Origin of the sequence: Streptomyces sp. ATCC 21386, assembly GCF_018728545.1 — a bacterium.
Lineage (GTDB): Bacteria > Actinomycetota > Actinomycetes > Streptomycetales > Streptomycetaceae > Streptomyces.
The window spans coordinates 9328329-9384539 of the sequence record NZ_JAAVVL010000001.1; the positions used below are offsets into that span (position 1 = coordinate 9328329).

At 70.1% G+C, this 56211-nt stretch carries 55 protein-coding genes, 1 tRNA gene and 2 pseudogenes (1 of these 58 cut by a window edge); 34 read left to right on the forward strand and 24 right to left on the reverse strand.

Going from position 1 to position 56211, the window contains the following annotated elements; all coding sequences use genetic code 11:
- Positions 1-30: 30 nt before the first annotated feature.
- Entirely contained in the window at positions 31-1005 is a 975-nt protein-coding gene (locus GWK25_RS39935) for a GNAT family N-acetyltransferase (protein ID WP_215456376.1), read from the reverse strand.
- A 591-nt stretch (positions 1006-1596) separates the two neighbouring features.
- On the opposite strand from GWK25_RS39935, the gene GWK25_RS39940 reads away from it, so the two are divergent.
- Together GWK25_RS39940 and GWK25_RS39945 are read left to right on the forward strand one after the other, a co-directional pair.
- Complete coding sequence (locus GWK25_RS39940) at positions 1597-2535, forward strand: hypothetical protein (protein WP_215456377.1); 939 nt, start codon at positions 1597-1599, stop codon at positions 2533-2535.
- Positions 2536-2610: 75 nt separating this feature from the next.
- Positions 2611-3129 carry a hypothetical protein gene (locus GWK25_RS39945; protein WP_215456378.1) on the forward strand — a complete coding sequence of 173 codons (519 nt, stop codon included), beginning with the start codon at positions 2611-2613 and terminating at the stop codon, positions 3127-3129.
- A 51-nt stretch (positions 3130-3180) separates the two neighbouring features.
- On the opposite strand, the gene GWK25_RS39950 is transcribed toward GWK25_RS39945, so the two are convergent.
- A complete protein-coding gene (locus GWK25_RS39950) occupies positions 3181-3834 on the reverse strand; it encodes a YdcF family protein (RefSeq protein ID WP_215456379.1) in 654 nt (217 codons plus the stop codon).
- Positions 3831-4634 carry a GntR family transcriptional regulator gene (locus GWK25_RS39955; protein ID WP_374200675.1) on the reverse strand — a complete coding sequence of 268 codons (804 nt, stop codon included), beginning with the start codon at positions 4632-4634 and terminating at the stop codon, positions 3831-3833. The genes GWK25_RS39950 and GWK25_RS39955 overlap by 4 nt, the downstream gene beginning before the upstream one ends.
- A 747-nt stretch (positions 4635-5381) precedes the next feature.
- Between GWK25_RS39955 and GWK25_RS39960 the strand changes: the two genes are divergently transcribed.
- The 13 genes from GWK25_RS39960 to GWK25_RS40025 all read left to right on the forward strand — a co-directional run bounded on the left by GWK25_RS39960 (position 5382) and on the right by GWK25_RS40025 (position 16312).
- Positions 5382-5645: a DUF6284 family protein gene (locus GWK25_RS39960; RefSeq protein ID WP_215456381.1), complete on the forward strand. Its 264-nt coding sequence runs from the start codon at positions 5382-5384 to the stop codon at positions 5643-5645.
- Positions 5642-6859: a DUF2637 domain-containing protein gene (locus tag GWK25_RS39970; protein WP_374200676.1), complete on the forward strand. Its 1218-nt coding sequence runs from the start codon at positions 5642-5644 to the stop codon at positions 6857-6859. The genes GWK25_RS39960 and GWK25_RS39970 overlap by 4 nt, the downstream gene beginning before the upstream one ends.
- Positions 6860-6872: 13 nt before the next feature.
- Positions 6873-7256 carry an RRQRL motif-containing zinc-binding protein gene (locus GWK25_RS39975; RefSeq protein WP_215456383.1) on the forward strand — a complete coding sequence of 128 codons (384 nt, stop codon included), beginning with the start codon at positions 6873-6875 and terminating at the stop codon, positions 7254-7256.
- 28 nt (positions 7257-7284) lie between these two features.
- Positions 7285-7785: a hypothetical protein gene (locus GWK25_RS39980; protein WP_215456384.1), complete on the forward strand. Its 501-nt coding sequence runs from the start codon at positions 7285-7287 to the stop codon at positions 7783-7785.
- A gap of 19 nt (positions 7786-7804) precedes the next feature.
- Positions 7805-8347: a plasmid transfer protein TraA gene (gene traA, locus GWK25_RS39985; protein ID WP_215456385.1), complete on the forward strand. Its 543-nt coding sequence runs from the start codon at positions 7805-7807 to the stop codon at positions 8345-8347.
- Between the two features lie 13 nt (positions 8348-8360).
- On the forward strand, positions 8361-10448 hold the full coding sequence (gene traB / locus GWK25_RS39990) for a plasmid transfer protein TraB (protein ID WP_215456386.1): 2088 nt from the start codon (positions 8361-8363) through the stop codon (positions 10446-10448).
- Between the two features lie 170 nt (positions 10449-10618).
- The gene (locus GWK25_RS39995; RefSeq protein WP_215456387.1) at positions 10619-11062 is read left to right on the forward strand and encodes a hypothetical protein; all 444 of its coding nucleotides are present in this window, start codon (positions 10619-10621) and stop codon (positions 11060-11062) included.
- A gap of 222 nt (positions 11063-11284) precedes the next feature.
- Positions 11285-11974, forward strand: a complete 690-nt coding sequence (locus GWK25_RS40000; protein ID WP_215456388.1) for an SAM-dependent methyltransferase — start codon at positions 11285-11287, stop codon at positions 11972-11974.
- Positions 11971-12873, forward strand: a complete 903-nt coding sequence (locus GWK25_RS40005; RefSeq protein ID WP_308404439.1) for a bifunctional DNA primase/polymerase — start codon at positions 11971-11973, stop codon at positions 12871-12873. The genes GWK25_RS40000 and GWK25_RS40005 overlap by 4 nt, the downstream gene beginning before the upstream one ends.
- Complete coding sequence (locus tag GWK25_RS40010) at positions 12870-13295, forward strand: hypothetical protein (RefSeq protein ID WP_251829245.1); 426 nt, start codon at positions 12870-12872, stop codon at positions 13293-13295. The genes GWK25_RS40005 and GWK25_RS40010 overlap by 4 nt, the downstream gene beginning before the upstream one ends.
- Complete coding sequence (locus GWK25_RS40015; protein WP_215456390.1) at positions 13292-14458, forward strand: DUF3631 domain-containing protein; 1167 nt, start codon at positions 13292-13294, stop codon at positions 14456-14458. The genes GWK25_RS40010 and GWK25_RS40015 overlap by 4 nt, the downstream gene beginning before the upstream one ends.
- Before the next feature lie 189 nt (positions 14459-14647).
- Positions 14648-14848, forward strand: coding sequence for a helix-turn-helix domain-containing protein (locus tag GWK25_RS40020; protein ID WP_046707639.1), 201 nt, complete (start codon positions 14648-14650; stop codon positions 14846-14848).
- Positions 14849-14914: 66 nt separating this feature from the next.
- On the forward strand, positions 14915-16312 hold the full coding sequence (locus tag GWK25_RS40025; protein WP_215456391.1) for a site-specific integrase: 1398 nt from the start codon (positions 14915-14917) through the stop codon (positions 16310-16312).
- A gap of 46 nt (positions 16313-16358) precedes the next feature.
- On the opposite strand, the gene GWK25_RS40030 is transcribed toward GWK25_RS40025, so the two are convergent.
- Positions 16359-16432 (reverse strand) — tRNA-Thr (locus GWK25_RS40030).
- Between the two features lie 233 nt (positions 16433-16665).
- Here GWK25_RS40030 and msiK point away from each other — a divergent pair.
- The 3 genes from msiK (at position 16666) to GWK25_RS40045 (ending at position 19362) form a co-directional block, all read left to right on the forward strand.
- Positions 16666-17802: a diacetylchitobiose ABC transporter ATP-binding protein MsiK gene (gene msiK / locus GWK25_RS40035; protein WP_215456392.1), complete on the forward strand. Its 1137-nt coding sequence runs from the start codon at positions 16666-16668 to the stop codon at positions 17800-17802.
- 241 nt (positions 17803-18043) lie between these two features.
- A complete protein-coding gene (locus GWK25_RS40040; RefSeq protein WP_215456393.1) occupies positions 18044-18508 on the forward strand; it encodes a hypothetical protein in 465 nt (154 codons plus the stop codon).
- A gap of 101 nt (positions 18509-18609) precedes the next feature.
- Positions 18610-19362, forward strand: a complete 753-nt coding sequence (locus tag GWK25_RS40045; RefSeq protein ID WP_215456394.1) for a nucleotidyltransferase family protein — start codon at positions 18610-18612, stop codon at positions 19360-19362.
- Between the two features lie 448 nt (positions 19363-19810).
- On the opposite strand, the gene GWK25_RS40050 is transcribed toward GWK25_RS40045, so the two are convergent.
- From GWK25_RS40050 to GWK25_RS40075, 6 genes are all read right to left on the reverse strand, one after another.
- The gene (locus tag GWK25_RS40050; protein ID WP_215457912.1) at positions 19811-21550 is read right to left on the reverse strand and encodes a DoxX family protein; all 1740 of its coding nucleotides are present in this window, start codon (positions 21548-21550) and stop codon (positions 19811-19813) included.
- 121 nt (positions 21551-21671) lie between these two features.
- On the reverse strand, positions 21672-22613 hold the full coding sequence (gene rlmB / locus GWK25_RS40055) for a 23S rRNA (guanosine(2251)-2'-O)-methyltransferase RlmB (RefSeq protein ID WP_184892441.1): 942 nt from the start codon (positions 22611-22613) through the stop codon (positions 21672-21674).
- 140 nt (positions 22614-22753) lie between these two features.
- Complete coding sequence (gene cysS / locus GWK25_RS40060; RefSeq protein ID WP_215456395.1) at positions 22754-24157, reverse strand: cysteine--tRNA ligase; 1404 nt, start codon at positions 24155-24157, stop codon at positions 22754-22756.
- A 259-nt stretch (positions 24158-24416) separates the two neighbouring features.
- On the reverse strand, positions 24417-24944 hold the full coding sequence (gene ispF, locus GWK25_RS40065) for a 2-C-methyl-D-erythritol 2,4-cyclodiphosphate synthase (RefSeq protein WP_308404440.1): 528 nt from the start codon (positions 24942-24944) through the stop codon (positions 24417-24419).
- A 19-nt stretch (positions 24945-24963) separates the two neighbouring features.
- Complete coding sequence (gene ispD, locus GWK25_RS40070; protein WP_215456396.1) at positions 24964-25740, reverse strand: 2-C-methyl-D-erythritol 4-phosphate cytidylyltransferase; 777 nt, start codon at positions 25738-25740, stop codon at positions 24964-24966.
- A 339-nt stretch (positions 25741-26079) separates the two neighbouring features.
- A complete protein-coding gene (locus GWK25_RS40075; RefSeq protein WP_003953493.1) occupies positions 26080-26562 on the reverse strand; it encodes a CarD family transcriptional regulator in 483 nt (160 codons plus the stop codon).
- Between the two features lie 618 nt (positions 26563-27180).
- Here GWK25_RS40075 and GWK25_RS40080 point away from each other — a divergent pair.
- Positions 27181-27876 carry a copper chaperone PCu(A)C gene (locus tag GWK25_RS40080; RefSeq protein ID WP_215456397.1) on the forward strand — a complete coding sequence of 232 codons (696 nt, stop codon included), beginning with the start codon at positions 27181-27183 and terminating at the stop codon, positions 27874-27876.
- A gap of 141 nt (positions 27877-28017) precedes the next feature.
- Here the strand turns inward: GWK25_RS40080 and GWK25_RS40085 are convergent, their stop codons facing one another.
- Together GWK25_RS40085 and GWK25_RS40090 are read right to left on the reverse strand one after the other, a co-directional pair.
- Positions 28018-28698: a response regulator transcription factor gene (locus GWK25_RS40085; protein ID WP_009340348.1), complete on the reverse strand. Its 681-nt coding sequence runs from the start codon at positions 28696-28698 to the stop codon at positions 28018-28020.
- Positions 28695-29960, reverse strand: a complete 1266-nt coding sequence (locus GWK25_RS40090) for a cell wall metabolism sensor histidine kinase WalK (protein ID WP_215456398.1) — start codon at positions 29958-29960, stop codon at positions 28695-28697. Before GWK25_RS40090 ends, GWK25_RS40085 begins: the two co-directional genes overlap by 4 nt.
- A 299-nt stretch (positions 29961-30259) precedes the next feature.
- Here GWK25_RS40090 and phoU point away from each other — a divergent pair, with 299 nt between their 5' ends.
- From phoU to GWK25_RS40115, 5 genes and pseudogenes are all read left to right on the forward strand, one after another.
- Entirely contained in the window at positions 30260-30958 is a 699-nt protein-coding gene (gene phoU / locus GWK25_RS40095; RefSeq protein ID WP_045555976.1) for a phosphate signaling complex protein PhoU, read from the forward strand.
- Between the two features lie 674 nt (positions 30959-31632).
- Positions 31633-31881, forward strand: a complete 249-nt coding sequence (locus GWK25_RS40100; RefSeq protein WP_215456399.1) for an SCO4226 family nickel-binding protein — start codon at positions 31633-31635, stop codon at positions 31879-31881.
- Positions 31882-32035: 154 nt separating this feature from the next.
- Positions 32036-32335: a TPMT family class I SAM-dependent methyltransferase gene (locus GWK25_RS40105; protein ID WP_251829247.1), complete on the forward strand. Its 300-nt coding sequence runs from the start codon at positions 32036-32038 to the stop codon at positions 32333-32335.
- 227 nt (positions 32336-32562) lie between these two features.
- Positions 32563-32871: a hypothetical protein gene (locus tag GWK25_RS40110; protein ID WP_215456400.1), complete on the forward strand. Its 309-nt coding sequence runs from the start codon at positions 32563-32565 to the stop codon at positions 32869-32871.
- A 69-nt stretch (positions 32872-32940) separates the two neighbouring features.
- Positions 32941-33030: pseudogene (locus GWK25_RS40115) on the forward strand (transposase family protein); the annotation flags it as partial.
- A 224-nt stretch (positions 33031-33254) separates the two neighbouring features.
- On the opposite strand, the gene GWK25_RS40120 reads toward GWK25_RS40115, so the two are convergent.
- Positions 33255-34016, reverse strand: a complete 762-nt coding sequence (locus GWK25_RS40120; protein ID WP_184892423.1) for a phosphoglyceromutase — start codon at positions 34014-34016, stop codon at positions 33255-33257.
- Positions 34017-34310: 294 nt separating this feature from the next.
- Here GWK25_RS40120 and GWK25_RS40125 point away from each other — a divergent pair, with 294 nt between their 5' ends.
- Positions 34311-35699, forward strand: coding sequence for an MFS transporter (locus GWK25_RS40125; protein WP_215456401.1), 1389 nt, complete (start codon positions 34311-34313; stop codon positions 35697-35699).
- Positions 35700-35716: 17 nt separating this feature from the next.
- On the opposite strand, the gene GWK25_RS40130 is transcribed toward GWK25_RS40125, so the two are convergent.
- Complete coding sequence (locus GWK25_RS40130) at positions 35717-36265, reverse strand: DUF2000 domain-containing protein (protein WP_215456402.1); 549 nt, start codon at positions 36263-36265, stop codon at positions 35717-35719.
- A 49-nt stretch (positions 36266-36314) separates the two neighbouring features.
- Here GWK25_RS40130 and GWK25_RS40135 point away from each other — a divergent pair, with 49 nt between their 5' ends.
- Complete coding sequence (locus tag GWK25_RS40135) at positions 36315-37199, forward strand: AraC family transcriptional regulator (protein WP_215456403.1); 885 nt, start codon at positions 36315-36317, stop codon at positions 37197-37199.
- Here GWK25_RS40135 and GWK25_RS40140 read toward each other — a convergent pair.
- Both GWK25_RS40140 and mshA read right to left on the reverse strand, forming a co-directional pair.
- Positions 37144-37659 (reverse strand): YbjN domain-containing protein, encoded by a 516-nt coding sequence (locus GWK25_RS40140; protein WP_215456404.1) that lies wholly within the window; start codon positions 37657-37659, stop codon positions 37144-37146. The two genes, GWK25_RS40135 and GWK25_RS40140, sit on opposite strands and share 56 nt — an antisense overlap.
- Before the next feature lie 62 nt (positions 37660-37721).
- Positions 37722-39062 (reverse strand): D-inositol-3-phosphate glycosyltransferase, encoded by a 1341-nt coding sequence (gene mshA / locus GWK25_RS40145; protein WP_215456405.1) that lies wholly within the window; start codon positions 39060-39062, stop codon positions 37722-37724.
- A gap of 266 nt (positions 39063-39328) precedes the next feature.
- Between mshA and GWK25_RS40150 the strand changes: the two genes are divergently transcribed.
- From GWK25_RS40150 to GWK25_RS40160, 3 genes are all read left to right on the forward strand, one after another.
- Positions 39329-40240: a class I SAM-dependent methyltransferase gene (locus tag GWK25_RS40150; RefSeq protein WP_215456406.1), complete on the forward strand. Its 912-nt coding sequence runs from the start codon at positions 39329-39331 to the stop codon at positions 40238-40240.
- 368 nt (positions 40241-40608) lie between these two features.
- Positions 40609-41718 (forward strand): C40 family peptidase, encoded by a 1110-nt coding sequence (locus tag GWK25_RS40155; RefSeq protein ID WP_215456407.1) that lies wholly within the window; start codon positions 40609-40611, stop codon positions 41716-41718.
- A 526-nt stretch (positions 41719-42244) separates the two neighbouring features.
- Positions 42245-43663 carry a response regulator gene (locus GWK25_RS40160; protein ID WP_215456408.1) on the forward strand — a complete coding sequence of 473 codons (1419 nt, stop codon included), beginning with the start codon at positions 42245-42247 and terminating at the stop codon, positions 43661-43663.
- 39 nt (positions 43664-43702) lie between these two features.
- On the opposite strand, the gene GWK25_RS40165 is transcribed toward GWK25_RS40160, so the two are convergent.
- The 3 genes from GWK25_RS40165 to GWK25_RS40175 form a co-directional block, all read right to left on the reverse strand.
- On the reverse strand, positions 43703-44047 hold the full coding sequence (locus GWK25_RS40165) for a DUF2516 family protein (RefSeq protein WP_184898323.1): 345 nt from the start codon (positions 44045-44047) through the stop codon (positions 43703-43705).
- 223 nt (positions 44048-44270) lie between these two features.
- Positions 44271-44876, reverse strand: a complete 606-nt coding sequence (locus GWK25_RS40170; RefSeq protein WP_215456409.1) for a hypothetical protein — start codon at positions 44874-44876, stop codon at positions 44271-44273.
- Positions 44877-44974: 98 nt separating this feature from the next.
- Positions 44975-45505 carry a helix-turn-helix domain-containing protein gene (locus tag GWK25_RS40175; protein WP_215456410.1) on the reverse strand — a complete coding sequence of 177 codons (531 nt, stop codon included), beginning with the start codon at positions 45503-45505 and terminating at the stop codon, positions 44975-44977.
- Positions 45506-45876: 371 nt separating this feature from the next.
- On the opposite strand from GWK25_RS40175, the gene GWK25_RS40180 reads away from it, so the two are divergent.
- Positions 45877-46575 carry a Clp protease N-terminal domain-containing protein gene (locus GWK25_RS40180; protein ID WP_251829249.1) on the forward strand — a complete coding sequence of 233 codons (699 nt, stop codon included), beginning with the start codon at positions 45877-45879 and terminating at the stop codon, positions 46573-46575.
- 139 nt (positions 46576-46714) lie between these two features.
- Positions 46715-47203: pseudogene (locus GWK25_RS40185) on the forward strand (NUDIX domain-containing protein); the annotation flags it as partial.
- Between the two features lie 101 nt (positions 47204-47304).
- Here the strand turns inward: GWK25_RS40185 and GWK25_RS40190 are convergent.
- The 4 genes from GWK25_RS40190 to GWK25_RS40205 all read right to left on the reverse strand — a co-directional run bounded on the left by GWK25_RS40190 (position 47305) and on the right by GWK25_RS40205 (position 51013).
- Entirely contained in the window at positions 47305-48114 is an 810-nt protein-coding gene (locus GWK25_RS40190) for an ABC transporter permease (protein ID WP_215456412.1), read from the reverse strand.
- A complete protein-coding gene (locus GWK25_RS40195; RefSeq protein WP_215456413.1) occupies positions 48111-49163 on the reverse strand; it encodes an ATP-binding cassette domain-containing protein in 1053 nt (350 codons plus the stop codon). Before GWK25_RS40195 ends, GWK25_RS40190 begins: the two co-directional genes overlap by 4 nt.
- A 379-nt stretch (positions 49164-49542) precedes the next feature.
- On the reverse strand, positions 49543-50379 hold the full coding sequence (locus GWK25_RS40200; protein WP_215456414.1) for a DUF4097 family beta strand repeat-containing protein: 837 nt from the start codon (positions 50377-50379) through the stop codon (positions 49543-49545).
- Between the two features lie 91 nt (positions 50380-50470).
- On the reverse strand, positions 50471-51013 hold the full coding sequence (locus GWK25_RS40205; RefSeq protein ID WP_215456415.1) for a toxin-antitoxin system HicB family antitoxin: 543 nt from the start codon (positions 51011-51013) through the stop codon (positions 50471-50473).
- Between the two features lie 602 nt (positions 51014-51615).
- On the opposite strand from GWK25_RS40205, the gene GWK25_RS40210 reads away from it, so the two are divergent.
- The 3 genes from GWK25_RS40210 to GWK25_RS40220 all read left to right on the forward strand — a co-directional run bounded on the left by GWK25_RS40210 (position 51616) and on the right by GWK25_RS40220 (position 55059).
- Positions 51616-52509 carry a GNAT family N-acetyltransferase gene (locus tag GWK25_RS40210; RefSeq protein ID WP_215456416.1) on the forward strand — a complete coding sequence of 298 codons (894 nt, stop codon included), beginning with the start codon at positions 51616-51618 and terminating at the stop codon, positions 52507-52509.
- Positions 52510-52937: 428 nt separating this feature from the next.
- Positions 52938-53537: a DinB family protein gene (locus tag GWK25_RS40215; protein ID WP_215456417.1), complete on the forward strand. Its 600-nt coding sequence runs from the start codon at positions 52938-52940 to the stop codon at positions 53535-53537.
- 589 nt (positions 53538-54126) lie between these two features.
- Complete coding sequence (locus tag GWK25_RS40220; protein WP_215456418.1) at positions 54127-55059, forward strand: nitroreductase/quinone reductase family protein; 933 nt, start codon at positions 54127-54129, stop codon at positions 55057-55059.
- A 101-nt stretch (positions 55060-55160) separates the two neighbouring features.
- Here GWK25_RS40220 and GWK25_RS40225 read toward each other — a convergent pair whose 3' ends face one another.
- Positions 55161-56211: the end of an ATP-binding domain-containing protein gene (locus GWK25_RS40225; RefSeq protein WP_215456419.1), read on the reverse strand. It continues 1160 nt past the right edge of the window; 1051 of the gene's 2211 nt are visible here — the last part of the coding sequence; the start codon falls outside the window, past its right edge; its stop codon occupies positions 55161-55163.

Below are 56211 nucleotides of genomic sequence, written 5' to 3' on the forward strand. Positions count from 1 at the left end.
CGCCGAGCGGGGCGGTGGACTCGGCCGGACTCAGCGCCAGTCGTCGATCACGTAGGCGTCCGGCCGGCTGTAGCCGGGTTCGTTGGGCCTGTGCATGGTCACGCCTTGCAGCCAGGTACGGAACCCGCGGTCGACCATGCGCCGATAGGCGTCCTCGCGGGCCAGATTCATCCCGGCGTCCAACTGCCCCAGGCCCCTCTCGACGGCCAGTTGCTCGCACGCGTCCAGCAGCCGCTCGAATCGCTCCGCTCCGTCCGGCCCCGGGCGTACGGCGCCGAACTTGACGAAGCACACGTCCTCACCGGCCTCCGACCCCGCTCCGCAGTGGCAGACGGCCAGACCGTCGAGGTCGGAGCCGGCGCCCTGGAGCAGGACGGTGTCACCGAGCCCCTGCGCCTGTGTGGCCATGATCTCGCGCTCCAGGTCCAGGCCCTCGTACACGGCCCCCGTCAGTGCGCGGCCGAGGCTCAGCGCGTCTTGCCGCTCGGCGGCGGTCAAGTCGCCGTACAGCGCGCGGCCGGGCACCGCGGCACTGACGGTGACCTGCTTCTTCATGATGGCGGTGAGGAATCGGGGCCAGAAGCCGTACCGGCGGTAGAGCTCCAGGTGCTTGGGACTGTGCGAGAAGGTGAACAGGCCGAGGTGACGGTTCTCCCAGCTGTCGAAGCGGGCCATGACCGGTTCCATCAGACGTCTGCCGATGCCCTGGTCCCACAGCTCCGGACGTACGGTCAGCGGGCCGAAGTACCCGACGCTGCCCCAGTCGGCGGCGAAGTTCGATCCGACGACCTCGCCCTCGACGGTCGCCGCGAAGGCCGCGTGCGGGTCCGCCGCCCAGCGGGTGCGGACATAGTCGGCGGACCCGAAGAACGTCGCCGGCTCGGGGACCCCGAGAAAGGTCCCGAAGGCGACCCGGAAGATCTCGTCGGCCCGATCCAGATCCGACTCGACCAGCGGCCGGACCGACACCGAGGCGACGCCATGAGTGCGCTGCGCTGAGGGCATGATCGCTCTCCTTTCCGCCCCCACTCCCATCGCACCACGGCCACGCACCCCGGGCGAGCGACGGATCCCCCCGCCCTTCCGCCACCACCCCCACTCAACGCAAAACCCCAGGCCGGACAGCAACCGGCCTGGGGCATGATCAGAGCCCCCTGTCGGATTCGAACCGACGACCTACGCATTACAAGTTGTCCGATCTTGGTCCGGGGGTATCCGTGGGCGTCCGGGAAACGGGTTCAGGGACTGGTCAGCGCGGGTGCACGGACCCCGCCGGACGGCAGTGGACGATGCCGGATCGGGCGGCAACTGAGACCACCGCTGAGACCACAGATGGAACTGGGCCCGCCGTGGCGTCGTCGCCACGACGGCTTTCAAACGGATCTCAGGGCTGCCCGCAGGATGGCCACACGAGTACGAGCGTTGCTTCCCAGCCTTTGGGGAGAGAGGTACGTGCCACCGGTAGCGGGACATGACCCACCTGAGGGCTTACGCCGTGGGCACGCATCAGCATTGGCTATTGCAGACACTCCGTCAGACGCACCACATCCGGCGTACCATGCCGGTGCTGGATCTTCGCTGGAGCCGGGGGACATCGTGACGCAGAGCCGCATTCGCACCGTCTCGTTCTTTGAAGTGGTCAGAGGCAAAGATGATCACAATCCCCGAATGGATCCGGTGGACTGGCAGGACGCCCTGGACGGATTGATGCACAGGCAGCCCGCCCTCAGGACATTCACTTCACCCGATGGCGACACATATATTGGCGAATCCGTCGCGTACTCCAATCAAATGCACCTGATCGTTGGACGAATCGGTGCCGGGAACATGCAGACCGTAGACTTAGACCACGGACATATCGAAGAGCTTCGCCTCGAAGGAAACCGTGGCTTCATTGACACCACCACTGTCTGCTTTCTCGACTACGCCAACATCATCGGAATCATGCATGGAAATCAGGCGGCACCTAGGTCATCCGCGATCCAGCGCTGGATGAACGCGTGCGGGATGATTACAGAAGATGTCGCACTGTGGCCCGTCATCTCCAAGGGCGTCTGGGAAAAGCTACAGAACGCATCAGCCGTTCATAACGTAGAGTTCACTTTCCGCCCGAATCCTGCTTTCATGCCTCAGGAGGGAGTCTCACTCTTCGGTTTCAGCAGAGAGTCAGGAGAACGATATGCAGACAATCGCATAACCATTAAGGTCGAGGTCCCTAAACGAGGTAGCGGCCCAACCTCAAGAGCGCGCGGGCAGAGAAGGCTACAGGATGATGCGGTGCGCATTGTTTCTGGTCTCGGCTACCTTGTCGGCCCTAGCGGCATTGACCGTGCTCGCGCATTGGTGACATCCCCTACCGAGGACGGCCATTTCAAGGAAGAAGCCCTTGATTTCCTCAAACACCACGTGACAGCCAAAAAGCGCGTGGAGTTCCGGGACGAGGAGTCGCGACCACGCCATGCAGCGGCGGTGCAAGCCATCATGGAAGCGGCACAAGAGCACAGAAGCGACCTCAGAGCCGCTGTCAGTGGGTAGGGCTATCGTGCACCTATCGACAGTGGGGGGTAGACGATGCTGCGACCAGGGACTGTTCGGAGCCGCCTAGGGAGCGTGTGGAGTGAGCGACCAGCCATCGACTGGTGGCTCGCCATTCTCGCCATTTCTGTTCACTTAACTTGGACGCACTTCTCCATTTCATCCTCGATATTTGAGAACATCCCTGACGACCGCCGTGGCGATATTTATATGACATCAGCCTCGGTGTCTGCACTTATCGGCGGTTTTGGCACGGCGGCCATCAGTCAGTACGCAACAGCCAATGGCCGAAGGATGCTAGAACTACGTCGCCGCTTCGGAGTAAGACTGCGCAAGAATTGGTCTGGCATCCTGATTTCAATGCTTGCAGTTTCCGGAGGATCTTTGCTTGCATTGATGCGAGACAACGCAAAGAACGTGGGTGCAATCGGCTGGCTAGTCGAAACCCTTCTCATCCTTGGCTGCCTTAGATCACTGAGGCTTGTCTGGCTATTTAGCATGCTGATCGATATGGCGGATGCTGATGTAACTGAACCTCAAAGGTCGCCCGCGATTCGAGTAGCGAACCCGACAAGAAATATTCCTCCGCAATGACTCTGACGATGCCGGTCGGCCTTTTCCTCATGCGCCGACCGGCAGGGTCAGTCACGCTACCGAAACCAGGCGGCTAGTAAAACCGTCACCCCGCAAGCGCTCGTAGGCGACCACGACGTCACCGGGAATTTCTTGCTCGATCATAAAACCCTGGCGCGGGTAGACCATCAACCGCTGCTGGGCCCCCACAAGCATGTCAATAACGAGTCCCGCGTCCCCGATCGAGTCCACGTATTCGGGGAGGGTCATGGGGGTAGACGCGCTGACCCATTCGACGTCAGGCCATAGCTTCCGGGCCGTCGCGTACGCCCGCCGTTCCTCGTAAGGCTTGCTGACGAGTAGCGCTGAGGACACGGGAACGTGCTGTTCTTCGAGCAAAGCCCGCGAGAAGCGGATGTTCTCGCCCGTGTTCCTGGCGTTCGGCTCGACGAGGATGACGCTCGCGGGAACCCCCAGCTCCACTGCCCGGTCCCGATAGTGCTCGGCTTCGCCACGGGGCATCCGGTCGCGGGTAGTCCGGCTGGTCGCTCCGGTGAAGAGGATGACCGGCGCCATGCCCCGGTGGAAGAGATCTGCGGTGGCGTCGGCCACCCCGAGGTCATGGCTGCCAAGTCCGACGGCCACCGAGCATGGGCGCGGCTCATGACCCATCTGCTGGAAGTCCCAGAGCCGCTGAGCGTCCGCCCACGCTTGAGCCGAGATCACTTGCTCACGCCCTCCGTTGCTGCAGAGTCGGGGACCTTGAAGTCATACGACCACGCGAAGCGCGACGCCGCGTGGACTCCGACGGCGAACTCTACGACCGTCCCGTCCGCTGTGTACGTGGTGCGATGCAGTTCGACCACCCACTCACCCGGCGAGAGCTGGAGTAGCTGAGCCTCTTCGGTAGTGGGCACGCGCGCGAACAGTTCCTCGCGCATGTGGTCGATCTCGTACCCGGCGTCATAGAGGACACGAAAGCCGCCGCCACGGCCAGCCGGGCCCGGGGTCGGGTCGACGATGCGCGTACCTTCCACGTGCTCGGGGCGGTAGTAGCTGGTCAAGGTGTGGGTGGGCTGGGCGCCCTCCTTCACGAGCCGGGCGCGCGCGTACACGTCCGCACCCTCGGGGAGCCCGTGAGCTTCGGCCACGGCCGCCGGCGCTTTCACCCGGCTCACGCTCTGGGTCTGCTCGTTCCGGCTGTATGCGCGGCCGGACGCCACGCGGTCAGCGATGAACGCGACTTCGTCGCCGTCCCGCCACTTCGCCTTGTCGTACCGGGCGATGCCGAGCCGTTTGAGTGGGGACTTCGGGCGTACAACGGTGCCGTGGCCGCGAGTCATGGTCACCAAGCCCTCGGCTTCGAGCGTCTTGTAAGCCCTGTGAACAGTCTCCTTTGCCCCCTCGCCCGCTTCCACTAGCTCCCGGATCTGCGGAAGTTGCTGGCCAGGCTCGTAGTCGCCGTTCCTAATCTGCTCGCCGAAGCGGTCGGCCAGTTCCCGCCACTTCGGTGCTTTGGGTGCCACGCAGAACTCCTCTCGACACATCCAGTGAAGCACACAGTCCTAGGACTGTTGACAGTCCTAGGACTGCAATGCATTCTCTTCTCAGGTCGCTCGCAGTCCTAGGACAGCGAGTCGGAGGGGTCTTCTTTGGGCTGTCTCCATGGCTTGTCGGTTCGGGATCGCTCGTGCAGGTGGGGCCCTGAGCTGGTCGTTCGTTGAGAACTCAACAGGGTGTCTAGATCGACGGGGTGTGAGTCCCCGTCCCCGTGGCGACCGGGTGACGTTCGCCAGCGGCCACTTCCCCGCGTGTCAGCTCTGGAGAACGTTCCTCGGGATCATCCCTTCCTAACGGGAGGTCAGCCCTGGGGGCGCCACCTGCTACGCGCCGCCCTGCTGGCGTCAGAGCAGTGACGATGACGCACCCGATTCCCCCGGCTCGGGGCCGGTCCGCCGTCGCAAGCGGCATACCGGCGAAAGCCGTGTCCCTGCGTTCTGCGGGAGGTCGGTGTGAACCGACGACATATCCAGCGCCGCCGGTACGGACCGGCCGACGGCGCCACGCGGTAGTTCGGTCCGCTCTGGTTCACGGCGCTTCGAGCGCCGTGGCCGGCTGCCTCTCCCGCCCGTCCGACCGCGCTTGGCGTGCTGGTCGTACGGGCGGGGGTGCGGGGAGCCGGATGTTCCGACTTCGAACGGCGCGCGGCCCCGGTGCTGGAACACCGGGGCCGCTGTTCGGGCCGTTCAACCCTGTGAGAGGAACCACGACCCATGAAGCACATCGGTGCTGTTCAGGCGTCTGTTACCCGCGACGAGTTCGATGGTGGCCCGACGGCCGCCGAGCTGGACGCGATCGAGGCTGAGATGCCGCTGATCGTGGCGGAAGTCGAGTTGCTGGACGTGCAGATCAGCTTGCTGGACCAGCCGGTCACCGCGCTGGACGGTCGCCGTCTGCGGCGGGCCCGGCGCAAGGTGCTCGCCGTCCGCCGCGACCTGACCAACAAGGCCGTGGCCGGAACGGCGGTGGCCGCGTGAGCGAGACCCTGGCCCTGGACGACCTGGTCGTGCCGCTGCGCGCGCTGCGCCTGGTGGTGGCGGACTTCGGGTACCTGCCGGCCCCGCACGCGAGCGTCTCGCCCATCTTCCCCGACCGGTTGGAACTGTCCTTCCACTCCGGTCTGCCCGACTTCGAGGCGTGGCGCGAGGCGTTGGGCATCGCGCCCGAGGACGTCAGGTACCACGTGCAGAGCAACGGACGGACCCGCGTTCTGCACGCCGTCGCCACCTACGGGCGCCGAACTGGAACTCGTCGGCTACGGCGACGTCAACGCCCCCGTTCTCGTGGAAGCGGGTGCGGCATGAGTGCGGCGGCTCGCGTCGACGCCGCGTTGACGGGCGTCGAATCCGCGTCGACGGCCGCCGCCGTGGACCGCGCGATCACCGCGCTCGCGGCCGTTCTCACGGTGGTGCTGACGGCGGTGGCGTTCTGGCTCTCCTACGAGCATCTGCAGGAGGTGGCCGCCGCGCACGGCATGGCCGACGCCGTCGCCCGCTCGTGGGCGTGGCCGGCGACGGTGGATCTGTTCATCGTGATCGGCGAACTGCTGATCCTGCGTGCCTCGCTCGCCCACAAGGTCGACTGGTGGGCGATCGGCCTGGTCACCGCAGGGGACGGTGCCTCGATCGCGTTGAACGTGGCCGGGGTCGGCGAGAACGCCAACGCCCTCGACTACGTCGTCGCCGCCGTCCCGCCGGTGGCCGCGCTGCTCGCGTTCGGCGCCCTGATGCGGCAGGTGCACGCCTACCTCGCCCGCAAGGCGTCGACGGCCGTCACCACCCCACCGCCCGGCGTCAACGCTCCTTCGACGCCCGTCAACGTCACCGTCGACCGGCCGCCGGCCGACCCCGCCGCGCGGGAACTCCCGGAGCCGGACGCGTGGGCGGAGTCGCCCGCTCTGCCGGTGGCCGTCGAGGCCGCGTCGACGCCCGTCGCGGACGACCCGGTTGGCGTCGACACGCGGTCGACGGCCGTCGACCTGTGCATGCCGGTGATCTACCCCAACCGGGTCGATCAGGTGGTGCGGGCCCTGTACGGGACCGACTTCACCCACCCGAACACCGCCCGCATGACCCAGGCCATGAGCGCGCTCGGACTCGGAGCGTCGGAGTCGACCGCCCGCACCGCGCGGGGGCGGGTCAAGGCGCGTGAGCCGTACCTCGCCGACTTCCCCACCGCGATCGCCGGCTGAGGGGGACGCGGTCATGTCGCTCGGCTTCACCAAGTGCTTCGACCCGACCGGCGCCCGCCACGGCATCCCCACCTACCCGTGGAAGTGCGCCCCCGACGGCTACGCCACCCGCCGCCAACTGCGGGCCCAGGGCTTACGGCCCGGTGGCCAGCCGGTCACGGTGCAGGTGCTGCGCCCGCGCTACCGGCGCGGCCCGCTGGTCGCCTACCTCTACCGCATCGACGCCGCCAAGCCCGTGCGGCCGATGACGCCGGCGAAGTGGGCGGCGCTCGGCAAGGCCAACACGGCCCGCCGCACCTGCCCGCAGTGCCGCCGGGATGCCGGCTACGTCATCCCCGCCTCGCTCGGCATGTGCGTTCCCTGTGCCTTCCCCGACGACGAACAGCGCGCCGCCTGAAAGACTCTTCGACCTGGGAGTTTCCGCTGTGTCCAGCCGTACCCGTACCCCCGCCGTGAAGACCGGCGCCGGTGCCCACACCGTCCGCCTCCCGCGTCAGCGCGGGCGGCGCTCCGCTCAGCCGTTCGTGATCGTCGTGCCCGAACGCCCCTCCCTGACCCGCGAAGCGCTCGGCTTCGTCGGCCGGATGCTGTGGCGCTTCCGCGTCGGTCTCACCCCGACCGGGTTCGCCGTGCTGGCATTCGTCGTGACCGCGCTGCTGCACCTGACCGCCTGGTGGTCCGGTCTCGTCCTCGCCCCCGCCGCGCTCGCTCCGACGCTGTGGGTGCTGGTCATGCAGCGCCGCCGCCCGGCGCGCGGCGCCACGCTGGGCTGGCGTATCGGCCTGACCGTGCTCGCCACGCTCGCGGCCGTTTGGCTGGCGCTGGCCGCCGGGTTCGGCCCGCTCGCCGGGTCGCTGCCGCTGCTGTGGCTGCTGCTCTGGATCACGGTTCAGACCGCCTGGTTCTTCGTCCGCCCGTCCCGCTGACCCGAGGAGAGATCGTCTGATGGCGCAGAACACCAACGGCCGGCGTCCGCGCGGGCCCGTGAACGACCCCAAGACCGGCAAGTTCGCCAACGCCGGCGCCGCCGCCGGCGGATTCGTCGGCGCGCTTGGCGGCTCGCTCGTCCCGCCGATCAACGTCACCGTGAACAACCAGCGTGGCGCCGCTGCGAACGGCCGGCGTCCGCACGCCGAAGCGCTGCTGCCCTCCCCGGAATTCACCTCCCCGGCGCAGGTGCGGCACTACTGCAACACCCTGCGCGCGGCGGCCGTGACGCTCTCGATCGAGGTGGCCATGGGCGCCGAGATCCTCAAAGGCGTGCTCGCCGCCGTCCCGGACCCGGAAGGGCGTGCGTTCGGCTCGCGTGTTCGGGCGGCGAAGGTGGCCCGGAAGCTGAACCGGGCCGCCGACGACCTTCGGGACGCGGCGAAGAACGCCGCCGCCTGCTACTCGGCGTTCCAGCAGGAGTACGAGGAGGAGATCAACCGCGTGCGTCACCGCGCCCGCAAGCCGCAGCAACCGCCCATGAACTGGGCCCAGCAGTAGAGGAGGTTGACCCATGGCAAGGAACAGCAACAGCCGCGTGCGGCACACCGACTTTTCCGGCAACGGTCTCATCGCCGACTACAGCGGCCCCGGTCTCCTGCCCGGCGAATCCCACCGCGGCGGCGGGGGCGTGGGTACCTACCTGCTGCACCGGGCGATGCCGCACCTGCCCCCGTGGGTGGCCACCGCCGGTATCGGCATCGCCGGCGGGCTCGGCAGCCTCCAGTGGGAGCAGAGCGCGGGGGCCGGGGTCGGTCTGACCCTCGCCTCTGTGCTGCTGACCGGGGCGACGTGGTGGATGGGCAAGAGCACCACTCAGCAACGACGCCTGCACTCCGCCGTCACCGTGGCCGCCGGGTCGGCGTGGCTGACGGCCGCGTGCCTGGCCGGGCCGACCGCCGGCCCGCTGGACGACATGTACTTGATCGGCGGGCCGGTGCTGGCCCTGTCGTGGAACATCCGCATGATCCTTCGCCGCAACGACGACCCCACCGCGCAGAGCGGTGACAAGGGGCTGTTGGAGAAGGTGGGGCTGGCGCGGGCGCAGATCGGGAACGTCACGGTCGAGCCGAACCGGGTCACCGCCCCCATCGCGCTGGAGCCCGGCGAGCAGACCAACGAGGACGTCTCCAAGGCCCTGTCCCGGCTCGCGTCCGCACTGGATCTCCCGGTCTCCGCGCTGCGCTACACCCCCAACCCCGACTCCGCCCGACGCGGCGAACTCGTCATCGTCCCCGAGGACATGCTCGCGGAGTTCGTGGAATGGGAGGGCCCCTCGAACCTGGGCTGCTCGATCGCCGATCCGCTGGTGATCGGCCGCTACGACGACGGCTCCCCGCTGCTGCTGTGGCTGCCGGGTGACCCGAAGGCAAAGCGGAATTCCACCCACGTCCTCGTGGCCGGCGGCACCGGTTCCGGCAAGGGCGATGCGGCGCTGAACCTTCAGACGGAGATCCTGTCCCGCCGTGATGTGCTGCTGTGGCTCAGCGATCCGAAGATGTTCCAGGACTTCCGCCCCCTGCTGCCCGGTATCGACTGGGCAGCGGAGGGCGGAACACCCACCGAGGTCATGGTCGAAGCGGTCAAGGCCGTCATCCCCGCGCGTACGCGGTGGCTGGGTGAGCACGGCTACCGGCAGTGGGAGCCGGAGTCGTTCGAGACGCAGACCGACCCCGCGCACTCCTGCCGCGCGGACGGCCGGGCTTGCGGGTGTGAGGGGATGCCGTTCCTGGTCGCGTGGATGGAGGAGGCGGCCAGCACCCTGCGGGACATGGGAGACGACGCGTTCACCGGGATCGCTCAGGAGGCCCGGTCCGCCGGCGTCTCGCTGATCGTCTCTCTTCAGCGGCCGTCGTACGACCAGATGTCCACCAGCACGCGGGCGTCGCTGCCGTCGGTGGTCGCGCTCGGCTGTGACCCGCGTGACGAGGGGTTCAGCCTGCCCGAGGCGGTCATCGACGCGGGCGCGCATCCGGGTGCGTGGGGCAACCGGCGGCCCGGTTACTGCTACGTCGTCTCCCCCGGCATCGACGAGACGCGCTACCCCTCGCCGGGCCGGACACGGGCGTTCACCCACCGCTCGGTCTCCGGCATGGAAGTCCTCGCCGCGTGGGCGCAGCGCAACGGCGCCACCGCCGACCCGATTACCGCGGGGGCCGCGTCCGGTGTCGCCGGGCGGGCCTACACCGGCCGCCCCGACGACGACACCGCATCAGCCGACCGACGGGCCGCCGTGGAGGACGACGACGTGGACGAGACCGGATACGGGCCGCTGGTCGACCCCGAGGACGCCGACATCGACCCCGAAGCCGAACTCCCCGAGTCCGAGGACGGCGACGACGCCCCGATCTTCGGGCAGGAGACGGGCCGCAAGCCCAAGGGTGAGGAAGCGCAGCGGCTGTTCGCGCAGGCGCTGGAGGAGTTCGAGAGCGAGGGCCGCATGGTCGTCGGTCCGAAGGACTTCACCGACTGGTGCGACCGCAACAACCTCTCCCGTTCCTGGGTGTCCAAGCGGCTCAAGGCCGCCGCGCTGGAGGGCCGGTTGCAGGCGACGAACACCACCGGCCGGTGGCGGATCGTCCCCGCCCTCACGGCCGCCTGACACCCGTCACACGTGACGGGCCCGTCACACCCAAACCCCTAGGCGAACACGGGTGTGACGCGCCATCACAGCGGCCCGTCACACCGCATCACACCTGCCCGTCACACCCACCCAGGGCCCGCGTCACACCCCGCGACGCGGGCCCGGCCCATGCCCGAAAGGGGGCCCTTATGGCCCACCCCGAACGGCCCACGGCCGTCGAACTCCACCACCCCCAACCGATCACCACCCACCAGCCGGCGCCCCTGCTGCTGGTACAGCCAGGCACCCTCCCGGCGGTCGCGTCCGTCGTCCTCCCGGACGGGCGGGTCGTCACCGGCTACGCCGTCGACCACGCCCGCCCGGAGCCGGTGGCCGCCAAGCCGGCCGTCTCGCGGGCGGCGGTGAACGTCGCGCTCGGGGGGATCGGATTCGCCGCCGTCTGCGGCGGGCTGCTGATGCTCACCACGTTCATCGCCGCCCTGACCGCGTTCGTGACCCAGCTCATCACTCTCGCTGCCGTGATCTTCGGCGGCTGGATCGCCGTGCAGGTGTTCAGCGCGGGCGGCGGCAAGGGCGGGACCACGGTCAACATCCGCAAGGCCGTGATCAAGCGCAACAAGTTCTACGGCTGACAAGGGAGATCAACACCCGTGATGCGACTGCGTATCCAGCGCACTTTCGCCGCTCTCGCGACGGCTCTCGTCAACCGCTGCCCCTACTGCCTCAGCACCGACGGCCACCACGTGCAGTGCCCCTACTTCTAGCTACGCCAAGGGCGGCCCCCCACTCACGCCAATGAAGCGGGGCCGCCCTTGTCCAACCCGTCCTCAACAGACCTGTCGGAGGTCTCCAGCATGACCCAATCCACCCTGATCCGGCGAGTGCACGGCCGACGGCCGCGTCTGCTGGATCTGTTCTGCAAGCAGGGCGGCGCCGGCAAGGGCTACGGCGACGCCGGGTTCAACGTGACCGGCGTCGACACCGAGCCCCAGCCCCGCTACCCCCACAAGTTCGTGCAGGCGGACGCGCTCGCGTTCGTCCGCGAACACGGCGCTGATTTCGACTTCATCCACGCCTCCCCGCCGTGCCAGTTCTACAGCGACACCCAGCGGCTGACCGGCAACGCCCACCCCGCCCTGATCGCCCCCACCCGCGCCGCGCTGGAAGCCACCGGGCGGCCGTACGTGATCGAGAACGTCCGGGGCGCCGTCCCGCACCTGATCGCCCCGGCGCTGCTGTGCGGGAGCATGTTCGCCCTGGAGACCTACCGCCACCGCTACTTCGAAACCGGCCGGTGGACGCTCACCGCGCCACAGCACCCGCAGCACGCAGCGCCGGTCGCGAAGATGGGCCGACCGATCCCGCCGGGCCACTTCGGGCAGTTCGTCGGCAACTTCTCCGGCGTCGACCACGCCCGCCGCGTCATGGGCGTGGACTGGATGAACCGCGACGGCATCCGCGAATGCATCCCGCCTGCCTACACCCAGTGGATCGGTACAGCCGCCCTCGCGCAGCTCGCCTCCGCGCTGGGGGTGGCCGCGTGAACGCCGCACTGCTGAACGCCGCACTGACGGCCGCTGAGCGCGGCTGGCCCGTCATCCCCCTGCACCCGGGTACGAAGCGGGCCGCCGGGCACCCCGAACGCTCCTGCCTCACCACCGGCCGGTGCGCCGGCGGACACGTGACACCGGAGCAGCGCGCCACCACCGACCCCGACCTGATCCGCACCGCGTGGACGGCCCGCCCGTACAACGTGGGCATCGCCACCGGCCCCGCCGGGCTGATCGTGGTCGACCTCGACCCGCTCAAGCCCGAGGAGCCGATCGGAGCGCCTGACGGCGCCACTTCCTTGCAGGCGCTCTGCGAGCGCGCCGGACAGGCCCTGCCCGCCACCTACCGGGTGCGGACCGCGCGGGGAGGGGAGCACCTGTACTTCGCCGCCCCCGCCGGCATGCGGTTGAAGTGCAGCGTGGACCGTCTCGGCAGGCACATCGACACCCGCGGATGGGGCGGCTACGTCGTCGCCCCCGGCAGCACCACCCCCGACGGCCCGTACGAACTCGTCGACCCCGCCCCCGTGGCCGAACTGCCCGCATGGCTGGCCGCGCTGCTCACCGAACCCACCACATCCGCCCCCGCCCCACGCATCGTCGCCGTACGGGACGGCACCCGCGCCGCGCGGGTCGCCCTCGACCGCGAGTGTGACGTGGTGCGGGCCGTGAAGGAGGGCGGGCCCACCGGCCGGAACGTCACCCTGCACCGCAGCGCCTGCAAGGTCGCGCGGTTCGTCGCGTGGGGCCACATCCCCCGGCACGTGGTGGAAGAAGCAATCCAGGCGGCGGGGGAGTCGACGGGACTGTCGCCGGCCGAGTGCCGCACGACCGTCCGCAGCGCCATGGACTGGATCATCGCCCACGCCACCCCGCGGCGGGAGGCCGGATGAGCCCCCGCCGCTCCCCCCACCTGGACTGCCTCACCTCCACGCCGACGGGTCCGCGCGCCGCCGACTCTGCCGCGCCGCAGACGGCTGTGGGCGAGCCGAAAGGCGCCGCCCGCAAGGGCGTCCCCACTGCCCTTCGTCCGAAGCCGCAGACGGACGCCGTTCCGCCCCCGGACCCGGACGACCCGACCCCGGAGCGGCCCGGTATCCGCATCTACGCCCCGCCGGTCTACCGCCACCACTACGACGGCTTCCGCTGGTCCAAACAACCCGCCACCACGCCCACCGCCGCCTACGCCTGCGCGTGCGGCAAGACCGACACCGCCCGCGGCCTACAGGCCGTCGCCGCGCTGGTCGACGACTACAACTCCCACCGCTCCCACTGCCCCCGCCGTAACCAGCAGGAAGGGAGGGCCGCCGCATGACCGAAGCGACCCCCACCACCCCCGCCATCGACGGGGCCACGCTGCTCAACGACGTCGAAGCCTTCCACCGCCGCTTCAACGTCTTCCCCACCGAAGCCGCCTACGTCGCCGTCACGCTGTGGGACGCCCACGCGCACCTGCTGGACGCGTTCGACTCCACCCCCCGCCTCGCCTTCCTGTCCCCCGAACCGGGGTCGGGGAAGTCCCGAGCGCTGGAAGTCGTCGAAACGCTCGTGCCGCGCTCAATGGCCGCCGTCGACGCGTCCGCCGCCGCTCTCTTCCGGTCCGTGTCCGGAGTCGACGGGGGTCGGCCCACGATCCTCTTCGACGAGATCGACACCGTGTTCGGGCCGAAGGCGGGGGAGAACGAACAGCTCCGGGGGTTCATCAACGCCGGCCACACGCGTGGTCGCGACATGTACCGGTGCGTGGGAGACGGCGCCAACCAGCAGGTTCAGGGCTTCCCCTCGTTCTGCGCGCTCGCTGTCGCCGGGCTCGGCAACCTCCCCGACACGATCATGACCCGCTCCGTCATCATCCGTATGCGCCGCCGGGCCCGCAACGAGACCGTGGAACAGTTCCGTATCCGCATTCACGTCCGCGAGGGCAACCAACTCCGGGACCGGCTCGCGAAGTGGGCCGAGACCGTGAAAGAGCAGGTCACGGACGTTTTCCCCGAGATGCCCGACGGGGTGACCGACCGGCCGGCGGACGTGTGGGAACCCCTCCTGGCGATCGCCGATGCGGCCGGCGGGGACTGGCCGCAACGCGCCCGGGAAGCCTGCCTGATCCTGGTCAAGGCATCGCAGACCAACGACAAGGGCAGTATCGGCATCCGCCTGCTCACGGATCTACGTGACCACGTGATGACCGGCATCGACCGCCTTCCCACGGTGGCGATCCTCGACCGGCTCAACGCCCTCGACGACGCCCCGTGGGCCGATCTGTACGGCAAGCCGCTCGACAACCGGCGGCTCTCCCGGATGCTCTCCGAGTACGTCACCGCCGACGGCGACCCCATCGCGCCCCGCAACATCAAGACCGGCGGGAGCGTGCTCAAGGGCTACTACGCCGCCGATCTCCACGACGCGTGGCAGCGCTACTGCCCCCCGTCCCCCGAGAATCCGCTACCTCCGCTACCGGGCACCGAAAACCCGGTCTGACCAGCAGCGTTGGGGTAGCGGCAAAGGCTCCGCCAGCCGCTACCCCAACGCTACCCATCCGCTACCGCTACCCCTATCCGCTACCTCAGACAGGCCCCTGACCTGCGAGGTAGCGGAGGTAGCGGAAGTAGCGGCCCTCAGAGAAGGGGCCGAAGGGCCCCATCGTCTCCGGCCAGGAAGGCAGCCCCGATGAGCACCGCGCTCCCGCCCTCCGACCAGTTGCTCTACACCCCCAAGGAGGCCGCCGTCGTCCTCCGCTTCGGCCGCTCGACCGTCTACGAGCTGATGGCCGAAGGGGTCCTGAAGTACGTCAAGCAGGGCCGCTCCCGCCGCATCCGTCGCCGCGACCTGGAGGCGTACGTGGACAACCTCGAACCCGGCACCCCCTGACCCACGCCCCACCCAAGGCGCCCCCGGACACCACGTCCGGGGGCGCCTTCCGTATGGAGGAACACGTTGAGCCCCCGCAAAGCGAACATGGAATCGACCATCTACGAGGGCAGCGACGGATGGTGGCACGGCCGCGTCACCATGGGCGTCAAGGACAACGGCCAGCCCGACCGTCGCCACCGTCGCGCCAAGACGGAGACCGAGGTCAAGCGCAAGGTCCGGGAGTTGGAAGACCTCCGCGACAAGGGCCGCGCGCCCAAGGCCGGCCGCAAACCCACCGTGGCCCAGTGGATGTCGACGTACCTCACCGACATCGCGAGCCTGAAACTCAAGCCCCGCTCCCTCGACGACTACTGGTCGAAGACCCGCAACGACATCATTCCCGGAGTCGGCGGGCACCGGCTCGACAAGCTCCAGCCCGAACACCTTGAGCGGATGTACCGCCGGATGCTCGACGAGGGGCACGCTGAGTCCCACGTTCTCAAGGTCCACCGCATCCTCTCCCGCGCCCTGAAAATCGCCCACCGCCGCCGGATCATCGCCGAGAACGTCGCCACCCTCGTCGACCCGCCCACCGTCGACGAGACCGAAGCGAACCCGTTCACGATCGAAGAGGCGAAAGCCTTCCTCCGGGCCGCCGTCAAACGGCCCACATTCATGCGATGGGTCGTCGGCGTCGGCATGGGTTTCCGGCAGGGCGAGGCCCTGGGATTCCGGTGGAAGTACGTCGATCTCGACAACGAGCTGTTCCATCCCCAGTGGCAGCTCCAGCGGCTCACGTGGCGCCACGGCTGCAAGGACGCCCACGCGTGCGGCGAGCGACTGCACCGCTTCGCCCCCTGCCCGCCCGACTGCGCGACGCACAAGAACTACAAGCGCGGGTGCCCTCTGCCGTGCCCGAAGAACTGCACAAAGCACGCGAGCACCTGCCCCGACCGTAAGGACGGGGGTCTCGTCTTCACTCGCCCCAAGACGAAGAAGAGTCGGAATTCCGTCCCCATCCCGCCCCCATTCATCCCCTACCTGATCGAGCACCGGGCCCAGCAGGCACAGGCCCGAGCCGCAGCGGGTGACGAGTGGCAGGAACACGGCGCGCTATTCACGCGCCCGGACGGCCGGCCGATTGACCCGCGCGACGACTGGGAGGAATTCAAGGAACTGCTCGAAGAGGCGGGAATCGACGACCGTCGCCAGCACGACGGCAGTCGCCACACCGCCGGCACGATCCTGAACGAGCTGGGCGTGGACCTCCCCACGATCATGGAGATCCTTCGGCACTCCCAGATCGGCCAGACCCGCCGCTACGTCAAGGGCAGATCCCACCTCGCCAAGGCTGCCATGGTCCGCATGGGAGACACCTTCATGCCCAGCCCGGAACCCGCCCCGAAACTGGCGTCTGAGACCACAACTGAGACCGCCGACAGCCGAGCGGCCCGCGCCCGACGTCGCCGCCGCGTCCGCTGAATGCAAAACCCCAGGCCAGAGAAACTCTGGCCTGGGGCAGCAACAGAGCCCCCTGTCGGATTCGAACCGACGACCTACGCATTACAAGTGCGTTGCTCTGGCCAGCTGAGCTAAGGAGGCGTGGCCCCTCGCGGGGGCGCCCGTGCAGTGTACCCACGTCACAGGGTGTGCTCGTCGAAAATCTCCGCGAAGTTCACAGGGGTCCGGGTACTGACAGACCCGGTGAACGGCAGGTACCGTCCTGACCCAATCCACTCCCGTGGACTACACCACCACGGCACGGCCGTGGTGGATCACCACCTTTACAACGGATCGTCCGGCACGTTCCTGCCGGTGAAGGGGGCCTACGACCCATGGCCACAGTTACGTTCGACAAGGCGACCCGGATCTACCCGGGTTCCACGAAGCCCGCCGTGGACGGTCTCGACATCGAGATCGAGGACGGCGAGTTCCTCGTTCTGGTCGGACCGTCCGGTTGCGGCAAGTCCACCTCGCTCCGCATGCTCGCGGGGCTCGAGGACGTCAACGGCGGCGCCATCCGCATCGGTGACCGCGACGTCACGCACCTGCCGCCGAAGGACCGGGACATCGCCATGGTGTTCCAGAACTACGCGCTCTACCCGCACATGACCGTCGCCGACAACATGGGCTTCGCCCTCAAGATCGCCGGCGTCAACAAGGCGGAGATCCGGCAGAAGGTCGAAGAGGCCGCGAAGATCCTCGACCTCACCGAGTACCTGGACCGCAAGCCGAAGGCCCTCTCCGGCGGTCAGCGCCAGCGTGTCGCCATGGGTCGCGCCATCGTGCGTGAGCCCCAGGTCTTCCTCATGGACGAGCCGCTGTCGAACCTCGACGCCAAGCTCCGTGTCTCGACCCGTACGCAGATCGCGTCCCTGCAGCGCCGCCTCGGCATCACCACCGTCTACGTCACCCACGACCAGGTCGAGGCCATGACGATGGGCGACCGCGTGGCGGTCCTCAAGGACGGTCTGCTCCAGCAGGTCGACACCCCGCGCAACATGTACGACCGCCCGGCCAACCTCTTCGTCGCCGGCTTCATCGGCTCCCCGGCCATGAACCTGGTCGAGGTCCCGATCACCGACGGCGGCGTGAAGTTCGGCAACAGCGTCGTCCCGGTCAACCGTGACGCCCTGAAGGCCGCCTCCGACAAGGGTGACACCACCGTCACCGTCGGTGTCCGCCCCGAGCACTTCGACGTCGTGGAGCACAACGGCGCCGCCGCCTCCGCCCTGTCGAAGGACACCGAGGACGCCCCGGCCGGCCTCGCCGTCTCCGTCAACGTCGTCGAGGAGCTCGGCGCCGACGGTTACGTCTACGGCACCGCCGAGGTCGGCGGCGAGACCAAGGACCTCGTGGTCCGCGTCAACGGCCGCCAGGTCCCGGAGAAGGGCGCGACGCTGCACGTCGTCCCGCGTCCGGGCGAGACCCACGTGTTCTCGACCTCGACGGGTGAGCGCCTCACCGACTGATCTCCCGACGTGGTGGGCGCGACCGTTCGCGAAACCACCGACCCGGGATAAATCACCCAGGTTGACGAAGAGGGCCCCGCGGATTTCCGCGGGGCCCTCTTCCACGTCGACAACTACCCCGGCAAATCGGCCTTTTTCGACCGCCGTGCGTCAACACGCCACCCAGGAACCGGCGCTGCGACATCCCCCGTATCGGTGACCTAATGTCGCCATATCACTACCCCGCGCTACCCTCACTCGCGTGAAGCACACCCACACCCACACCCAACGGACGCGGCGCGGCCCCGGCCCCGCCCGCCGGATCGGCCGTTCGCTGGCCCTGGTCCTGCCCGTCGTCCTGGTCCTCTCCGGCACGCTCGCGGTCACCAAGGTCCAATGGACCACCACGGACCCCGACCAATCCGTCCTCGCCGCCTCGGACGTGGCCGAGCTGGACTCCACCGAGCGGGCCAAGCCCCGCGCCCCGCACGAGGTGCTCCAGGACAAACTCCTCATGGAGCTCCAGGACAAGGACCCGGGAGTCGCCCTCACCCACCTCCAGGAAGCGGTGAACGAGCGCCCGTCGCTCGCGAAGCACTGCACCGCCATCGCCCGTGCCCTCGGCCGCGCCGCCGTCCGCGCCTACGGCCCCACTCGGGCCCAGGGCTTCGCCCGCCCCGTCTGCGACACCTCGTACGCGACCGGAGTGGCCGCCCAGTTCGCCTGACCACCCCGGCGATCCACCGGGGCACCCCACCCCGGTGACCCCCTCCGCGACGATCCCAGGGCCGTGCTCCCGCGAACGGGGCGCCACGTACAGTTCGGGTCATGACCGATCCGAACGCCGCGTCGCGCCCCGTTCAAGCCGTGGTCCTCGCCGGTGGCCAGGGCTCCCGGCTGCGTCCGTACACCGACGACCGGCCGAAGCCCATGGTCGAGATCCCCGGTACGGGCACGCCGATCATCGGCCATCAGCTCGCCTGGCTCGCCGAGGAGGGCGTGACCGACGTGGTCGTCTCCTGCGGCCATCTCGCCGACGTCCTGCAGAAGTGGCTGGACTCCGCCGACCTGCCGGTCCGCGTCACCACCGTCGTCGAGACGGAGCCCCTGGGCCGAGGCGGGGGCCTCAAGTACGCCGCCGCCCACCTCCCACACCCCGACCAGCCCTGGTACGCCACCAACGGCGACATCTGGACCCGCTTCTCGCTCCGCGACATGGCGGACTTCCACACCGAGCGCGACGCCGTCGCCACGCTCGCCCTGGCCCGCCCGCGCATCCCCTGGGGGGCCGTGAAGACGGACGGTTTCGGCCGCGTCACGGACTTCATCGAGGCCCCGCCCACCACGTACGAGATCAACGCCGGCGTCTACGTGTTCTCCCCGGAGTTCACCGACCTCCTCCCGGCCCGGGGCGACCACGAACGCACCACGTTCCCCCGCCTCGCCCGAGAACGCCGCCTCGCGGGCTTCCCCCTCCCCCAGGGCGCCTACTGGCGAGCCATCGACACGGCGAAGGACCTCACAGAGGCAGCAAAGGAACTGGCGTCCCAGCCCCGCCAGCAGCCCGCCGAGGACCGCTGAGCCCCAGATGGCCGCTGAGGGCCGCTGAGCCACTGAGAGTCGGTAGGGGGCCGGTGGGGGCCCGGTGACCGCCGGTGGGGGCCCGGTGACCTCCGGTGGGAGCCGGTGACGGCCGGCGGAGGCCAGTGACGGCCGATGGGCCGCTGAGGCAGGGTGAGGGCCGCTTTCGAGCCGGCCTCAGGAGCAGCGCGCCCCGTCAGGGGCGCGGGGAACTGCGCGACCAGCCCCACCCAACCCGCACCCGCCCCCGAACCGCTCCCCCGAGCCCCTAGGCGCCCCCGAAGACAACCCGCACGAACCACACAACCGGCAACGCCAACGCCAACGGGCCCCGCGCGGAACTCCACGCGGGGCCCATCACCACATCATTCACATCACGACAGCCGACCCACGACCCGACCGACCCGACCGACCCGACCGGCCGACCTACCCGGCCGACCCGGCCGACCTACCCGAGCAACCCCCCGACCAGCCCAGGCTGCTGCCCACCGGAGGAACTCCCACCGGTAGACCCCCCGGAGGACGTCGCCCCACTGGTCGCACCGCCGGAGGCCCCGCTCGAACTGGGCCCCGCAGTTGTGCTCGGCGCCTGCTCCACCGGCGCCGACTGCTGCGGCGGCGCCTGCCCGGCCGTCCCCTGCGTCTGGCTCGGCTGCCCCCCGGTGACCGCCCCGGTGGACCGCGTGGCCCCCGGAGTCGTCGCCTCCTGCGAAGGCGTCGCCGACGTGGCGCCCGCGGTAGGCGCGTCGGACGCGGACGGGCTGTTCTCGCGCCGCGCACTCGGCTCACCCGGCAGCGGCGACCCCGGCAGCTCGTTGCGCGGAGCCTCCCCGGGCCCGGGAACGACGATCCGGTCGGCATCCCGCACGGCCCCGCCGAGCAGGGACCCGACGAGCAGCGTCAGCCCGACGACGATCGCGGTCACGAGTGCGCCCCGGCGCAGTACGTACCGCCGCAGCTCCCAGATGTCGGCGCGCGGCCCGAGCGTGCGCCAGGCGCCGCCCGCGAGCCGTCCGTCGACCGAGTACACCGGCGCGCCCGCGATGATCAGCGGGGACCAGGCGGCGAGGTAGATGATGTCGGGCGTCTCGTAGACGGGGACGGTCTTCCAGCTGACGGTGACGAGCAGCGCGGCCGACAGCAGCGCCCCGACCCCGGCCGCGACCCGCTGCCACAGTCCGAAGACGGTCAGCACGCCGACGATGACCTGGGCGAAGGCGATGACGAGCCCCGAGCCCACCGGGTGTTCGAGGGCGAACTGCCGCAGCGGCTCGGCGACTTCCCACGGGTGCAGCGTGTTCAGCCACTTCACCATGGAGCCGCGCTTGCCGCCGTCGAAGTAGTGCGGATCGCAGAGCTTGCCCATGCCGGCGTAGATGGAGATGAAGCCGAGGAAGACCCGCAGCGGCAGCAGCACCACGCCGAGGTTCATCCGGCGACCGGGGTAATAGGCGTGCCGGACGGGCTCGTTGCCGGTCCGGCGCCCGCCCCGCGCGTCCTCGCCGACTCCCCGGTCGGCGTACGCGTCCGTGAAGTCGTCGTCCCCGTAGGCCCCGTGACCCGCCTGGTCGTAGCGGGCCTCGTCGTAGGCGCTGTCGACCGTGCGCATCGCGGGGAGCAGCCGGGTGCCGTCGCCGACGGCGTGGTCGCCGTGCGTGCGCTGGCTGCCGACGATGGGCGTCTCCACCGTCTCCACCGTCAAGTCGGCGCCGTACCGCCCGCTTTCGGAGCCGTAGCGCCCGCCCTCGGTGTCGTAGCCACCGCCGCCCGTGCCGTCGACGCGCGGGATGACCTGGGTCGAGCCCGTGTCGCCCAGCGGGTCGGGGAAGCCGACGCCCGCACCGCGCACCGCCTGGAGGAGCCGGTGGGCTCCGGTGTCGTCGGGCGCGGACTTCCCGCTCCAGACGACCGGCGCGCGCCGGCGCCCGGCGGCGGGCGCGCCGGAACGCCCCGCCGTACCCACGACGGGGATGCGCGTGGTGTCCTCGGTGACGCTCAGGTGCCGTGCGATACGCGGGGACGCCCGCGTGGAGGCGCCCAACTGCACGCGGAAGCTCGCGTGGTTGACGATGACCTGCGCCGGATCGCTCGGCACCTTCACCATGCTCAGCGCGGGAGCGTCGTCGAATCCCGAGTCGAATTTCGACGAACGGTCCCCCGTGGGTGTGCGGGGTGTTCTGGTGTCCACACTCATCTAACCGAGTGACGTGTCGTTAGGACACTGCTTTGACCGCCCCGATGTGTCCGGACCCCGTCAAGGTGATCCAGAACATCCCGAACCCCCAGCTAGGGCCTGTTCCGGGCCCGTCTCAGGCCCTGCGCCGCGCCGCCTCGTACAGCACAACTCCCGCCGCCACACCGGCGTTCAGCGACTCGGCGCCACCCGGCATCGGGATCCGCACCCGGAAGTCGCACGTCTCGCCGACAAGACGGGACAGGCCCTTGCCCTCGCTGCCGACCACGATCACGACGGGCCCCTCCAGGGCCTCCAACTCCCCCACCTCGGCCTCGCCGTCGGCGGCGAGCCCGACCACGACGACACCGGCCTTCTTGTACGCCTCCAGCGCGCGCGTGAGGTTGGTGGCGCGCGCGACGGGCGTACGGGCGGCCGTACCGGCGGACGTCTTCCACGCACCGGCGGTCATCCCGGCCGCACGCCGCTCCGGCACGACGACGCCGTGGCCGCCGAACGCGGAGACGGACCGGACGACGGCACCGAGGTTGCGCGGGTCGGTCACCCCGTCGAGGGCGACGATCAGCGGGTCCTCACCCTCGTCGTACGCGGCGGCCACCAGGTCCTCGGGGTGCGCGTACTCGTAGGGCGGCACCTGGAGGACGAGCCCCTGGTGGTTGAGCCCGTTGGTCATGCGGTCCAGCTCGGGGCGGGGCGCCTCCATGAGGTTGATGCCACCGCGCTCGGCGGCGAGCTGGAGCGCCTCGCGCACCCGCTCGTCGTTGTCGATGAACTGCTGGACGTAGAGCGTCGAGGCGGGCACGCCCTCGCGCAGTGCCTCGACGACCGGGTTGCGGCCCACGACCATCTCGGACGTGCCCTTGCCGCCCCGGCCACGCGGCGCGGGGCGGCGCGCGGCCTGCTTCGCCTTGGCGTTGGCGATGCGGTTCGCCTTGTGCTTCTTGCGCATCTCGGCGGGCGGCGTCGGCCCCTTGCCCTCGAGACCCTTGCGCCGCTGGCCGCCACTGCCGACCTGCGCGCCCTTCTTGCCGGACATGCGGCGGTTGTTAGCGGCCATGACCTACCCGTCTCCCGAGAAGCGTGCGTGTGTACGAATGTGTATGCGCATGAGCGTGTGTGCTCGATGCGGTGTGCTCAATGCAGTGTGCCGCCCGGAGGCCCGGGCGGCACAATCGATCAAGGTGACCGGACGTCCGCTCAGCGCGGGCCGAGCGTCCAGCGCGGGCCGTCCGGGCTGTCCTCGATGACCAGACCGGACTGGTTGAGCTGGTCGCGGATGGCGTCGGCGGTGGCCCAGTCCTTACGGGCGCGCGCCGCCTCCCGCTGCTGGAGGACCAGCCCGACGAGGCTGTCTACGACGCCGTGCAGGTCCTCGCCCCGCTCGGCGCCGTCACCGGCCCAGTGCGCGTCCAGCGGGTCGAGGCCCAGCACACCGAGCATGGCCCGCACCTCGGCGAGCCGTGCCACCGCCTCTTCCTTGTCGTCGGCGGCCAGCGCGCTGTTGCCCTGCCGGACCGTGGTGTGCACGATGGCGAGCGCCTGCGGCACCCCGAGGTCGTCGTCCATCGCCTCGGCGAACGCCGGCGGCACCTCGGACGCGGGCTCGACGATCCCGCCGGCCTTCTCGACGACCCGCTGCACGAACCCCTCGATCCGCGCGAACGCCGACTCGGCCTCGCGCAGGGCGTCCTCGCTGTACTCGATCATCGACCGGTAGTGCGGGGTGCCCAGGTAGTACCGCAGGACGATGGGCCGCCAGTGCTTGACCATCTCGGAGACGAGGACGCTGTTGCCCAGCGACTTGGACATCTTCTCGCCGCTCATGGTGACCCAGGCGTTGTGCACCCAGTACGTGGCGAAGTCGTCGCCGAAGGCCTTGGCCTGCGCGATCTCGTTCTCGTGGTGCGGGAAGATCAGGTCGAGGCCGCCGCCGTGGATGTCGAAGGCGCTGCCCAGGTACTTGTGGGCCATGGCCGAGCACTCCAGGTGCCACCCCGGCCGTCCCCGCCCCCAGGGTGTCTCCCAGGTCGGCTCCCCCGGCTTCGCCGACTTCCACATGGCGAAGTCCCGCGGGTCACGCTTGCCGGTCTCGCCCTCGCCCGAGGGCTGGAGCAGGTTGTCGAGCTCCTGGTTGGACAGCTGCAGATACCCGGGGAAGGACCGCACGTCGAAGTAGACGTTCCCGTCGGCCTCGTACGCGTGTCCGCGCTCGATCAGCCCGCGCATCATCTCGACCATCTCGGTCACGTGCCCGGTGGCACGCGGCTCGTAGGTCGGCGGCAGGCAGCCGAGCACGTCGTAACCGTCGTTGAACGCGCGCTCGTTCTCGTACCCGATCGACCACCACGGGCGGCCCTGGTCGGCCGCCTTCATGATGATCTTGTCGTCGATGTCCGTGACGTTCCGGACGAAGGTCACTTCGTACCCGCGGTACTCGAACCACCGGCGCATAATGTCGAAGTTGAGCCCCGACCGGATGTGCCCGATGTGCGGGGCCGCCTGCACCGTGGCGCCACACAGGTAGATCGAGACACAACCCGGCGTGAGCGGGGCGAAGTCACGGATCTGCCGGGCGCTGGTGTCGTACAGGCGAATAGTCACGCCCCCAAGCGTAGTGGCCCGTCACCCATGCCCCGAGCCCTTCACCCCGAGGACGACAGATTCGTGACGTATGCCCACCGGGGCCCATGCCCCTCGACGGGCCGCAGGCCCAAAAAGGGGCGCGGGGAACTGCGCGACCAGCCCCCACCGAACCCGCGCGTACCCACCCACCCCCGCGCGGAGCGCGAAAGCGGGTCAAAGGGGCGCAGCCCCTTGAGGACGGGACGGGTAAGGGCAGCGGGGCGAAAACCCCGGGATGTCACCCGACCCGCACGACCAACGCCGTGGCCACCGCCATCAACCCCTCCCCCCGCCCGGGGAACCCCAGCCCGTCCGTCGTGGCCCCCGACACCGACACCGGCGCCCCCACAACCTCCGACAGCACCCGCTGCGCCTCGTCCCGCCGCTTCCCGATCTTCGGCCGGGCCCCCACCACCTGCACGGCCACGTTCCCGATGACGAACCCCCCGGCCCGCACGATCCGCGCGGCCTCCGCCAGCAACGTCACCCCGGACGCCCCGGACCACTCCGGCCGCCCGGTCCCGAAATGCTGCCCCAGGTCCCCCATCCCCGCCGCGGAGAACAACGCGTTGCACGCGGCGTGCGCCACGACGTCCGCGTCGGAGTGCCCGGCCAGCCCCGGCCCCTCCCCCTCCCACTTCAGCCCGGCGCACCACAGCTCCCGCCCCTCCTCGAAGGCGTGGATGTCGGTACCGATCCCGACCTGCGGCAACACCACGGAACCCGGCAACGACACCGGCGCCGCCCCGGAATCCTCAGAAACCACCGTCGAACCCGTCGATTCCTCAGAAACCACCGTCGAGCCTCCTGCGCGCCAGAACCGCCTCCGCGAGCACCAGGTCCAGCGGCCTGGTCACCTTGAACGCCTCCTCGTGCCCCGGCACGACCACCACCCCGAGCCCGAGCCGCTCCACCATGCTCGCGTCGTCGGTGACCTCCCCGGTGACCGTCTCGTGCGCCCGCACGAGGGTCTCCCGGTGGAACCCCTGCGGCGTCTGCACGGCGCGCAGCCGCGCCCGCTCGGGCGTGGCGACGACCGGCTCCGGCGCCCCCGGCGCGTCCGCCGGCTCGACCTCCTTGACCGTGTCCGCGAGCGGCAGCGCGGGCACGACGGCCGGCGCCCCGTCCCGTACGGCCTCGATGACCGCGTCGACCGTGTCGACGGGCACCAGCGGACGGGCCGCGTCATGGACGAGGACGGTGTCGTAACCGGGCGGCAGCGCGTCCAGGCCGAGCTTCACCGACTCCTGGCGCGACTCACCCCCGGGTACGACGAGGAAGTCCGTCCGCTCGGGCAGCGCGTGCGCGTCGAGGAGGGTCTTGACCTCGGGGGCGCCGTCGGGCGGCGCCACCACGATGACCAGGGAGACGGCACGGGACGCGGCCATGGCCCGCACCGCGTGGATCAGCATCGGGGTGCCGTTCAGCGCGCGGAGCGCTTTGGGGGCGCCCGGGCCGAGGCGTACGCCCCGGCCGGCGGCCGGGATCACGGCCGCCGTACGGGTTGCCGCACGGGCTGCGGGACCGGTTCCGGAAGGCGAAGGGCGCGAATCGTCAGACATCGGTTCCTGTCAGGTTTGTGTGCTCGGCCTACGTGGGTATGGCCACAGCGTGCCGGGCGCGACACCTTGACCGGACCCTTCCGTGACATCTGGTCGAGCCAGCTGCCCGGGCCCGGCACGCCAAGTACGAGTACGGCGTACTCATGAGCACCGGGGCACGCCAAGTATCGCCAAGTATCAGGCACTTCTTCAGGCGTACGGCATCCGGGTACGAACATGCCGCAGCGCCCGGCGACATCACATACGTCATCGGGCACCGCGGCATTTCGATGTGCTGCTGCACTGAACGACTGAGCGGGCTGGCTGCCTGCCTCAGGTCAGTTCGGTAACGCAGTCAGTTCAGGACGCGAGGACCTCGTCGAGCAGAGCCTCGGCCTTGTCCTCGTTGGTGTTCTCCGCGAGGGCGAGCTCGCTCACCAGGATCTGGCGGGCCTTGGCGAGCATGCGCTTCTCACCGGCGGACAGTCCGCGCTCGCGCTCACGACGCCACAGGTCACGCACGACTTCCGCGACCTTGATGACATCGCCGGAGGCAAGCTTCTCCAGGTTTGCCTTGTAGCGACGCGACCAGTTCGTGGGCTCCTCGGCATACGGCGCGCGCAGCACCTCGAAGACCCGGTCCAGGCCGTCCTGACCGACCACATCACGTACGCCGACGAACTCCGCATTGTCCGCTGGCACACGCACCGTCAGGTCGCCCTGAGCGACCTTGAGCACCAAGTAGGTCTTGTCCACGCCTTTGATCTGGCGAGTTTCGATGGCCTCGATCAGCGCGGCCCCGTGATGGGGATAGACCACGGTGTCGCCAACCTTGAACGTCATGTGACAGGTACCCCTTCCGTGGCTATCCAGGGTAACACGGATACGGCGGGTTCTGAATGGCGTTTTCGCAGGTCAGGGCATATCTCGGGGCTTGACAACTGCAACAGGAACGTGCTGCGGGACCCGAACGGAAGAGGGTATTCGCAGGTGGGAGCGGCTCTCCGGGCGGAGCGAAACCCGTACGTTACACGCATCCGGAGGACGCCGGGAGCATCCTAACGTCCCGCTTTGTCCGACTCCAGATGTGCGACTTCCGCTACTCCGTTCGGTGCGCGGAGTCGGGTACGAGACGAATCCGGAATTGATCAAGAAGTTCGATCCACGGGCCCTCTTCCGCCGTTACCGGATCGTGTTCTAGCGCGTTCCGGCGGTGTTCTGGCAGTTGATCGATTTTTCGTGGCGGTCCACATTCCTGGGCGGAAATCCAGGACGCGGCGCCGACGAGATCGAGGGTGGTTTTGCGAATGCCGACCGGGACGGCCGTGACGTGTCCGTCAATTGCTTCCGGTGACATGTCGGGGACTTGGGGAGGGTCGGGTGCGGCGGCGACGGGACGGCTCGGTAACCTAAGGCCGCTACAGACCACGTACCGCCCACGTTCTAGGAGTTGCCGCCGCCGTGAGCAGCAGCCTTCGACGCGGCGCCCTCGCCGCCGCCGCCATCGCGTTCTCGATCGCCTCACTCGCCGCGTGCGCCGCCGGCAACAACGCCCAGACGCTGGAGATCAAGCCGGACAACGCCGCCACCAGCGTCGGCGACATCAAGATCCAGAACGCCATCGTGGTCACCCAGCCCGGCACCGAGACCGGGGGCCCCGCCGTGGTCTCCGCGACACTCTTCAACGCCGCCTCGACCGACCAGACGCTGGACTCCGTCACCGTCGAGGGCGCCGGCACCGTCGAGCTCACCCCGGCGAAGGGCAAGGGCAAGGGCGGCAAGGTCGTCGTCCCGGCCGGCGGCTCCGTGGTCCTGGGCGGCGAGGGCAACGCCTCCGCCGTCCTGCCGGAGGGCACCGACGCGGTCAAGGACGGCAACGCCCAGAAGGTCACCTTCGAGTTCAGCGAGACCGGGCAGGTCGCCCTGCGGGCCTTCGTGGTCCCCGCCGAGCACTACTTCGAGAAGTGGGGCCCGACGGACATCCCCGAGGCCCCCGTCACCAGCGCCTCCCCGTCGGAGGAGACCACCGGCTCCCCGTCCCCCGACGGCACGGGCTCGCCGTCCGCGGACGGCACGGCCGCCGAGGAGGAGGGCACCGCCGCCGGTTCGACGGCCTCGCCGTCCGCCTCGGCCACCGAGGAGACCACGGGCCACTGAGGCCGCCGGGGGTCACCCCGAGTACGTACGCCGAAGGGCGGCACCCCCTGAGAGGGGTGCCGCCCTTCGGCGTACGGGCTGCCGGCGTACTGGCTGCGGGTGTGTAGGACCTGCGGGGTGTACGACCGATGGGTGTACGGCCTACGGCTCGAACTTGTACCCCAGACCGCGCACCGTCACCAGGTACCGCGGCGCACCCGGGTCCGGCTCGATCTTGGCGCGGAGGCGCTTGACGTGAACGTCGAGGGTCTTGGTGTCGCCCACGTAGTCCGCGCCCCAGACGCGGTCGATGAGCTGCATACGGGTCAGGACGCGGCCGGCGTTCCGCAGCAGCATTTCGAGCAGGTCGAACTCCTTGAGGGGGAGGTCGACCTTGGAGCCCGAGACAGTGACCACGTGACGGTCGACGTCCATACGGACGGGACCGGCCTCCAGCGCGGCCGGGGTGACCTCCTCGGGCTCGCCGCGGCGGCGCAGTACGGCCCGGATGCGGGCGACGAGCTCGCGGGAGGAGAAGGGCTTGGTGACATAGTCATCGGCTCCTATTTCCAGGCCCACGACCTTGTCGATCTCACTGTCCTTGGCGGTCACCATGATCACCGGGACATTGGAACGGCCGCGCAGCTGACGGCAGACCTCGGTGCCCGGCAGCCCGGGCAGCATCAGGTCGAGCAGGACGAGGTCGGCTCCATTGCGCTCGAACTCGTCGAGGCCGTCGGGCCCGGTGGTCGCGATGGCGACCTCGAAGCCCTCCTTGCGGAGCATGTAGGACAGGGCGTCGGAGAAGGACTCCTCGTCCTCGACGACGAGCACTCGGGTCACGGAAGGACCTCCGGGGCGGGAAGCGGTCCGTACGGTTCGTACGGGGATCTGTCGGTGTGAGGCTGTCCGTCCTCGTCGTCGAGGTCCGGGTGCTGGGCCACGCGGTCACGGGACGCGCCCGCCTCCGGCAGCCTGAGCGTGAACGTGGAGCCCTGTCCCTCCGAGCTCCACACCGTGACCTCCCCGCCGTGCGAGGCGGCCACGTGTTTGACGATCGCGAGACCGAGGCCCGTACCGCCGGTCTGGCGGGAGCGGGCCGGGTCCACGCGGTAGAAGCGCTCGAAGATGCGCTCCTTGTCCTTGTCCGAGATGCCGATGCCCTGGTCGGTCACGGCGATCTCGATGTGGTCCCCACCGGGGGCGGTCACCCGGCGTGCGGCTATGCCGACGCGGGTGCGGGCCGGGGAGTAGTTGACGGCGTTCTCCACGAGGTTGCCGAGGGCGGCGGCCAGCTGACCGCGGTTGCCCCAGACACGCAGCTCCGCGGTGCCGCCGGCGGCCATGGTGATCTGCTTGGTGCCGGCCTGGTGGCGGCAGCGGTCGACGGCCTCGGCGACCAGCTCGTCCACCCGAACGGGCTCGGCGTCCTCCAGCGGGTCGTCGTTCTGCACCCGGGAGAGGTCGATCAGCTCCTGCACGAGGTTGGTGAGCCGGGTGGCCTCGATCTGCATGCGCCCGGCGAAGCGTTCCACCGCCTCGGGGTCGTCCGAGGCCCCCATGACAGCCTCGGAGAGCAGGGAGAGCGCGCCGACGGGCGTCTTCAGCTCATGGCTGACGTTCGCGACGAAGTCCCGCCGCACGGCCTCTATCCGGCGGGCCTCGGTGAGGTCCTCGACCAGGAGCAGTACGAGTCGGGAGCCGAGCGGCGCGACGCGCGCGGAGACGGCGAGGGCCTCGCCGCGACCCGTGCCACGCCGGGGCAGGTCCAGCTCGACCTGCCGTATCTCGCCGTCCCGGCGGGTGTCGCGGGCCATCTTGAGCATCGGCTCGATGGAGAGCTTGCCGCCCCGCACCAGCCCGAGGGCGTACGCGGCGGAGCTGGCCTTGACGACGGCGTCCGCCTCGTCGAGCACGACGGCGGAGGAGCGGAGCACGGACAGCACGGTGTCGACGCCGGGCGGCAGCACCGGGTCGGTGTGCAGGGAGGTTCGGGTGGGACGCTTCTGCTCGCGCTCGCTGAAGCGGAACGCCAGCATGGCGATGACGCCGGTGAGCACTCCGGCGATCGCTGCCGCTGCGGCGACCGCCGCGTTCACGTCCATGCATCCAGGTTAGGCACGAGGTCGGACATCCCCACAGCGCTCGGAGGGCGACCTCGAACACTCGTCGCCCAGAGTTCACCTTGGAGCCAGTATTGGTTCATTTGGGGTGGCGGAAACGGACGCGTAAGGGCCGGAACGTGGGAGCGTGGGAATCGTCCGGGGCCCCCGGTCACCGTTCGCCGTCTCCGTTCCACTCGGTGATCGGGGTACGACCGTACTGGCCCGGCCTGGCGGGTCGGCTTCCGGAACGGCTTTCCTGGTTACCCACGAGCAGACGTACGTAAGAGAGGGACACCCTGATGCGGGACGCGTACCACGAGGAACTTGACTCGATCGGTGAGGGCCTGGTCGAGATGGCCCGACTGGTGGGGTCGGCGATCGGTCGCGCCACGACGGCGATGCTCGACGCCGACCTGAAGCTGGCCGAGAGCGTGATCGAGGCCGACAAGAAGGTCGACGACCTGCAGCACGACCTGGAGGCCCGCGCGATAGCCCTGCTCGCCCGGCAGCAGCCGGTGGCGACGGATCTCCGTATCGTCGTGACGTCGCTGCGGATGTCGGCCGACCTGGAGCGCTCGGGCGACCTCGCCCAGCACGTGGCCAAGCTGACCCGGCTGCGCTTCCCCGAGCGGGCGGTCCCGCGCGACCTGCACGCCACGATCCTGGAGATGGGCCAGCTCGCGCAGCGGCTGATGGCGAAGGCCGCCGAGGTCATCATCACCAAGGACGTCGACCTGGCGCTCCAGCTGGAGAGCGACGACGACGCGATGGACCTGCTCCACCGCACGCTCTTCCAGCACCTCATGGACGACCGCTGGAAGCACGGCATCGAGACCGCCGTCGACGTCACCCTGCTCGGCCGCTACTACGAGCGCTTCGCCGACCACGCGGTGTCGGTCGCGAAGCGGGTGGTGTACCTGGTGACGGGCGAACACGCGGACGAACTCCAGGCGGACATCCAGCCGGTGCAGCCGGTCGCGGGGGTGGAAGGGGCGTAAGGGGCAGCGGGAACGGCGGCGGTGGCCGGTGCCGGTGCCGGAGGCCGCCGGGAGCAGGGGGTGCGCCGGGGCCGGTGGTGGTGAGGCTCCGGCGCTCGAAGGCCGGGCAGGGCGTGTGGACGCCTCTGTGCGCCGTTGATGCGCCCGGCTGAACGGGCTTGGAATAGGGCAGGCAAAGGGGCAGGCAAGGGGGACACGTTCCCTGCGCTTCCTTGTCCTCCGTGCTTCGCCTTCCATCCCTTCGCCTTCCATCCCTTCCAGTTCCATCCCTTCGAGGAGGGACCATGGCCGAATCCCCCGCCAGCCCCAGCACGCCGGACCCGACACAGGTCCGGGACACCCATCAGCCCGTCGACCGCAAGATCCTGCCTCTCTTCGGTGCCTGCGGCTGCGGTTCCGGATGCGGGTGCGGGTGCCAGTCCGGCAACCCGTGCCAGTGCGGCTGACGCCGACCAGCCGCGGGCGTTCCTGTGCGGTACGCGTGAAGGGGCCTGTCTCTGACGACGGGCCCCTTCACCCATGTCCGACTCCGGCGTTTCGGCTTTGGCCTCTGCTGCGGAGTCGCCCGTACGGCCGTACGGGCGCAGCATGAGGAGAGTAGGGAGCACAAGGAACCAGGCAGGCACTGGGCAGGCACCAAGCGCCACGCCTTGGGCACTGAGGAGGTGTGGGTGATGACCAAGTTCATGGACGTCCACCACAACATGAAGGGCATCACGGAGGACCAGCTGCGTGCCGCGCACAAGGCCGACCTCGACATCGAGAAGGACGAGAACGTCCACTTCGAACGCGCGTGGGCCGACCCCACGTCGGGCACCGTGTACTGCCTCTCCGAGGCCCCCTCCGCCGACGCGGTCCAGCGCATCCACGAACGCGCGGGCCACAAGGCGGACGAGATCCATCCGGTTCCCCTGATGATCTAGGCGGTGCGGCGCGGACCAGCCGGCGCAACGAGCGCGCGCAAGCGCCGGGTCAGCGGCGTTCGCCTCCGCACGCCCTGTCCGACGACGTTCACGGGGTGGAACCATCCCCATGCCGGAACCGGCCGGGACCGGCGGGCACAAGGGGGTTCTGCACATGTCCGTAGTGATGTCGATGCATTGGCCAGAGGTGACCCCGGAGCAGTACGACACCGTGCGGGACGCGGTCGACTGGGAGGGGGTACCGGCGGCCGGGGGCCAGATCCACGTGGCCTGGTTCGACGACCAGGGGATGCATGTCGTCGACGTGTGGGAGTCCCAGCAGGCGTTCGAAGCGTTCTTCGCGGAGCGCTTGGCCCCCGTACTCGAAAAAGCGGGCCTACAGGGCACCCCTCACACCACCTTCAGCCCCCTCCACCGCCGCTTCATCGCGCCGACGATCGACGGCGCGGCATAACCCGACACGCTCCACGACGCTGGGTTTTCGCTGGTCAGGGAACACGGGCTCGTGCGCTTGATGGTCGTCTCGGTCGTCATTGGCCACTGTTGAGTGGCCTTGGACGGCCCGGGGACGGCCAGCTTTGCCCGGTGCAGGACCTCGTTCGACCGACGAAAGGGGCCTCCGATGTGGACCGGTGGCTGCTGGGGTTGCTGTACTTCGTTGCTGTACCTCAGGATCGGACGATGTCCCGATCAGTAGGCGCGCACACCGCCGACCCCTGCCCTCGGTGTCTGGTTGAGCAGGTCCGTCTGGGCAGCCTCGTGTCTGTTGCCGGGCGCGATGTCGTCGGCTACGTCTGCGGGCGATGCGAGCATTCGTGGTCCCGTCCCGTCGAGGACGACCTGGAGGTGTACGACATCGTCAGAGCGGATCTCGATGACAGGACGCTCTACGGCACCGTGTGGCAGGTGGACGACGATCGAGTTCAGGTGCGCGACACGAGCGATGGGCGGCTGCTGTGGGTCGAGCGCTGGCGGGCCATCCTCTACTGAGGCTCGTCATGCCTGAGGCCCCGGACCATCAGCTTGGGAAGCTGCGATCAATCGCTCAAGTATACGAACGATGTGCTATTGGTCGCCGCGTACTGGCACACGAACCTCACCCTGCGGCAGCTCGCCCCGCTGTTCGGCATCCCGAAGTCGGCCGCCGATCATCGCGACGTACCGATCGCGCTCATCGGTGCGGCAGGTGGCGCGCTCGCTCTGGGGGCCAATGCCCCGGTCGAGATCGCCATCCCCGTGGCGGTGCTGATCGTCCTCGACGTCCGCGTCCGCCGCCCACGCCGTCGCACCTGACGGCCCGCAGACGGCCCAGGCCCACCACGAAACCCCCTACCGGCGGACAACCCGCAGGTAGGGGGCTTGATCAGCTCAAGTTACTTCTTCTTGCCCTGGTTCTTCACTGCCTCGATTGCGGCCGCTGCCGCTTCCGGGTCGAGGTAGGTGCCGCCGGGGTTCAGGGGCTTGAAGTCGGCGTCGAGTTCGTAGGCGAGGGGGATGCCGGTCGGGATGTTGAGGCCCGCGATGTCGGCGTCCGAGATGCCGTCGAGGTGCTTGACCAGGGCGCGGAGGCTGTTGCCGTGGGCGGCGACGAGGACCGTGCGGCCGGCCAGGAGGTCGGGGACGATGCCGTCGTACCAGTACGGCAGCATGCGGGTGACGACGTCCTTCAGGCACTCCGTGCGGGGGCGCAGCTCCGGCGGGATGGTCGCGTAGCGCGCGTCCGACGCCTGGGAGAACTCCGAGTCGTCCGCGAGCGGCGGCGGCGGGGTGTCGTACGAGCGGCGCCACAGCATGAACTGCTCCTCGCCGAACTCGGCCAGGGTCTGCGCCTTGTCCTTGCCCTGGAGGGCGCCGTAGTGGCGCTCGTTCAGGCGCCAGCTGCGGTGGACCGGGATCCAATGGCGGTCGGCGGACTCGAGGGCCAGCTGCGCGGTGCGGATGGCGCGTCGCTGGAGGGAGGTGTGCAGCACGTCCGGGAGCAGGCCGGCGTCCTTCAGCAGCTCACCGCCGCGCGTCGCCTCCTTCTCGCCCTTCGGAGTGAGGTTGACGTCCACCCAGCCGGTGAACAGGTTCTTCTCGTTCCACTCGCTCTCGCCGTGGCGGAGGAGGATCAGCTTGTACGGTGCGTCGGCCATGGCCCCGAGCGTAATCGACGGCCGGGAACCACCACACGGGTGGCCGACAGGCGGACACCGCCCACGGGCGGACACACCCCACGGGCCGGAAGGCCCCACGGATGGGAAGGCCCGCAGGTGGGAAGGGCCCGGCCCCGGCCTCCCCGTTCCCCGTTCGCTGCGCCGCCGGTTTCAGGGCCGCCTCGCCCGCCGCCCCGACAGTTGACCGGGGTTGTTAATCGGGTGGCTGGTCTCCCGTTCGCGTTCGTAAGTTGTGTTCATCGCTTTAGCCGCTTACGTCCGTGGGGGAACCGCATGCCACTCGTCGCCGCCAGACGTGCTGTCCGGGAAACGGTGTCGGGGCTTCCCCGCGAGTTCTGGTGGCTGTGGACCAGCACCCTGGTGAACCGCCTCGGCGCCTTCGTCGCGACCTTCATGGCGCTGTACCTGACGCTGGACCGCGGGTACTCCGCCTCGTACGCCGGACTCGTCGCCTCGCTGCACGGGCTCGGCGGCGTCGTCTCGTCGCTCGGCGGTGGGGTCATGGCCGACCGGCTCGGGCGGCGGCCCACCCTGCTCGTCGCACAGGTCTCGACGGCACTGTCCGTCGCACTGCTCGGCTTCGTCCAGGACCCCGTCGCGATCGCCGCCGTCGCGTTCCTCGTCGGCGCCGCCAGCAACGCGTCCCGCCCGGCCGTCCAGGCGATGATGGCCGACATCGTCCGGCCCGAGGACCGCGTCCGCGCGTTCTCCCTCAACTACTGGGCCATCAACCTCGGTTTCGCCGTCTCCTCCATGGCCGCCGGTTTCATCGCCGAGGTCAGTTATCGCGCCGGGTTCCTGATCGAAGGCGGGATGACGCTGACCTGCGCGATCCTCGTCTTCCTGAAGCTGCCGGAGTCGCGGCCGGCGAGCGGGACGGCGGCCGGGAAGGCCGGCTGCGCAGACGCGGTCGGGCTGGCAACCGTGGTGCGCGACGGGCGGTTCATGGGCGTCGTCGGGCTGTCCTTCCTCGTCGCGCTGATCTTCCAGCAGGGGTCCGTGGGGCTGCCGGTCGCGATGGGCGAGGCGGGCTTCACTCCGGCGGACTACGGTCTCGCCATCGCCGTCAACGGGGTGCTGATCGTCGCCCTGCAGATCCCGGTCACCCGGTTCATCGAGCACCGGGATCCGGGACGGCTCCTCGTGGTCTCGTCCGTGCTCGCCGGGTACGGCTTCGGCCTCACCGCCTTCGCCGGTTCGATCGGGGTCTTCGTCCTCACCGTCTGCGTCTGGACCCTCGCCGAGATCGTCAACGCGCCGACCCAGACCGGGGTCGTCGTCCGCCTCTCGCCCGCACAGGGACGTGGCCGTTACCAGGGCATGTACACGATGTCGTGGTCCGTCGCCGCGCTGGTCGCTCCGCTCATGTCCGGCGTCGTCATCGACCGGTGGGGCGCGGAGTGGCTGTGGGGGCTGTGCGCGGTGATCGGGACCGTGGCGGGGGTCGGGTACTGGGCCCTCATGCGCCGGATGCCGGAATCGGAGGACGGGGCCGCGGCGCCTGCCGCCGTACCGGTGGAGCAGCCTGGCGGTGGGGAGCGGGCCCCTGGACAGCCGGGCGGCGAGAAACCGGTCGGTCAGAAACCTGGCGGGCAGAAACCGGGCGGTGAGGAGCAGGGAGGCGGGCGAGCCGCCGTGGGGGAGGTCACCGAGGTGGTCTGAGCGCCCCCGGCACGGTCTCACGGGTGCATCCGCGCCCCCTTCACCACCTTGTCCACCCCGTTGCGCGGGCCGTACACCGCCAACCCCACCAGGTCCAGCTCCCCCGTCGCCACGGACCGTACGGCTGCCCGGTTGTCGTGGTCGTTGCCGGTGGCGAACAGGTCCGACGTGAAGAGCGCGCGAGGGAGGGCGCGGGACAGTACGCGCGCGTGCGCCGCCTTCAGGACCTCCTTCGTCGCCTCGAAGACGAGGACCGGCTGCCGGAACATCGGAAGGTAGGCCACCTTGTCGGCGTCCTCGTACGGCTCGCCGATCACCTCGGGGATGGTCGGGCCGATGCCGCTGACCAGGAAGGACGTGACGTTGAGGCGCTGCCAGGTCGCGAGGTCGTCGCGGAGGAGGACGGCGATCTTGGTGTCGAAACGGGTGGGCGGCGGCGTACTCGCGGAGCGCACGGAGGGCGCGGAGGGCGCGGAGGGCGCGGAGGGCGCGGAGGGCGCGGAGGGCGCGTCAAGGCTCGCGCCAAGACTCGCGTCAAGGGTCTCGTCGAAGGGCTCGCTGTTCATGGGATGAGACTGCCGATCGCCGGGCGACCCCGTCTTGTACGTTCTTTGCATGGGTACCCAGCGGCCCGCTTCCCCCCGGCGTGAGGTGACCGCCTGGCGGCCGCGCGTGCCCGGTGTCGTCGAGGTCTTCCACGCGCACTACACCGAGTACGCGTACCCCATGCATGTGCACGACGTGTGGACGCTGTTGATCGTGGACGACGGGGCCGTGCGCTACGAGTTGGACCGGCATGAACACGGGACGCCCCACGACACGGTGTCGTTGTTGCCGCCGTTCGTGCCGCACAACGGCGCGCCGGTGACGGATCGGGGGTTCCGCAAGCGGGTGCTGTACCTGGATCCGGACGCGCCCCTGGCCGCGCTGGACGCGAGCCTCGTCGGGGCGGCGGTGGACGGGCCGGACCTGCGGGATCCCGTACTGCGGCTGCGGGTGGGGCAGTTGCACGCGGCGCTCGCGCGGCCCGGCGACGAGTTGGAGGCGGAGAGCCGGCTGGCGCTGGTCGGAGAGCGGTTGCGGAGGCATCTGCGGCCGGCGGCCGCGTCGGGGGGTGGGGCGGGGACCTCGTCGGAGGGCGGGGCGGGGGCCGCTCCCGCCGGGCGGGCCGTCGCGCATCGGCTCCGTGAGCTTCTCGACGAGCGGATCACGGACGGGATCACGTTGGAGGAGGCCGCGGGGACGGTCCAGGCCCACCCCTCGCATCTCGTACGGGCGTTCGGCGCGGCCTTCGGCATCGCGCCGCACCAGTACCTGATGTCCCGGCGGGTGGAGCGGGCCAGGCGGCTGCTGTTGGAGGGTGTGCGGCCGGGCGAGGCGGCGGCGGTGGCCGGGTTCTACGACCAGGCGCACCTGACGCGGCACTTCAGGCGGTGGGTGGGGGTCACCCCTGGTCGCTATCGGAACGGTCGCCCGCCACGTCCCGGGTCAGATGGCTGAACGCGTCGAGATTGCGGGTCGGTTCGCCCCGGGAGACGCGCCAGGCGTACTCCCTGCGGATCGCGGAGGCGAAGCCCAGCTCCAGGAGGGTGTTGAAGGCGCCGTCGGCCGCTTCCAGGACCTGGCCGAGGAGGCCGTCGATGCCCTCGGGGGTGACGGCGGCGAGCGGCAGCCGGGCGGTGACGTAGATGTCGCCGAGCGGGTCGACGGCGTAACTCACGCCGTACAGCTTGAGGTTGCGCTCCAGGAGCCAGCGGTGGACGCCCGCCTCGTTCTCGTCGGGGTGGCGGATCACGAAGGCGTTGAGGGAGAGGGAGTGCCGGCCGACGATCAGGGAGACGGTCGTGGAGAGCTTGCGGGTGCCGGGGAGTTTCACGACGTAGGAACCCGGGTCGGGGCTCTCCCACTCCAGCTCGGCCTCGTTGAGGACCTGCTCGATGATCGACGCTTCGTCAGCCATGGGGCGAGGGTACCCGCCGGTACGCGGAGGTCGACGGCGGAGCCGCGGCAGGGCCCCGGGGCTCACCCGTGGTGGGCCCTGGCCCGCGGGCGGCGGTAGTCGTGCATGGCCGCCGTGTACACGTCCGCGGTGGCGGCGGCCGAGTTGTCCCAGCCGAAGGACTCGGCGTGCCGGGCGGCGGCCGCGCCCATGCGGGCGGTCAGCTCGGGGGCGTCGGCGAAATCGCGGAGCACGCGCGCGTACGCGGCGGGATCGTGGCCCTGGACCAGGAAGCCCGTCTCCGTGTCCCGCACGGCGACCGGTAGACCGCCGACCGAGGCTGCCAGTACCGGCGTACCGGCCGCCTGCGCCTCGATGGCGACCAGCCCGAAGGACTCGTTGTACGACGGCATGACCAGCACGGACGCCGCCCGGAACCAGTCCGCGAGCTGTTCCTGCCCGACAGGCGGCCGGAACCGTACGACGTCGGCGATGCCGAGCCGCGCGGCCAGCTTCTGCAAGCCCTCCGGCTTGGCGAGCCCGCTGCCGCTCGGCCCGCCGACCACCGGTACGACGATGCTCGACCGCAGCTCGGGGCGCTCGGCAAGGAGGACGGCGACGGCGCGGAGCAGGACGTCCGGGGCCTTCAGGGGCTGGATACGGCCGGCGAAGAGCGGGATCAGGGCGTCCTGGGGCAGACCGAGCCGGGCCCTCGCCGCGGCGCGGCCGTCGGCGGGGCGGAAACGGTCGAGGTTGACGCCCGGGTGGACGACGGCGACCTTGGCCGGGTCGGCCTCGTAGTGGCGTACGAGTTCGTCGGCCTCCTCGGCCGTGTTGGCTATGAGGCGGTCTGCGGCGCGGACGATCTGGGTCTCGCCGATGACGCGCGCGGCGGGTTCGGGGGTGTCGCCGGCGGCGAGCGCGGCGTTCTTCACCTTGGCCATCGTGTGCATGGCGTGCACCAGAGGAACGCCCCAGCGTTCGGCGGCCAGCCAGCCGACATGGCCGGAGAGCCAGTAGTGCGAGTGGACCAGGTCGTAGTGGCCGGGGCGGTGGCCCGCCCAGGCCTGCATCACGCCGTGCGTGAAGGCGCAGAGCTGGGCCGGCAGTTCCTCCTTGGCCAGCCCCTCGTACGGGCCCGCGTCGACGTGCCGGACCAGGACGCCGGGCGCCAGCTCGACCGTGGGGGGCAGGGCGCCGGTGGTGGCCCGGGTGAAGATCTCCACCTCGATGCCCTGGGCGGCCAGCCGCTGCGCCAGCTCCACGATGTAGACGTTCATCCCGCCCGCGTCGCCCGTGCCGGGCTGGTGCAGCGGCGACGTGTGCACCGAGAGCATCGCGACCCGGCGCGGCTTGCGGTGCAGCCGAAGCCGCGCCGCGCCGGCCGGGGAACGTCGCCCGAGCCTGCTGACGTAGTGGCTCACGTGGCGTTCCTCCTCGCTGCGGGCATGCCGTTGGGAGGGCCTGGAGTCCCTCTCGGGAGGGGGAACACCGGAGGGGGCCGTTCCATTTCCCCTTTGCGTAATTTTTGCCGAGCTTCGCTCAACCGTTCGAGTATCGAGGTGCGTGGGGGCGGGCGCGTGGGGGGTGAGGCACGAGCGCGTGGGGACGTGAGGGCGGGGCGTGGGGGCATACGCGCGCGAGGAGTGGGGGCCTCCTCTGCTTCGGGAGGCGGACATACGCTCACCTCATGGCAAGACCAGTAGGCACCGTGACGCGTGGCACCACGAACCCCAACCGACTGCGCCGCATGGACCGCTGGATCGCGGCGACGCACGGTGCCGCACTCCGCCGCGCCACCACTCCCCTCGCCGTCGACCTCGGTTACGGCGCCGCCCCCTGGACCGCCGTCGAACTGCTCCACCGCCTCCGCACGGCGGCGCCCCGCATCCAGGTCGTCGGCGTCGAGATCGACCCGGCCAGGGTCACCGCGGCCCAGCCCTACGCATGCGAGGGTCTGACCTTCCGGCACGGCGGCTTCGAGGTACCGGTGCCGGGCCGCCCCACCCTCATCCGGGCGGCGAACGTGCTCCGGCAGTACGACGAGGACGAGGTCGCCGCCGTCTGGGAACGCCTGTGCGCCCGCCTCGAACCGGCCGCACCACCCGCCCCGGCCGCTTCCGGCCCGCCCCACCCCACGCAAGGTGCCCACGCCCCGGGCCCTCGCACCACGGACCTCCGCGCCGCGAGCCCCCACTCCCCCACCGCCTCTTACCCCTCCGGTGGTCTGCTCGTCGAGGGCACCTGTGACGAGATCGGCCGCCGGCACGTCTGGGTCGCTCTCGGCCCGGAGGGCCCCCGTACGGTCACCTTCGCCACCCGGCTCGGCTCCCTGGACCGCCCCTCCGACCTCGCCGAACGCCTCCCCAAGGCACTCATCCACCGCAACGTCCCCGGCGAACCGGTGCACGCGTTCCTCCGCGATTTCGACCGCGCCTGGGCGGCCGCGGCACCGTACGCCTCGTACGGTGCCCGGCAGCGCTGGATCCGCACGATCCGCACGCTGAGCGCGGACTGGCCGGTACGGGACGGGGTCTCGCGTTGGCGCCAGGGCGAAGTCACGGTGGCGTGGGAGGCGTTGGCACCGCGGCCCCGCCATTAGCGGAGAGCCCCGTCCGCCTCCGCATCTCCGTACGCTCTCATCTCCCCGTACGCCCTCATCTCCGCGTACGCCCTCGTCTCCGCGCGTCCTCGATGCTGCGCTCCCTCGAGGCCGCGCACCCGCCCCCGTTGACTACACAGAGCAACATTCTCGTGACACACGGGAACGATCGCCTCGGGCCGTTCGTCGGACAGGCTGGAGCGGTGTCACGCAGGTGGGAGCAGGGGAGGGAGGAAGAGGCGGCGGACAGAAGTGAGTTCTTGCCCACCTCTGTCGCATTCCACGACGCCGTGACACGATCACCCGGGCACCGGGAAGTTACTGACGGTTAATCAGTTCTGTATCCATAGGGGTTGGGGGCAAGAGGTATGGGAGTCGGCAAGCGGAAGCTGACCATGGCGGCCGTGGCCGTGGTCTGCGCGATGACCGTCCTGGGCGCGCCGGTCACCGCGTACGCGAGCCAGGCGAAACCGGCCGAGCCGACCCCGAGTCCGACACCCACACCCTCGTCCTCGCCCGATCCCGGCTCGACTCCGGTGACGAACGAGGAGTTGGAGCGCGTCCGCACCAAGCTGGAGGGCCTCTACCACGACGCCGCGGTCGCCACGGACGCGTACAACGCGGCCGAGGAAAAGGCCGACAAGCAGTCCGAGGAGCTCGTCGATCTGGCCCACGAGGTCGTCAAGGGCCAGCAGAAGCTGGACAAGTTGCAGGACCTCATCGGCGCCGCGGCCCGTGCCCAGTACCGGGGCGCCGGCCTCCCGCCCGAGGTACGGCTGTGGCTCAGCGAGAATCCCCAGGACTTCCTGGAGGGGGCGGACCGCCTGCGTCAGGGCCAGCTCGCGACCAAGGGCCTGCTCGCCGAAATGACCCAGACCCAGCAGGACTTGGAGCAGTACTCCAAGGACGCCTCCGCGCGCTGGGAGAAGCTGGAGACCAACCGCAAGGCCAAGGAGAAGGCCAAGAAGAAGATCAAGAAGCAGATCGCCGCCGCCGAGGAGCTGGAAGCCCAGCTGGAGGACGACGAGCGGGAGCGGCTGACGCAGTTGGAGGAGGAGGCCGCGCAGAAGTCACAGGCGGCGTGGCTGGACTCCGGAATACTCGCCGAGATCAACGGCAAGGCGACGCCGCAGGGCAAGAAGGCCGTCGAGTTCGCCACGAACCAAATAGGCAAGTGGTATGAATGGGGCGCCGAAGGGCCCGACACCTACGACTGCTCCGGTCTCACCAGCGAGGCGTGGGCCGCCGCCGGGCTGACCATTCCCCGCACCTCCCAGGAGCAGTGGCGTCAGCTCAAGCACATCGACATCCAGGACATGCGGCCCGGCGACCTCATCATCTACAACGCCGATGCCAGCCACGTCGCCATGTATTTGGGCGACGGCTCCATCGTCCACGCCCCCCGTCCGAACCGGAAAGTGTCGATCGCGGGCGCGGGCACGATGCGGATCCTTGGCGTCGTACGCCCGGACGCGTGAGCCGACGGGCCGAGCCGCAGGCCAGGGCGACCGAGGCGGAGGGTTGAGCCGACAGGCTGAGCCGGAGGCCGAGGGTGTGACCCCGACGGCCGCACCCAAACCGCACCGCCCCCGGCGCCGCACCGCGTCACACCGCACCGCACCGGTCTCCCGCCAGACCGCCCCGCGTCACACCGCACCTCAACACCCCCACCCCACCCCTGCCCCCAACGCCTCCCGTACCGCGCCAAACCCCCACACCGCACCGCACATCCACCCCCGCAACACCCCCGCCGTGAGCCACCCCACGTGATTCTCGACACCTTCGTCACCCGGCTCAACCTCCGTCGCGTGACATTCGTCATCCCAGGGGAAAGCCCTGCCATGTCCAAGTGCGGTACGTGATGCGGCATATGACGTCGGCTGTTTACCACCCAGCGCCCCGTCTCCCATTCCGTTGCGGCGGCGCCTGGCGCTAAGGTCCCCGTCGGTGGGTCGAGGTCCCTCGCCCGCCGTGCCCTCGGGGGGAGGGAAGGAACCCAACACGATGCCCGTACCCGTACCGCGGCAGAGAGCGATCCCGGCCGCGGAGAGTGGTCAGGCGCACGCTGAGTCCGCGCCGAGCGGACCGTCCGGAGAGGGGGCTGACATGAACGCCTCGGCCCTGGCCCCTACAGACAACTCCACAAACCCGCCCGGCTCCCACGCCGCCGGCCCCGGTGCCACCGGCCCGGCCCCGCAGCCCGGCCCCACCAACCTCACGGTCCTCCTCATCGAGGACGACCCGGCGGGTTCCCTCAACGTGCCCGAACTGCTCGACTCGGCGGGCAAGCCGATCCGCGTCCGCACCGCCCGCAACCTCACCGAGGCCCAGCGGCTGCTGACCGACGACGTCAACTGCATCCTCCTGGACCTGGCACTCCCGGCCCCGCCCCGCCCCACCGACCCGGACACCGAGTCGGCCGACCGTCCCGACGACGAACTCGCCGTCCTCAAACACGTCCTGGACCTGGCCCCCCGCCACGCCGTCCTGGCCCTCACCGACTCGGGCGACGCCGAACGCGGCACCGAGGCGGTTCGGGTGGGCGCACAGGACTACCTGTTCCGGGACGAAGTGGACGGCCGCCTGCTGAGCCGCGCGATCCGCTACGCGGTGGAGCGCAAGCGGTCCGACACGGCCGAGCGCCGACTCACCGAGTCCAAGCTGCGCGCCCAGGAGAACGCCCGCCTGGAACGCGGCCTGCTGCCGACCCCCCTCCTGGAGGGCTCGTCCCTGCGGTTCGCCGCCCGCTACCGGCCGGGCCGTTCCCGCGCGCTGCTCGGCGGCGACTTCTACGACACCGTCCGCACCCCGGACGGCACCGTGCATGTGATGATCGGCGACGTCTGCGGGCACGGCCCGGACGAGGCGGCGCTCGGCGTGGAGCTGCGCATCGCCTGGCGGGCGCTGACCTTCGCGGGGCTCTGCGGCGACGAGCTGCTGTCCACGCTCCAGCGCGTCCTGGAGCACGAGCGCGAGAGCGACGAGATCTTCGCGACGCTCTGCACGGTCGACATCGCCCCCGACGGCCGCCGCGCGGGCCTCTGCCTCGCGGGGCACCCGGCACCGCTGATCGTCCGCCACGGCCAGGGCGGCCGACCGACCCCGCCGGCGGAGCTGCTGCCCTACGACAACGGCGGCCCCGCCCTCGGCCTGCTGCCGAACGCCCGCTGGCCGCGCACGCAGATCGAACTGGGCGCCGCGTGGAGTCTGATGCTCTACACCGACGGCCTGATCGAGGGCCGGATCGGGCAGGGCAAGGAACGGCTGGGTCAGGACGGCATGGTGGAGATGGTCCGCCGCCAGCTCGCCGAGGGTCTGCGCGGCGAGGAACTGCTGTGCGCCGCCGTGAACGAGGTCCGCGACCTCAACGGCGGCGAACTGACCGACGACGTGGCGGTCCTCCTGCTGGACCGGGAGGCCTGAGCGGGCTCGGCCTCGATCGAGGCGCGACCTCGAAGGAGGTCACCGGCCGCCGTTGTAGGGGCCGTACGGGCCGTCGCTGCTGGATCCCCGGTTGCCGCCGCGGCCACCGCCGCCGGAGATCTGCCGCACCGCGGGGCGTACGTCGACGATGTACACGATGCTGGCGATGAGGCCGATGATCGGGAGGAACGACAGGAGCGGGAAGAGCAGGCTGACGACGAGCGCGATCCCGAGGATGATCAGCCAGAAGACCTTGGTCTGCTTGTCCGTCGCGCGGAACGCGTCCTCCCGCCGGAACGTGGCGTCGATCAGAGCGAACGCGGCGAGTGCGATCACAGCGAGCTGCAACAGCCCCATGAACCCCGCGAAGCCGTTCATCAGCATGGTGCCCACCACCGCCCGTTCCGTTCACGCATCCGAATACCGACCGTTTCTCCCACGCGGCCACCGTACCCGTAGAACGGGCCGGTCACCCCAAAGGTGCCCGGCCCGTCTCCGTACCGCGAGGTACTGAGAGGCACTCCGCACGTACCCGCACGCGTACCCCTCGCTCTGTCACCGACTCCGTCGTCGGCTATGTCGCCCACTCGGCGGCTCGCCCTGCCGCTTACTTGGCGGGCGGGGTGGTCTTCTTGGCGGCCGTCGTCTTGCGCGCCGGAGCCTTCTTCGGCGCGGCCTTCTTGGCGGCGGGGGCGGGGGCGGCCTGGGCCGGGACCGGCTTCGCGGCGGCCGGCTCGTCCTTGACCTCGACCGGCTGGGACTTCGGCTCGACGGCGATCGCGAGCTCCTCGATCTCCTCCGCGGCCTCACCGCGCCAGGTGCGCACGGCCTGCTCACCGTGCTCGGCGACGCGCTCGTACGTCTCGCGGGCCTTCACCGCGTACTCGGCGGCGACGCCGACGCTGCGCAGCGCGAGGTCCTGGGCGGTCTCGCCGAGCTTCTTCAGGTCGGTGTCGAGGGTGCCGATGATCTCGGTGACCTTGGTCTGGAGGTTCTCCTGGGTCTCCTTGACGCGGGCGGTCGCCTTCTCCTGCACGGCCTTCGGGTCCGTCTGGCGTACGGCGTCGATCTTGGCCGGCGCCTCGGCCCGCAGCTGCTCGACCAGGCCGGGGACCTTCTTCGCCTGCTGGAGGGCGAGGTCGGCGGTGCCGGCGGCGAAGTAGAAGGGGGTCGGGTCGGTGACGGCCTTGCGGATGTCGTCGGTGATGGCCATGGTGAGGGTCCTCCGGGTTGCTTGCTACTGAGGGTTGGTAGTCGTTCCGGTCCGGTTCGACGGCTTCGGCTTCGGCGTCGGCTTCGCGGTGAGCGTGGTCAGCTCGCCGTCCGCCGCGGACCGGCATCGCCGCCGTCGGCCTGAGAGCCGGGGGGCGAGGCGTCTTCGACGCCCGCGGTATCCGCCGCCGCCGTCGTGGTAGCGGTTTCGGCATCGATCCGTATGCCGCTCTCCGCCGCGGCCACGACCTGGACCTCGGATCCGACCTCGACTCCGATCTCGAATCCGTTCTCCTTGCGGAAGGACTCGTAGATCTGGAGCAGCACCTGCTTCTGCCGCTCGTTCAGCGTGGGATCGGCGAGGATGACGGCGCGCGTCTCGACCTCGTCCCGGTCCCGCTCGGCGTCGAGGATGCCGGCCCGCACGTACAGCGTCTCGGCGGAGATCCGCAGCGCCTTGGCGACCTGCTGCAGCACCTCCGCGCTCGGCTTGCGCAGCCCGCGCTCGATCTGGCTCAGATACGGATTGGACACCCCGGCGGCATCGGCGAGCTGCCTGAGCGACAGCTGCGCGTTTCGCCGCTGTTCACGCAGGTACTCACCGAGATTGCCGACGTTGAGCGATGCCATGCCTCCACCATGCCCCACCCCCGCTAACTATTGCAAGCACCCGCTTGCAAAAGTGCGCTACACCACTGCCGGGGGGCAGAGCTGTCCCGTTCTCGTTGAGGCCATCTCCCTCCACGCGTTCCCGCGCCGGCGCAGCCTCGCCCTCCTCGGCAAGCAATTCGGCCCGTTCGGAGCCGAGTTCAACAGGCGTCTGTCCTAGGAGAGCGCACTTCGCAGGACGGCCAGACAGTGGTTCATCACGGAGCTGATGCGAACCGCTCTGCGCATCGAGCGATCCATAGAGGCTGCCGCTCTCCAGGCGATCGTTGTCCACTCGCAAGCGGAGGCAAGTACGTCTTGACAATTCCAAATTGTCAAGACGTACTTGCCTAATGGCTCTTCCAGATCTGGACGATCTCATCGCGGAAGTCGACCGCAGGTGCGACACCGCACACCGCTCCGGCAGTCAAGAACAACCCGACTGGCTCGCTCTACTGACCGTTGCCGCCGAGCTGGCGGGCCAGATGCAGGCACTGGCGGACGACCTGGTCGAGGACTACGTCGAGCACTGCCGGATGCACGGCAACTCGTGGACCGACATCGGTACCGCCCTCGGTGTGACACGACAGGCCGTCCAGCAACGCTTCCACGCACCACACAAGCGCTATAACCCGGAGACGATGACCGACGGCCTCCGCCAGGCAATGACCCACGTCAAGCAGGCGGCAGTCCATCACCGCAACAACTACATCGGCACCGAGCACCTGCTATGGGGACTGACCGCTGAGGACAACAGCGCCACCCAGCTCCTGCAAGCCGCCGGTGTTCCGCCGGAGACGGTCCGCCGATCCGTCGGAAACCGGCTGAGCATGGGCGCCTCCCAGGCAGCCGAGCGCATCGCCTGGACGCCCTACTCCCGCAAGGCGATGGCCATCGCGGAGGCCAGATCCGAGCAGAACGGATCCAACGGCATCGACTGCGACGACCTCCTGATCGGCCTCGCCCAGGTCGGCCGCGGAGTCGCCGCCGACGTCCTTGCCGAGGCCGGCTTCGACCTGGCCGCCCTCGATGCCGCACCTGCGGACGCCTGAGTTCATCACGGCCCGGTGACCACTACCCGCCGCACTGCGTCGGCCTCTTGGTGCAGGCGCTTTCTGGACGCCGTCCACGATTCGCCGGACAGCGGCGTTGTCAGTGGGCCCTGCCAGGGTGTGCGTCGTGGATGAACTGGTGGAGCGTGTCGACGATCAAGATCGTGTGCTGGGGGTGGTGGTCAGCCGCCGACAGGCCACCTGGGAGGGCTGGCTGCACCGGGTTGCCGTGACGGTGTGTCGTGATGAGCGTGGGCGGGTCCTCGTCCACCTGCGGTCGGCGCAGCTGTCGCGCTTCCCCGGGCTCCACGAGGTCGTGGTCGGTGGCGCCGTGAATGTCGGTGAGTCCTATGAACAGGCCGCTGCCCGGGAGCTGGCCGAGGAGCTGGGTAGCCATGTGCGGCCGCACTTGCTGTTCACGTTCATCAATCGCAGCGGCTTGAGCCCTCACTGGCTTGGTGTGCACGAAGCCGTGGTGCCTGATGCCGTGATCCCCGATCCCGATGAGGTTGCCTGGCATGCCTGGCTGACAGAGCCTGAGCTGCGGTCGGCCCTACAGGAGTGGCGCTTCACCCCTGACAGCCACGAGGCCTTCAGTCGGTATCTCGCGTTCCGGGCCGCGCAGTCCGGCTCGACGATCCAGAAATCCCCTCGCCGGGGTGCCGGGCCGACCACGATCGACCCGCTCCACCTCAGCGGAGGCGGAGCGGGTCAATCGGGTCAACCGGGTCAGTTGCGGACGCCCCGCTTGAAGGCGGACCTGGACCAGAGGTAGCCGGTGAGGCCGATGGCCGCGCACCAGGTCAGGGCTGTCCAGGCGCTGTTGCCGATCTCGGTGCCCATCAGCAGGCCGCGGAGGGTTTCGTTGATGGGGGTGAAGGGCTGGTACTCGGCGAACCACCGCAAGCCGGTCGGCATGGAGTCGGTGGGGACGATGGCGCTGCCCAGGAACGGGAGGAAGGTGATGGGCATCGGCATGTTGCTCGCGGACTCGACGGTCTTGGCGACCAGGCCCATGCCGGCCGAGAGCCACGTCAGGGCGAGGGCCAGGGCGGTCAGCAGGCCGGCGGCGGCGAGCCACTCCAGGGCGGTGGCGTTCGGCCGGAAGCCGATGGCCAGGGCCACACCGGTGACGGCGACGGTGCCGGCGACGGTCTGGACCAGATTGCCCAGGACGTGCCCGGTGAGGAACGAGGCCCGGGAGATCGACATGGTGCGGAAGCGGTTCACGATGCCCTCGGTCATGTCCATGCACACGCTGAGGGCGGCTCCGATGCAGCCGGTGGCGACGGTCATCAGGATGATGCCCGGTGCGATGTAGTCGATGTAGTCGATGTCGCCACCCTGCCCGCCCTGTGCCGCCTGCGGGCCCTGGATGCCGGCGCCGAGCGCGCCGCCGAAGGCGTAGTTGAACAGGAGCAGGAAGAGGACCGGCATCATCACGATGGTGATGACGATGGACGGATAGCGGATCGCTCGCTTCATGTTGCGGCGGAACATGGTGACGGAGTCACGGGCCGCGTAGCTCATGCTGCTCATCGGGAGATCTCCTGCTGCTTGTCGCCGGTCAGGGTGAGGAAGACGTCGTCGAGGTCCGGGGTGTGCTGCGAGAGCGACTCCGGGGTGACGCCTGCGCCGTCGAGGATGTCCAGGACCGCGCGGAGGGTGGGGACGGTGCCGTCGGAGGGGATCTGGAGGGTGAGTTCCTCGTCGTCGCGGGCGGTCGCGGCGAAGCATGAGGCGGCCACTTCCAGGGCCTCGGGATCGGCGAACCTGAGCGAGATGTGACCGCCGGGGATCAGCCGCTTCAGCTCCTCCGCCGTACCTTCGGCGACCAGCTTCCCGCCGTCGAGCATGGCGATGCGGTCGGCCAGTTGGTCGGCCTCCTCCAGGTACTGGGTGGTGAGGAAGATCGTCACGCCGTCCTCGTCGACCAGGGAGCGGATGATCTCCCACATCGTGCGGCGGGAGCGCGGGTCCAGGCCGGTCGTGGGCTCGTCGAGGAAGATGATCCGCGGGTCGCCTACCAGCGTCATCGCCAGGTCGAGCTTGCGGCGCATCCCGCCGGAGTAGGTGGCGACGGGCTTGCGGGCGGCCTCGGTGAGGTCGAAGCGGGCGAGCAGGTCGGCGGTGCGGCGCCGGCCCTCGCGGCGGGACAGATGGTGCAGGTCCGCCATGAGCATCAGGTTCTCCTCGGCGTTGAGGAGGTTGTCGACGGCGGCGAACTGGCCCGTGACACCGATGAGTTTGCGTACGGCGTCGGCTTCGCGGTCCAGGTCGTGACCGGCGAGGCGGGCGGTGCCGGAGTCGGCGGCGATCAGCGTCGACAGGATCTGGACGGTCGTGGTCTTGCCCGCGCCGTTGGGGCCGAGCAGGGCGAAGACGGTGCCGCCCTGGATGTCGAGGTCGATACCGCGCAGGACCTGCTTGTCGCCGTACGACTTGGTGAGGCCAGTGGCGGTGAGACCGGCGGCGACCGAGGTGCGGCGGGGGCGCGGGGCGGCGTTGGCGGCGTCTGACGCGCCGGACAACTTCGATGCGGGCGACGGTGACTTCGATGTGGGCGACGGCGACTTTGATGCTGACATGACAGATGGCTCCTTGGTGGAGAGAGGAGGGAGAGCGCGTGGGAGGGGGTAAAGAGGGGCCCGCTCTACGGGGATACGAGCGCGGCCTGGGCGTTGAAGCGCCGACGGAGAGGCGGGCCTCAGCAGAGAGACGGGCGCCGGCCGGGGGCGCGCCTCAGCAGAGAGACGGGCGTCGGCCGGGGACGAGCCTCAGCGGAGAGGCGTGCGCCGCGCTGTGAAACGGGCCCCGGCGGAGCAAGCGCTGGTCCCCGACGGAGCAAGCGCTGGGCCACCGGCGGAGCAGGAGTGGCGGGCCCCGGAGGAGGAACGAGGCGGGCCGGGGTGGGTCGGGGATGGGGTGGGGGTGGGGGTGGGGGCTATGGGGATACGCCCCCGGCGGTCAGGCGCGGCGGATGTGGATGTCGCCGACGGCGGTGCGGGCGGTGACCTCCACCGTGTCCGTGGCGTCGCCGGGGCCTTCGGCCGTCCCGAGGGCGCTGCGCAGGACACCGACGTCGGTGTGGACGTCGAGCCAGGCGGCGGTGGTCTCCGGGATGCCGACCTCCAGGTCGCCGACGGAGCCGCGGAGGGTGACCCGGCCCCGGGTGACCCGCCCCAGTCGGATACCGCCGTTGGCCGACTTGGCCTCCACATCGGAGTGGGCGGTGCCGACGTCGATACGCCCGTTCGCGGCGGAGGCCTCCAACGTGCCGGTGACCTCGGCGAGTTCGGTGTCCCCGTTGCCGTTCTTGACGATCAGACCGCCCTCCACCGTGCCGACGGTGACGCGGCCGGCCGCGATGATCTCGACCGAGGCGGTGGCACGGTCCAGGTGGACCATGCCGAGCTCGCTCTTCAGTCGGGCGGTGGTGGTCTCCTCGACGTGGAGGTCGCCGACCGAGGTCTTCAGCCGGGTCTCGCCGAGGCGTCCGGAGCAGTGGAAGTCACCGACCTGGGTGGTGCCCTCCAGGGTGGAACCGGTCGGCAGGGAGACGGTGATGTCGATGCCGCCGACCTTCCCGAAGGGCGTGCTCTTGCGCGGGCCCTTCACGGTCAGGACACCGCCGGAGCAGTTGACCTTCGTCTGCTTGACGGCCTTGAGGTCCGCTTCGGAGGACGGGTTGGAGGGCTGGACGTCGACGAAGGTCTCGGTGCCGTCGGTGGCGATGATCCGGGCGTTGCCGATCGCGTACTCGACGATGGCGGTGATCGCCTCGGGTGTTTCGTAGGAAGGCATGACGGATCTCCCGTCCTCTCTGGAGGGGTGGGTGACGGTGGTGTGGGCCACGGGCGCGCGGGCGGGCGGAGACAGGCTCCGGCCCTGTGGTTCAGCGGACCCAGCCGGTGAAGTTCCGGTCGCCGGTCGCGCGGTTCGGCGCGGAGGCAGGGGGCGGGCCCGGACGGGAGCTGGGTCCGGGCCCGGACCCCGGGGTGAGCGCGGCGGAGGTGGCGCGGACCAGCCAGGCGTTGACCGAGAGCCCTTCGCTGCCGGCCGCCGCCTCCAGACGGGCCTTGAGGTGGGCCGGGAGGCGGAAGTTGATGCGGGCCGAGGCGCCGTCGTCGCCCTCCGGCGCGGGGGGCGGGGCGAGCGCCTCGGTCCAGGGCGCGGTCACGTCCTGGACCGGGGTGGCCGGCAGGGTCACCACGAACTCCGGGTCGGCGCCACGGAGTCGTACGTCGACCGATCCGGGGGCCAGTTCCCGGGTGACCTCGCTCATCGCCGCCGAGAGGGCGGCGAGGAGGGTGAGGCGGGTGGCGGAGTCGAGGGGGGCGACGAGACGCTCGGCCAGCGCGCGGGCCTCGTCACCGCCGGCCTCGGCGGCGACGACGAGCTCCTGACGGAGGCGGTCGACATACGGGGTGAGGTCCATGACGCCATTATGGCACATTGATGGCGCCACGTGAAGCCGGGTTGGCACAAGCCGTGGTCGAGAGTGGGCCACCGTGGCGCCTGTTTGGCAAGCTTTCGCAGGTCAGAAGCCCTCTCGAGACGTAGATCGGGGTGGCGCCAGCTGGCCTTGAGTGAGTCGCCAGTCGTCGCGAGCGGTGCCAGATGGTGCCGCGTGGCGCCACATGGCACCGCTTGGCGCGGCGTGGCGCCACGTGACTCTCGATGGCGCCACAGAACGCCGACGTGACTCTGGATGGCACCACAGAACACCGACGTGGCACTACGAGACGCCAGGGCCTTGGACACCACGAGACGCCAGGGAGCGCGGCACGCCGAGACGCCAGGGAGCGGGGCACGCCGAGACGCCAGAGTGCTGGGAGGCGCCAAGGTGCCGCGGCGGGCTGCCACCCCCCACAGGCCACGCCGACGTTTTCCGGACAACGATCTCGCAAGGGCCTCCCCCACGCTCCCGTTCCCCGCACCACCGAAGGCAGCCCCGGGCCTCGCCTGCCACGGGCGGCGCCGCCCGTCCTCCTGGCGAAAAAGCGCGAGGCGCCCGCGCGGCGCGCGAAATCATGAGGCATGCGCCCGGATGACTGGCACCTCACCGAAGACGTCCACGAGTTCCTCTCCCGAGCCGGGGACTTCCTGCACTCGCGCCCCGCCCTGCACACCATGCACCTGACGATGATCGAGAAGCACCGGGTGAACGGGGTGTCCGCGAACCCCGCCGAAACACCCGTGTTCGGTCGGCTGGAGCGCGACGGCGAGGTACACGCCGGCTTCTACCAGCGCTCCCCGACCGGCTACCTGAGCCTCATCTCCATGGCCCCCGACCAGGCCGACGCGCTCGCCGCCCGCCTGGCCGACCTGGGACGCCCCGTCCCCGGCGTCAGCGCGGACCACGACGCGTCGACCGCCTTCGCCGAGGCCTGGCAGCGGCGGACGGGCGCGGAGCCGGTGGTCACCACGCGGCTGCACCTCTATCGCCTCGGCACGCTCACCCCGCAGAGCCCCTTCCCGGAGGGCCGGGGCCATCTCGCGGGAGAGCGGGACCGTGAGCAAGTCGTCCGGTGGTGTCGCGAGTTCTGTGTCGACGTCGGGGAGCAGCACTCCATCGACCTGATCGACGCGGGCGCCTGGGACGACTCGCGGTTCGGCGACAGGAACTTCATGTTCTGGCGGACCCCGGACGGCACGCCCGTCTCCATGGCTGCCACGACCTCGATCGTCGGCGGCATGGTCAGGGTGGACCCCGTCTACACCCCGGCCCGCCTCCGGGGTCGCGGCTACGCGGGGGCCGTCACGGTCGAGGCGAGCCGCGCCGCGCTGGCTGCGGGCGCTAGGGACATCGTGCTCTTCACGGATCCCGGCAACCCCACCAGCAACGCCCTCTACCAGCGCCTCGGCTACGTCCGCCTCACCGACTTCACGGTGTACGAATTCCCGTCCGCGGCGCCCAAGGCCGCTGCCTGAGGCAGTGGCCCGAGGCCGCGCCCTACGGGGCTTCTGACGACGGACCCGCGGATGGGTGCTGTACGCGCGCGTCGGGGCCAGGTGGTGGACCTGGACGGCGAATGCGTACCGTCCACCCGGCCCAGGTCCACCCGGAAGGGCGGGTCCTCGGCCGGCCTGACGTGCTTCCGTACGCGTTCCTGTTCCATCCCGCGCCTGACGGCCTGGGCTCCGGGGGCGATCTCCTGGATTGGTTCGGCGCCGAGGGAGGACAGGGTCTTGGTTCTGCGCCAGTAGATCCAGCACCTGGCCGCCATGGCCGACAGAACGCGATCAACAGCGGGCAGTGGAGCGCGGGGCGCGGCGTACGAAGCCGGGAACGTGAACGAAGCGAGCCGGGATCGCTGAGGGACGGTGGACAAAGATCGTGTGGGCGGGAGACTGGGGTCATGACCGCCGCCGACACTGACGCCAAGGCCGACCTCCTCCGCTATCTGCAGTCCGCCCGCGATGCCCTGGTGTGGAAGCTCGACGGGCTGTCGGAGTACGACGCCCGCCGCCCGATGACACCGACCGGCACCAACATCCTCGGGCTGCTGAAGCACGCCGCCGGTGTCGAACTGGGCTATCTCGGCGACACCTTCGCGCGGCCGTCGGGCGAGGCGTTGCCCTGGCTCGCCGATACCGCCGAGCTCAACGCGGACATGTGGGCCACCGCCGCCGAGTCCCGCGAGGACATCGTGGGCCTCTACCGCCGGGCCTGGGCCCACGCGGACGCCACCATCGAGGCGCTGCCGTTGGACACCGTCGGCCGGGTGCCGTGGTGGCCCGACGACCGGGACGAGGTGACGCTGCGCCACGCCGTCGTCCGCGTGATCGCCGACACCCACCGCCACGCGGGGCAGGCCGACATCCTCCGGGAACTCATCGACGGCGCGGCGGGCATGAACGAGAGCGCCTCCAGCCTCCCGTCCAACGACCCGGCGTGGTGGGAGGAGTACCGGGACCGGGTGGAACGCGCGGCCAAGGAGGCCGACGGAAAGGCCTGACCCGGGCCGGTCCACAGCCTCGGCAACGGCAACGGCAACGGCAACCCAAATCCCCATTCCTGCCGCCGCTCCGCACGCCGCCCCACCCTACCGATCAGCCCTTCCGCAAATTCCGACGAAATAGATATTGCCCAGCTCTGCTCCCACCCCTTATCGTGGGCGCATGACTGCCGGGTCGGCCTTGTGCCGTGAGCGGATGGGTTACCCGGCCTCCGAGTGAGGCCGGGGCGGGCCAGGAGCCCGCCCGTTGAATTCCGCGCGCTGATACTGCTCTCCAACACCGTTCTCATCCCTCGGTGTTGTCGCCGCGCGCGTCGAATCCCCTGCGCAATCCGCGCCCCACCGCACCACACCACACCGCAGCGCTCCCTGATTCGCCGCACCTTCTGTCGACACACATTCCGTCGGCGAACATTCCGTCGGCGAACATCCTCAGCAATGCATCGCGTCGACACGAATCCCTTCGGCATGCATTCCGTCCGCACGCATTCCGTCGGCAACATGCTGGACCGCGCCCTGCGGCGATCACCCCTGCCCGCATTCCGCGACGAACAACGAACCGTGTCGCCATCAACCCCGAAAGCAGAGAATGCCCAACCCCTTCAACCAGCAAGTCATCGACGAATTCCGAGCCCGTCACGGCGAGGTCGGCGGCTATTTCGAAGGTGCCCGTCTGATCCTCCTGACCACCACCGGCGCGCGCACCGGCAAGCGGCACACCACTCCCCTCGGCTACCTCCCCGACGGCGACGGCACGATCCTGGTCATCGCGTCGGCCGGGGGCTCGCCCAAGCACCCCGACTGGTACCGGAACATCACGGCCGACCCCCGGGTGACCGTGGAGACCGGGGCCTTCACCTACGAGGCCGAAGCCGTCGTGCTGGGCGGCGAAGAGCGGGACCGGGCCTTCGCGCGAGCCGTCGAGGACGAGCCGGGGTGGGCCGATTACCAGGCGAAGACGGACCGTACGATCCCGGTCGTCGCCCTGCGCGAGGTCCCCGTGTCCGGCCCGCCGAACGTCAACGCCGACTCCATGGGCGAGGCCCTCAAGGTCGTCCATGACGCCTTCCGGCGCGAACTCGGACTGATCAAGAAGGAGTTGCTGACCAGCGGCGGCAGGGCGGGCCTCGGTGCCCAGCTCCGCGTCAACTGCCTCACCTTCTGCCAGGGTCTGCACAACCACCACAACGGCGAAGCCATGGGCCTGTTCCCCTTCCTGGGGGAACGCCACCCCGAGCTGGCCCCGACCCTGAGCCGCCTCCACGAGGAGCACGAGCGCATCACCGTCCTCGTCGAGGAGCTGCGCCGGGTGGTGACGGCCGAGGACGCCGACCCCGCCGCCGTACTCCCCGAGGTGGAACGCCTCATCGACGAGCTCGAAGCCCATCTCGCCTATGAGGAGGAGCAGTTGATCCCGGCCCTGGAGGCCGCGGCGAAGCCCGAGGAGTGGGCGGGAGCGCGAGGGCTAGACCGTGGCATCGTGAGGGGGGCGGCGCGGAGGCGCACCCGTCGAAGGGTGTGAAGCACCGACGAAGGGGCGCACCGCACACCTCCGTACGCCACCACGGCACCGCACACCTCCGCACACCTCCGTACGCCACCACGACAACGCACGCCCGTACGTCACCACGGCAACGCACGGGCGTGCACCACGTCCAGGCGCGACACCGCCCGGGTGAGGGCGACGTACAGTCGGTGCAGCCCCCGTTCCTCGGCCTTTGCGATCGCCGCCGGTTCGACGACCACGACATGGTCGTACTCCAGACCCTTCGCGACGCCGGCACCCAGCACAGCCACCCGCGAACGGAGTTCGTCCGGCCCGCCCGTGGTGATCCCGGCCTCGTCGAGCGCCTGCCGCAGCCGTACGACGTCGGGCCCGTCGGCCGCGATGACCCCGACGGACCCCTCACACCCGAGCGCGTCCCGCACGGCGTCCACGACCTCGGCGACGACGCCTTCCGCCACGACGCCCTCGGCGACGTCGCCCTCGGCAGCCATGACGCCGTCAGCCGCGACGCCGTCCCCGCGAACGCTCCTGATCCGCAGCTCCCCGTCCCTCCGCAGGGACCGGGCGGCCGGCACCTCCACCCCCAGCCGCCCCAGCAGCCCGTTCGCCAGTCCCACGACGGCCTGCGGTACTCGGAACCCGGTGGTCAGAGGGACGACGCGGGCGTCCGGCTTGCCCAGGTGGGCGAGGAGGCCGGGCCAGTCGCGGGCGGCCCACGGCGTCGTCCCCTGGGCCAGGTCGCCCAGGACGGTCACCGACCCGTAGGCGGCCCGGCGGGCGATCGCGCGGCACTCCATCGGGGAGAGGTCCTGAGCCTCGTCGACGACGACATGCCCGTAGCCGTCGGGGTGGGCGAGGAGCCCCGCGACTTCGTCGAGGAGGACGAGATCGGCGGCCGACCAGCGGGCCGACCGCCAGGTACGCGGCGGCTTCGCCCAGCTGACGGCCTTCTGCTCGTCCGCGTCGAGCAGCCCCTCCGCCGCGTCCGCGAGCACGTCCGGGTCACCGAGCAGCCGGGCCACGACCTCTTCCGGCCGCACCTTCGGCCATACGGCCTCCACGTACGCGCCGACCGGCCGCGACCGCGAGACCCGGTACAGCCACGCGTTCGGGCGGGGTCCGGCCCGCCGCTCCGCCTGCTCCTGCAGCAGCCGGACCACCCGCGCC

Bases quoted from the DNA above. Each gene is read 5' to 3' on its own strand.
- GWK25_RS39935 (WP_215456376.1), bottom strand. From the start codon at position 1,005: ATGCCCTCAGCGCAGCGCACTCATGGCGTCGCCTCGGTGTCGGTCCGG.
- GWK25_RS39960 (WP_215456381.1), top strand. From the start codon at position 5,382: ATGAAGCACATCGGTGCTGTTCAGGCGTCTGTTACCCGCGACGAGTTC.
- GWK25_RS39975 (WP_215456383.1), top strand. From the start codon at position 6,873: ATGTCGCTCGGCTTCACCAAGTGCTTCGACCCGACCGGCGCCCGCCAC.
- traA (WP_215456385.1), top strand. From the start codon at position 7,805: ATGGCGCAGAACACCAACGGCCGGCGTCCGCGCGGGCCCGTGAACGAC.
- traB (WP_215456386.1), top strand. From the start codon at position 8,361: ATGGCAAGGAACAGCAACAGCCGCGTGCGGCACACCGACTTTTCCGGC.
- GWK25_RS39995 (WP_215456387.1), top strand. From the start codon at position 10,619: ATGGCCCACCCCGAACGGCCCACGGCCGTCGAACTCCACCACCCCCAA.
- GWK25_RS40000 (WP_215456388.1), top strand. From the start codon at position 11,285: ATGACCCAATCCACCCTGATCCGGCGAGTGCACGGCCGACGGCCGCGT.
- GWK25_RS40010 (WP_251829245.1), top strand. From the start codon at position 12,870: ATGAGCCCCCGCCGCTCCCCCCACCTGGACTGCCTCACCTCCACGCCG.
- GWK25_RS40015 (WP_215456390.1), top strand. From the start codon at position 13,292: ATGACCGAAGCGACCCCCACCACCCCCGCCATCGACGGGGCCACGCTG.
- GWK25_RS40020 (WP_046707639.1), top strand. From the start codon at position 14,648: ATGAGCACCGCGCTCCCGCCCTCCGACCAGTTGCTCTACACCCCCAAG.
- msiK (WP_215456392.1), top strand. From the start codon at position 16,666: ATGGCCACAGTTACGTTCGACAAGGCGACCCGGATCTACCCGGGTTCC.
- GWK25_RS40045 (WP_215456394.1), top strand. From the start codon at position 18,610: ATGACCGATCCGAACGCCGCGTCGCGCCCCGTTCAAGCCGTGGTCCTC.
- rlmB (WP_184892441.1), bottom strand. From the start codon at position 22,613: ATGGCCGCTAACAACCGCCGCATGTCCGGCAAGAAGGGCGCGCAGGTC.
- ispD (WP_215456396.1), bottom strand. From the start codon at position 25,740: ATGTCTGACGATTCGCGCCCTTCGCCTTCCGGAACCGGTCCCGCAGCC.
- GWK25_RS40075 (WP_003953493.1), bottom strand. From the start codon at position 26,562: ATGACGTTCAAGGTTGGCGACACCGTGGTCTATCCCCATCACGGGGCC.
- GWK25_RS40090 (WP_215456398.1), bottom strand. From the start codon at position 29,960: ATGGACGTGAACGCGGCGGTCGCCGCAGCGGCAGCGATCGCCGGAGTG.
- phoU (WP_045555976.1), top strand. From the start codon at position 30,260: ATGCGGGACGCGTACCACGAGGAACTTGACTCGATCGGTGAGGGCCTG.
- GWK25_RS40100 (WP_215456399.1), top strand. From the start codon at position 31,633: ATGACCAAGTTCATGGACGTCCACCACAACATGAAGGGCATCACGGAG.
- GWK25_RS40105 (WP_251829247.1), top strand. From the start codon at position 32,036: ATGTCCGTAGTGATGTCGATGCATTGGCCAGAGGTGACCCCGGAGCAG.
- GWK25_RS40110 (WP_215456400.1), top strand. From the start codon at position 32,563: ATGTCCCGATCAGTAGGCGCGCACACCGCCGACCCCTGCCCTCGGTGT.
- GWK25_RS40120 (WP_184892423.1), bottom strand. From the start codon at position 34,016: ATGGCCGACGCACCGTACAAGCTGATCCTCCTCCGCCACGGCGAGAGC.
- GWK25_RS40125 (WP_215456401.1), top strand. From the start codon at position 34,311: ATGCCACTCGTCGCCGCCAGACGTGCTGTCCGGGAAACGGTGTCGGGG.
- GWK25_RS40130 (WP_215456402.1), bottom strand. From the start codon at position 36,265: ATGAACAGCGAGCCCTTCGACGAGACCCTTGACGCGAGTCTTGGCGCG.
- GWK25_RS40135 (WP_215456403.1), top strand. From the start codon at position 36,315: ATGGGTACCCAGCGGCCCGCTTCCCCCCGGCGTGAGGTGACCGCCTGG.
- GWK25_RS40140 (WP_215456404.1), bottom strand. From the start codon at position 37,659: ATGGCTGACGAAGCGTCGATCATCGAGCAGGTCCTCAACGAGGCCGAG.
- GWK25_RS40150 (WP_215456406.1), top strand. From the start codon at position 39,329: ATGGCAAGACCAGTAGGCACCGTGACGCGTGGCACCACGAACCCCAAC.
- GWK25_RS40155 (WP_215456407.1), top strand. From the start codon at position 40,609: ATGGGAGTCGGCAAGCGGAAGCTGACCATGGCGGCCGTGGCCGTGGTC.
- GWK25_RS40160 (WP_215456408.1), top strand. From the start codon at position 42,245: ATGCCCGTACCCGTACCGCGGCAGAGAGCGATCCCGGCCGCGGAGAGT.
- GWK25_RS40165 (WP_184898323.1), bottom strand. From the start codon at position 44,047: ATGCTGATGAACGGCTTCGCGGGGTTCATGGGGCTGTTGCAGCTCGCT.
- GWK25_RS40170 (WP_215456409.1), bottom strand. From the start codon at position 44,876: ATGGCCATCACCGACGACATCCGCAAGGCCGTCACCGACCCGACCCCC.
- GWK25_RS40175 (WP_215456410.1), bottom strand. From the start codon at position 45,505: ATGGCATCGCTCAACGTCGGCAATCTCGGTGAGTACCTGCGTGAACAG.
- GWK25_RS40180 (WP_251829249.1), top strand. From the start codon at position 45,877: ATGGCTCTTCCAGATCTGGACGATCTCATCGCGGAAGTCGACCGCAGG.
- GWK25_RS40190 (WP_215456412.1), bottom strand. From the start codon at position 48,114: ATGAGCAGCATGAGCTACGCGGCCCGTGACTCCGTCACCATGTTCCGC.
- GWK25_RS40195 (WP_215456413.1), bottom strand. From the start codon at position 49,163: ATGTCAGCATCAAAGTCGCCGTCGCCCACATCGAAGTCACCGTCGCCC.
- GWK25_RS40200 (WP_215456414.1), bottom strand. From the start codon at position 50,379: ATGCCTTCCTACGAAACACCCGAGGCGATCACCGCCATCGTCGAGTAC.
- GWK25_RS40205 (WP_215456415.1), bottom strand. From the start codon at position 51,013: ATGGACCTCACCCCGTATGTCGACCGCCTCCGTCAGGAGCTCGTCGTC.
- GWK25_RS40210 (WP_215456416.1), top strand. From the start codon at position 51,616: ATGCGCCCGGATGACTGGCACCTCACCGAAGACGTCCACGAGTTCCTC.
- GWK25_RS40215 (WP_215456417.1), top strand. From the start codon at position 52,938: ATGACCGCCGCCGACACTGACGCCAAGGCCGACCTCCTCCGCTATCTG.
- GWK25_RS40220 (WP_215456418.1), top strand. From the start codon at position 54,127: ATGCCCAACCCCTTCAACCAGCAAGTCATCGACGAATTCCGAGCCCGT.